This is a genomic window from Chryseobacterium sp. S0630, from assembly GCF_024158915.1.
In the GTDB taxonomy this organism is placed as follows: domain Bacteria; phylum Bacteroidota; class Bacteroidia; order Flavobacteriales; family Weeksellaceae; genus Chryseobacterium.
The window spans coordinates 1-42,767 of sequence record NZ_JAMZGF010000048.1 but is presented as its reverse complement, the minus strand read 5'-3'; the positions used below and the strand labels follow the sequence as shown (position 1 = coordinate 42,767).

The window sequence follows — 42,767 nt, the reverse complement described above, 5'->3', positions numbered from 1 at the left end:
AAAACAAATCAAAATATATAAAAATTATTTACTTTTTAACAAGAAAAACCGCCTCAGTTGTGAGACGGCTTCTTTGTATTTGCGTTAATTTAATTTCTTATTTATTAAATTCTCTCAAGTTCATCTGCATCAATCGTGGTCTTGAAAGTTCCGTAATTGACAATCACTTTATTTCTGGAAATTTTTTCAATGGTTCCTACACTGGTACTTCCGGTAATACGAACACGCTGTCCGATTTTCATCCACACAGCACGGTCAGTTTTACGTTTCTCTTCCAGTTTTTCATTGGTTTCAGCAATTTTTTCAATAACATCCTCCTTTTTCAGCTGTTGAGTGATTTTTCTCTTAACAACCTGCAGACGTTTGGTTTCATCCTTATCACTGCCCAGTTTTCTGAATTTCTCCTGTTCAAGAAGTTTTACAAAATCTTTTACCACATCCTTTCTGGATTTTCCTTTGGTATAGCTGTCGATGAATGTTTCAATCTTATTCCCGAACTGTAGTTTGCGGTGTTCTTCCTCATACAGCTTCTGGAAATTGAACAGTTTCTGCTGAAGCTGCTCATTTAGTTTCTGAAGGTTATCACGTTTATCTTCTACAGATTCTTTCCTTTCTGCAAGATCAGATTTCAGTTTTTCAACCTCAAATTTTTCCTGCTGCAGTTTTACAATCGTTTTGTCAAGATTAACAATATCATGTTCTACTTTTTTCTTCGCAGAATGGATAATGAATCTTGGAATCTTATTCTTTTCCGCAACTTCAAAAGTAAATGAACTTCCTGCCTGTCCCACTTCCAGCTTATACATCGGTTCCAATGTCTCTTCATTGAAAAGCATAGCTGCATTCTGAGCGTTCGGAAGCTGTTCTATTACCAGTTTAATATTGGTATAGTGCGTTGTAATGATGGCAAAACTCTTTTTGTCATAGAAAAACTCCATAAAACTTTCTGCCAACGCACCTCCAAGCTCAGGATCAGAACCTGTACCAAATTCATCAATAAGCAGAAGCGTATTGGCATCTGCCTCACGAATGATTCCGGACATTTTCTTCAACCTCGATGAATAAGTTGATAAGTGGTTTTCAATGGACTGGTTGTCCCCAATATCAGTCATGATCTTCTCAAAGAAAAACATTTCAGACTTAGGATGAACCGGAACCAGAATACCACTCTGAATCATCAGTTGCAGTAATCCTACCGTTTTCAGGGTAATTGATTTTCCACCGGCATTTGGACCGGAAATACAGATAATCCTGTTATGATCTGTTAAAGTTAAGGTTTGAGGGTGGATTGTTTTGTTTTCAACTTTGTTTCTTAACCATAAAAGAGGATGATAAGCATCTTTTAGTCTCAGCGTTTTATGATGGTTGATTTTCGGAAGAACTCCGTTGATCACTTCACCAAATTTTGCTTTAGCTCTCGTAAGGTCAAGGTCAAAAATATAAACCTGATATCTCCATAGCTGAGGTTGGAATTCCGCCAGTTCTGTTGTAAGTTGACGGAGAACTTTATCAATTTCTTTTTTCTCTTCCTCTTCATTTTCACGAAGCTTGAAATAGTGCTTTACCACACTGTCCGGCTGAATATACGTGATGGAACCTGTTTTGGAAATTCCTAATGTTCTTCCGGCAACCCTTTTTTTGAATCCTGATTTTACAGCCAGAACTCTTTGGTCGTCAATAATCGTTTCCCGGATATCATCCAGAAAGTCACTCTGTCCATACGTGGTAAGCGCACGGTTGAAATTTTCCTGAATCGCCTTTTTAGCAAGCTGGATTTCAGTTCTTATCCCTTTCAGAGCTGGAGAAGCTTCATTTTTTACTTCACCAAAACGGTTAAAAACCTTATCTACCTTCTCAATGATCTCTTTTCTGAATTCCAGTACAGAAACTTCTTCTAATAAAGTAGGAAACGTTTCCGGCATGGTAGGGAAGAATTTCTGAAGTCTTCCGATCTGTTCCGTAATGGTTTTTATTTTGATGAAAGCAGCATTTTCCAGACGGTAGTTCTCAATCAGCATCAATTTCAGCTCACTTTCAATATCTTCATATTCATCAAACGGAATCGCATTTGAACTTTCAAAACTCGACAGATATTCTGAGGTTTTTTTTAATGAAAGTTCCGCCTCGTCAATTTCCATCGGACGAAGTTGAAGAATTTTTTCTCTTGTTTTCGGAGAATACGCAAATGGGGAGATTTCCGCGAGCAATTGCGGAAACTCTAATTCGTCTAAATCTTCTTTATCTATATACACAGTGCAAATTTAGTGAGAATTTTGATTATTACGTATATCTGAGAGATTTACAGAATAAATTAACTGTGAATTTGATGATTATGGAGTTCCTTTTTTTTATTAAAAATTTTAAAACTTCAAAAAAGATCAATTTTTTTTAACGCAAAGTTTTTATTACTAACCCTTATCCCTTTAAGGAAGCAAAGAGTGGAATCAATACATTGATTCTTTCTAAGCGATTCGGTTATTCTTCTGCTTCATCAGTGATTTAGTCGTATTGCTTTGATTACTCAAAATAAGTAATAGAATGCAATAACCTTTATGCTTATGAAAATTTATGATATTCTTTTTATTACATTTGAGATGTGAAACTAGAAACCTCAAGATTGATTTTAAAAGGAATCAATGAAAATAATACAGAAGATATTTTAAAAATCCGAGGCAATCCGGAAGTCAATAAATTTGTGAAAAGAGTTTCACCAAAGACCAACTATGATGCGCTTCAGTTTATTTTGACGATTAAGCAAAGAACTCAAAATAATCAAACGGTCTATTGGGGAATTTCTTTAAAAGATCAGTCTCATCTTATCGGAACCATCTGTCTCTGGAATTTTTCTGAAGACCGGAAAACAGCAGAAGTTGGCTATGAACTGTTACCAGAGTATCACAGACAGGGGATTATGTCTGAAGCTTTGAATGCGGTAGTAGAGTATGGATTTAACGAACTCCTTTTACAGGAAATAGTAGCCATTACCAATACATTCAATGAAAATTCAAAAGGACTTCTTGTAAAACATCATTTTGTTTTGGAAGAAGGAAAAGAAGATGAAGGGTTTCCGGATAATATTATTTTTAGTTTGAGAAGGCTATCCGGTAATCATCCGTAAGAAATCTAACAGGTTTTTCTCTATCTTTATCACCGATTGAAATTACATATGAAAAATGAAATAAAATCTTTAACGGGACTTAGAGGGATTGTTGCATTATGGGTAGCGTTTTTTCATTTTAGTTTTTTTAGGAATGAATTCATTCAGGATATAGTAGGAAAGGGGTATGTAGCGGTTGATATATTTTTTGTGCTGAGTGCTTTCTTACTGACGGTTTCTTACTCTGATAAATTTAAAAATCTGAATTATAAAACAATAGAAGTTTTTTATAAAAAGAGAGTCAACAGAATTTACCCGGTCTATATTGTATCGGTTGTTTTTATTGCCTTGTTTTTAATGAAGACTTCTGTAGCAGGATTTCTTATTAATGCCAGTTTGTTACAATGTTTTTTTAATCCTGATTATCTGCTGAATGTGGTCTATTGGTCACTAAGTACCGAATGGGTTTGTTATTTAATATTCCCTTTTATGCTATGGCTTGTCCTGCATTATAAAATACGTAGCGAAATTTTAATTATTGCCAGTTTAGTTTTGAGGTTTGCACTTCCTTATATTCCCGATCATTTATATATAGGTTCTGAACATCCAATGCAAGTAGGGCAATCACCAAGATATCTTGATCTTCCTTACGGACTGGTTTCTCTGCTAAGAACGGTTTCTTCCTATTTTCTTGGAATTGGAATTGCTCTTCTGCCACCATTTAAAATGAAGAAAGAAAACCTGATCCTTTATATCATTCTCCTATTGTTTGTGTTCATGTTATTTATTGAAAAAGGGCTCTTGTTTATCCCTTTATTATCAGCATTGATGATCAAATATCTGTATGAAGGAAAGTCAAATTATCTGAAAGTATTTTTAGAAACTAAAGCGGTGTATTTTTTAGGAAATATTTCTTACTCATTATACATCATCCATTATATGGTGAAGAAACAAAATTTCGTTATTGTAAATTCTTATCATCTTAATAATCTGTTATTAATCTCCTTTTCATTATTGCTGTCCTATTTTTCGTATATGCTGATTGAAAGAAAAGTGAAGATATTTAAAGTATAATGAAGGCTCTTATTTTATTTTAATATTATTATTTTTGCACTATGACCTGGACAGAAATTTTAGCCCCGATAAAGAGTACGGAATACTTTACCACCCTTTGGGAGAAAGTGAAGAATGAATATGCAACAACCAAAGTTTTTCCACCAAAGAATCAGATTTTCAGAGCATTGGAACTTACAGCTTTTGATGATGTTGAAGTGGTGATTATTGGTCAGGATCCTTATCATAATGATTATCAGGCGAATGGTTTGTGTTTCTCTGTTTCTGAGCAGGTTGCTGCACCGCCATCACTGAAAAATATTTTTATTGAACTGAAAGATGATTTGGGAGTGGTAAGAACTTCTAAAGAACTTGATGACTGGGGAAAACAGGGCGTTTTATTACTGAATGCTACGTTAACGGTTCGTGCGCATACACCGAACTCTCATAAAGACCTTGGCTGGGAAAAATTCACCAACTTTATCATTAAAGAAATTTCAGATAAAAAAGAGAATGTGGTTTTTGTTTTATGGGGTGCTTTTGCACAAAAAAAAGCCGAACTCATAGATCCGGCTAAACATTTTATTATTAAATCGGCACACCCTTCTCCTTTTTCTGTGTACAGAGGTTTTTTTGGAAGCAAGCCTTTCTCAAAAATTAATGAATATCTTGTTTCCAAAGGGAAGAAGCCTATTTCCTGGTAGAATCGGCAGATTGATCTGCTTTTTTTATCGTAATTCCGATTTTATATTTTCCGGCTAATGCTTTTGTTCCGTCTTGTGACTTGGGATAAGGAGCGATGTCCTGTAATGTAATGGTATATCCGTTGAATTCTGTCGACTGATGATAATTTCTTGCCGGATAATCTGCGCTTGCAAGGTTCAGAGTCATTGGTCGGGTAGATGTTCCCATTACTTCCACCTGTGCAAGAGCAACACCCGCCCATATACATTGGGCTCCTTCAGGACAACGGCTGTCTTCAGAAACTCCTTTGAATGTCACATTCATCTGGTATTCTCGTAAAAACTTATTTTCTCCTTCAGTCAGGTATATAACACCGTCTTTCTGATTATGAGAGCTTGTTGTTTTTGTACCTGTGGACATTTCAGTAGTTTTTGTATTAATCCTGGATTTCTTTTGGGCATCACATCCTGTTAATGCAAATATTCCCAGACTGAGTATGACAATTTTATGGAACATAGTTTCTTATATTTAATTAAATGACGTTAAACATATTAAGTAATACTACCAAAAACATTGCCACTCCTACCACAAAACTGAATCCGGTTCCATAAATGAATCCAATCAGCGCTCCTTTAGTGGATCGTAAGGCTTTATTCATATCCTTGCTGTCGTGAAGTAACTCACCAATAAATACACCAGCAAACATTCCTATCAGAAATCCCAACGGGATCGGAATAAATATCCCAACAATAGTTCCAATGACAGAACCAATACTTCCCCAACGCGTACCTCCATACTTTCTGTTGGTCTTTGCCGGAATTACATAACTTAACACTACAGAAGCAAGCGTAAGAATTCCGAATGCCCATATATAAACCATGGAAAGATCAGCATCCGTCCCGAATTTATAGATCAACAGTCCGCAGATACTCAGCAAAAGACCAGGCAATACCGGAAGAAAAGTTCCCAATATTCCAATAAATAAGAGAATAAGGCAGAAAATATTAATAATTGTTGTATCCATTCTTTTAAAAAATATACATGCAATATAAAAAAAGTGGCCTTATAAAAAGCCACTTTGAGAACTGAGTTATAAAATTTTATTACAAATTTAAGATTACGTATTCCAGAATCGGTCCTGTTTTACCGATATTTCCACTTGCATGGTTATGGAATGTAGTATAATAGATATTTCCGCTATTGGTAGTTCCTGAACATGATCCCATATAATCGCCGTGTGCCTGATGAGCATTCCACGCATTCTGATTAATGGTAATGGTAACAGTGTTTCCATTGGCTGTATGATGGCAGATCGTCATATGGTTATTGTTTAAAGATGTTCCTACTGTGATCTTAGGAGCTGTTGTATCCACATACTTATTGGTTCTTATCATCAGAGGTTCATTATCTTTCTGTACCAATACTTCCCAGAACAAAGGATCATAATGCTGGATTTTTTGCCACAAAGGTTGATCATATTGAATATTTAATGTATTAAATCCTATTGCTGACGCCATAGCCGTATTGGAAACACTACAGTTGTTATACATAGCGACATTTCCATTGGTATTAAAACAAATTTTTGGAAGATCGAGAAATCCTCCATAAACACCGCAATAGGGAGCGTTTTTATCTCCTCCTACCAGATACGCTGCTGCCCAGTCTGAACTGTAAATGCTTCCGCCATTCGTGATAAAAGTAGAGAGATTATTGAAAACAGAAACATCGTTACCCGGATTATTAGTTCCCGTCTGTGTCAAATTACGCGAACCACAGTTCAGGAAAATAATATCATACTGAGAAATGGTGTTGAAATTTTTTAAATCGTGATAGCTGATTTCTGTCGCCGTATACCCAAGACTTGTAATAATAGATTCTATTTCGTCATAACTGCCTTCTACATAAGCTATTTTTGCTATCTGATTCAGCTTTGAATCTTTGGTGGGAACAGTGGTTGTTTCATCCTTTTTTACCGTAACAGGAATCTCTGTTCTGAAATTAAGACCGTTCCCAGTCTGAATGTGAAGAGTCGTATTTCCTTCAGGTGCAGTAAGGCTGAATGTACCATCGGTATTGGAATAGGTGTGATAGACCTGATTTTTGCTATCAATAGTGAATACAGTGGCACCGCCAATGGGTTTTGTTCCGTTTTTAGCAAATACTTTACCTTCTATAGTTCCAGTGGGTACTTTTTTGGAATCTTCTGGGCTCATTGAGTCATCACCTCCTTTACAGTTTACTAAGAGCACAAGGCTGCATAGTACGATGAACAAGTAATTTTGTCTCATATTTAATTGATTTTGATGGGTTTAGTTTTAACCAAATTTAATAAATTTTTAATATTAAAACACTTAAATTGTAATTTATTTTAATATTTGTTACTTAAACTGGTTATTTGTAGTTTATTTTTCATTTATAATCAAGGGTTGTGGAAGATTTGATATTTTAAAGTTGAGTTCACGATTTTTTTTTATATGAAATTTTCCGGATAATACTTTTTGGGATGAAAATTGATTATGAATAGTAAAATGATGATTCTTAATTTCATAAATTTGCTGTAATGAATGACCAATTACAAGAAACCAAAAACTTTATACAGGAGCTGAGCGAACAGCTTTACATTTATATTACCCAGATATCACCCTCCGGGCTGGATTGGGTATTTCATATTATTGTAAAACTGAGCTTACTTCTTGTCCTGTTTTTTATTACTGATTTTATCTTTAAATTCATTATCAATTCTGTGTTCAGGTTATTTCATAATGAACAGAAATTTCCCATTTTAAAATCTGTTTACCAGTCGAAGATCACCAATTCAGTAGCTCATTTTGCTGCGTTGATTGCTGTAGCTGGGATCCAGGGATCTATATTTCCGGAAAATGCATTGCCGAAGACCACCATTTTTATCATAAGATGTATCAATCTTGGGCTGGTATTGATATTGGCAGGAATGCTGTACAGATCGCTGACTGCTTTCAGAAATTATTTCAGCATCAAACAGGATTTCTATAAAATAATGGCACTCAATGCCATTTCAGAAACCGTAAAAATCTTAGGACTTTTTATATTTACTGTAGTAGGGCTTTGTGTGATTTTCGGAATCAAGGGAACAACTATTGTAGGAAGTCTGGGGGCGATTACAGCTGTTCTGGTATTGGTTTTCAGGGATACTATTCTGGGGTTTGTAACAGGTCTGCATGTAGCTACTTCTAAAAATTTAAAAGTAGGAGATTGGGTGAGTATTCCCAAATACAGCATCGAAGGAAATATTACAGAAATCAATCTTCTGACTACCAAAATCACCAATTTTGATAAAACAGTTTCAACAATTCCCACTTATGATTTGATGACCACCGAGATCAAGAATATGCAGGTGATGTCTGAATCTAATACCCGAAGAATAAAAAAATCAATTTATTTTAACATTAATTCTTTTAAGTTTCTTACTGATGAAGATGTGGAGCGCTTAAAGGAAATTAACCTTATTTCGGATTACCTGGAAGAAAGAGCATCAGAGATCAAAAAAGAAAAGGAAAGTCTGGAGCATAAAGATAAAGTAGTGAATGGAAGGCAGCTTACCAATATCGGTGTTTTCAGATATTATGCACAGAAATATATTGAAAATGATCCTGATATAGATAAAAACGGAACCAGAATGGTTCGTCAGCTGGAGATTACTCCACAAGGGCTACCCCTTGAAATATACTGTTTTGCCAATGATTCCCAATGGGAACGTTTTGAGCAGATACAGGCAGATATTTTTGACCATTTATTGGTGGCTTCAAAAGAATTTGAGCTTCAGGTAATGCAGGTAAGCATTAAAGTATAGAAATTAGAAACTAGATATTAGAAGTTAGGGGCTAAGCTTCTTTACAACTGATGTTTAGATAACATAATAAGTGTAAAATTTAATAGTGGTATAAAAGTGTAGTAGTGAAATGATAATTACCATTTGTCATCTAACTTCTAACTTCTCATATCTAACATCTAAAATAACAATGACAAAACTAAGCGTAAACATTAATAAAATTGCGACGTTAAGAAATGCAAGAGGAGGTGAAACCCCAAGTGTTACAGAAGCTGCTGTAAAAATTCAGGAATTCGGAGGACAGGGAATTACCATCCATCCAAGACCTGATGAAAGGCATATCACAAGAAAAGATGTCTATGATCTGAAGCCGTTGGTTACGACTGAGTTTAATATTGAAGGAAATCCTCATCAGGATTTTATTGATATGGTATTGGAAGTGAAACCGGAGCAGGTGACTCTTGTACCGGATGCTGATGATGCTATTACCTCCAATGCAGGATGGGATACCAAAAAACATCTTGATTACCTTACAGAGATTATTGCAGAATTTAAAAAAGCAGGAATCCGTACTTCTGTTTTCCTGGATCCTTTACCTGAGCTTGTAGAATATGCTGCAAAAACAGGCGCAGACAGAATAGAATTATATACAGAAGCTTACGCAAAAAATTATCTTATCAATAAAGAACAGGCCATAAAACCTTATTACGATACTGCAGTGGAAGCTACTAAATTTGGATTGGGAATCAATGCCGGACATGATCTGAGCTTAGAAAACCTGAAATATTTTGCAGATACCATTCCCAACCTTTTGGAAGTATCTATCGGTCATGCTTTGGTTTCTGAAGCACTTTATATGGGATTGGAAAATACAGTTCAGGCTTATCTGAAGAGACTGGCAAAATGGTAAAATATAAGAAACCAGAAGTTAGAGATTAGAAGTTAGTACAACTTCAATTATATTAAAAATAGCATAAACAGATTATGCATGATTTATCTAACTTCTGATTTCTCACATCTAACTTCTAAAAATATGGAAATTTTAAATTCAAAAATATTCGGCGAAAATGTAACGAATACGCCACTTCTTGTATTTCACGGATTATTCGGAATGCTTGACAACTGGGGAAGTTTCGGAAAGGATCTGGGAGAATATCTTCCGGTACACCTGATCGATCTTAGAAACCATGGAAGAAGCTTTCATTCAGACAGCATGTCTCATGATGATCTGGCAGATGATATTGCCCGTTATATGGATCATTACGGAATTCAGAAAGCTCATGTTTTAGGGCATTCTTTAGGAGGAAAAGCAGTAATGCAGTTTGCTATAAAATATCCTGAACGTGTTGAAAAACTGATTGTTGTTGATATTTCACCTAAAGCATATCCACCGCATCATCAGGGAATTATCAAAGCGCTGGAAACGGTAGATTTTGATACAGTATCTTCAAGAAATGAAGTAGAAGCTGTTCTGAACCAATATATTCCCGAAAGATCTACTGTGCAGTTTTTGACAAAAAACCTGTATTGGGATGACAATAAAAAACTGGGTTGGAGATTCAATCTTAAGACTTTATCTGAAAAATATACTGAATTTGTTTCCAATGCGATTAAATTCGGAGTTTTTGAAGGCGAAACATTGTTTATAGCAGGGGCAAAATCCAATTATATCCTGCCACAGGATGAATTCGGTATCAAGCAGCAATTCCCTAAAGCTAAAATAGTGACGGTAAAGAATGCAGGACATTGGGTACAGGCGGAAAACCCTGTTGATTTCGCAAATGTAGTTAAGGAGTTTTTGGGTTTGAATTGATTTTATTCTTTAATTTGTGATATTATGTTAAATTTTTATTAAAACGTAATATTATTTCTCCATGATTTGAATTTTTTGTACTTTGGATTTTCAAAAAACAATAAAAATATTAACTTATGGAAAACAAAAATTCAAAAAAGAAGCCATTTTTTGCGTCATTCTTAGAAAAACAGGTTAAAGACCCTGAAACAGTAAAAGGAGGAGGTATTACTTCTGTATTGGCAGATCAGATTACTACATCTCTTCAGGATCAGATTACTACTCCTATTAAGGATAATGTTACAAAACCTGACAATGACAATGTAACGATGAAATATCCTTCTGACGGTGATGAGGATGTTTTAGAAGCATAAGAAATATACTAAAGCTTAAGCTAAATTATATATCAAACCAAAACTAAAACATTATGAAAAGCAACAACTCAAAGAAGAAGCCGTTTTTCGCATCATTCTTAGAAAAACAGGTTAAAGATCCGGAAACGGTAAAAGGAGGAAGTGACATTACACTTGCTGAAAGAGATTTGATCACAAAACCAACAATCGATACGGTAACTTCTCCAAAAGATGATATGATGCACACGCTGAAATATCCTTCTGATGGTGATGATGATACAATCACTCTTCCACTGTAAGATCAGAACGAATTTTAAATAAAATAGTAGGGGAAACTTAAATAGTAAGTTTCCCTTTTTAATACAATCGGCAAATGATTCTCTGCATCACCCATTCACAGGATTTTTATAATATTGACCTCTTTTTCGAATATCTGAGCTCCCAAAATATTCCTTATTTCAGATTGAATTCCGATCGTCTGAATCACCTTCAGAAAATCAGTATTCATGAAGATTCATTTGAACTGACAGATGAATTAGGAAATACGATCCATTCTGACACTATAAAAGGTGTATGGCACAGAAAAGCCTGGAGGATCAGTGCTCCCGAAGAACTGGATCAGGATTATGAAAGAATCTTTCTCAACGAATATGGAAGTCTGAGGTATAATCTGATGACCGCTTTAGAACATATTCCCTGGATCAACCCTTATGAAAATGAAAAAAAAGTAGACGGAAATAAGATATTTCAGCTGAAAATTGCCCAAAGAAATAACTTAACCATTCCCAAAACCATTTTTTCCAATGATGAAGAAAAAATAACAACATTTTTTTATCAATACTGCCAGGGAAAAGCTATTGCGAAGCTTCACGGAGTTACCGCCAAAACAATGTCAGGAGAGAACATGATTTCCACTACAGTTATTGAGGAAGAATCCTTGGAACACCTTTCAGATATCGCTTACTGTCCGATGATTTTTCAACCCTATATTGACAAAGAATATGAATTACGAATCGTATATGTAGATGGTGAGTTCTTCACAGGAAAAATCAATAACAGTGAAAATGCAGACTGGAGAGTAGCCCGCGAAGGGTATTTCTGGGAAGCATATGAATTACCTGATGCTGTGAAAGTAAATCTTACTTCCATGATGAACGAAATGGGACTTTATATAGGAGCGATCGATATGATCAAAGGAAGAGACGGAGCCTATTATTTCCTTGAAGTCAATCCTCAGGGAGAGTGGGGAATGCTTCAGAAAGAGCTGGGATTTCCTATTGCAGAAAGAATTGCCGACAACCTTATCAAAAGAATTAATTTCCATGAATAAAATTTTAATAATTACCCATACCGCAGATAATTTTTCCATTGAGAAAGTAACAGAATACATTGAAAAAAATAATTGTGAAGTCATTCGCTTTGATGTAGACGTTTATCCATTACAAAACAAACTATCCACTATTTTCCAGGATGGAGAATGGGTAAGTTACCTGGAAACGCCTGAAGCAAAACATCGTTTGGATGATATTTCAGCCATCTGGTACAGAAGAGCCTACAATATCGGAAAAGGATTAAAAGAAGAAATGGACTCTAAATTTTACGGTGCGGCTATGGGAGAAATCAGAAATACCCTTTTCGGTTTCTTTGAATCTGTGGATGCTTATTCTTTAGGAAAACCAAGTGTTTACAGAAGACTTGACAGCAAGGAAGAACAGTTGAAAATTGCAGATAAATTAGGGCTGACCATTCCGGCAACCTGTCTTACCAACAATCCGGATGAAGCAAGGAAATTTATTGTAAAACATCAGAATGTGGTTGCCAAAATGCAGACCGGTTTTGCCATTTATGAAGATGGAGTAGAAAATGTAGTATTTACGAACGTTGTTGGCGAAGATAAACTGGAAGAGCTGGATTCATTGTTGTACTGTCCTATGCAGTTTCAGCAGATGATTCAGAAGAAAAAAGAACTTCGTATTACTATTGTGGGAAGAGATGTGTATGCATTCGAAATAGATTCTCAACAGTCTGAAGACGCCAAAGTAGACTGGAGAAAAGATGGTGTCAATCTGATTGATAAATGGAACAGAACAGAACTTCCGGCAGATGTAGAAGCAAAACTCCTTGAACTGCTTGATGTTTATCATGTAGATTATGGAGCCATAGATATGATTGTTTCCCCTGAAGACGAATATTATTTCATCGAGATCAATGCTGCAGGAGAATTTTTCTGGCTGGATAATCTTACAGAAGGAAACCTTATTTCAAAGAGTATTGCAGATGTTCTTTGCGATAAAGCTCCAAGAAGAAATAATGAAGTAATGGCTTAAATAGCTGCATATATTTTTGAATATAAAAGTCCTGAAAGATGTAAATTCTTTCAGGACTTTTAAGTTGGATAACCTGTCGGGATTAAAATTTTCCGGTTTGTGGTATTCGGAATGATAATATTGGTTAAATTAAGTTGAATTATGCTTTAAAAATCGCAAATTTGCAAAAACGGTTTTTCTAAAGAATTTTTACCAATCCGGAAGAATTGCCGGATAGAAAATATTGTTATATTTTAGTCAGCAATCAAGTAAAATAATTAATGATTTTTGTAACGGGTGCTACCGGAATTCTGGGAAGAATAATTGTACTGGAACTTCTTAAAAGAGGGAAAAATGTACGTGCTTCCAAACGACCGGGCAGCAATTTAAACGAAGTAAAGCATTCATACAGCTTTTATACGGAGAATCCTGACGATTTTTTTAATAGAATCGAATGGGTCAACGTAGATTTTGATGATCTCGATTCTTTAAAAACTGCACTGCAAGGTGTAGATGAGGTATATCATTGTGCTGCAAAAGTGAGTTTTCATCCCAAAGACGAAAAAGAAATGTACCGTACCAATATTAAGGGTACTGAAAATCTTTTGTATGCCTGCGAAGGATCAGAGGTTAAAAAATTCCTTCATGTAAGTTCTGTTGCTGTTCTTGATAATTTTAATGAAAAAGGAGAACTGGATGAAGAATCTGACTTTAATCCGAAACTGGAACATTCTGCCTATGCTATTTCCAAACATTTGTCTGAAATGGAAGCATGGAGAGCTTCAGCAGAAGGCCTGAATGTGGTGATCATTAATCCTGGAATGATTGTAGGAAGCGGAAACTGGAGTCAAAGCAGCGGTGAACTTTTCTCAACCTTTGAAGATAATAGCTTTACTTTTTCAGGAGGCTCTGCTTATGTTGACGTAAGAGACGTTGCCAATACGGCTATCGGATTAATGGAAAATAACCTTTTCGGAGAACGTTTTATTATTGTTGCTGAAAATAACAGATATGCAGACCTTGCCAAACAGGTAAGAACCCGATTGGGACTTAAAGAGGCAAGAATTCTTTCCCAATCTGTACTCAATATCGGAAGAGTAGCCAACACCCTTTTCGGATGGCTGATTCCAAAACTCAAAATGGTCACCAAATCAAATATTGAGGCCATTTCTTCATTCAACACCATTTCCAATCACAAAGTCAAAGAAAAACTGAACTATCAGTTTATTCCCGTAAAAGAAAGTATTGACTTTCACCTGAACAATTATATTAACGACAAAAAGCTGAAGAAATGAATCTTGCAGAGGCAATTATCCTTAAAAATGTAGAAAAACATCCTATAAAAGCGGCCATCGGATTTAAAAAGAAAGATGCAGCCTGGAAAGAGCTGAGCTGGAAAAAATTCAGTGAAATTATTTTTAAAACAGCCAATGCCTTAAAAGAATCCGGAGTTCAGGAGAATGACAGAGTCGCTATTTATTCAGACAATTCATCAGAATGGATGATTATGGATCTGGCTTCAATGGCTATCGGTGCAGTCACAGTGCCTATTTATTCCACAAATAATGCTGAACAGGCAGAACATATCATCAACGATTCCGGAGCTAAAGCAGTTTTAGTAGGAAATCAGATGCAGTACGATGCCTGCCTTGAGTTTTTACATAAAGAAGAAAATAATCTGGAAACGATTATTGTTTCCAAAAAAGCGGTTTGGATCAAGAAAGAATTCAACAGTTCTTATCTTGAAGATTTCATTGCAAAAGCTTCACCGGAGCTGGAAATCTGTAAGAAAGAAAATGATGATATCGCTACATTAATCTATACTTCCGGAACTACCGGAATCCCAAAAGGAGTAATGCTTACCCATGGAAATTTTATCAAAGCATTCGACTCACACTTTGAATTTTTTAAGTTTAAAAACTTTGAAGAAGAACTTTCACTGGCATTCCTACCTTTAAGCCATGTTTTTGAAAGAAGCTGGAGTTTACTTTGTTTATATGGTGGTGCCCGCGTGTATTTCCTTGAAGATCCGAAAAATGTCGCCAAAGCATTGGAAGAAGTAAAACCTACAGCGATGTGTGCCGTACCGAGATTTTTCCAGAAAGTATATGCAGGCGTTTTGGAAAAAGCAGAAGAAGGTTCATCATTGAAGAAAAAAATCTTTGACTGGGCACTTAAAACCGGATGGGAAACAGCCGAATTAAGAAGAAATGAACAACCCATTCCTTTTGGATTAAAATTCAAAGAAACTATAGCAGACCGATTGGTTTTCAGTAAAATAAAAGAAAAAATGGGTGGCAGACTTTGGTTCTTACCTTGTGGTGGAGCTTCATTGTCGCCGGAAGTGACCCGTTTCTTTGAATCGGTGGGAATTCACGTGACTGTTGGATATGGATTAACGGAAACTACTGCTACATTAACTCTTTTCCCTCTTACTCATTTTGAACATAGTACGAGTGGAAAACCTCTTCCGGGAGTAGAAATGCGTATCGGAGAAAATGATGAGATCCAGGCCAGAGGGAACGGAATAATGAAAGGATACTACAAGAAACCTGAAGAAACCGAGAAAGTATTCACCGAAGACGGATGGTTTAAAACCGGTGATGCTGGAAAGTTTGATGAGAAAGGAAACCTGATCATCACAGACAGAATCAAAGACCTGATGAAAACTTCCAACGGAAAATACATCGCTCCACAACAGATAGAAAACCTTTTAACCAACAATAATTTTATTCAGCAGATCATGCTGATTGCGGAAGGAAGACAGTTTGTTTCAGCATTGATTGTTCCTAATTTTGAATTTTTACAGGATTATATCAAAAAGAATAATATTCCTTTTACCAATTGGGAAGAGGCTGTAAAAAATGAAAAGATAGTTCATCTTTACAAAGAAAAAATTAAAGAATTACAGGACCACCTGGCAGACTATGAAAAAGTGAAGAAATTTACTTTAATGCCGGCAGAATTTGACATCAATACAGGAGAAATCACTCCTACACTGAAAGTCAAAAGAAATGTGGTCATTAAAAAATATGCAGATATTATAGAGAGGATGTACTAAAATTTTTTTGATCTCCTGTTTTCACGTCAATTACAACTGAAGACGTAAAAATTCCCCTTTATTGGAGGGGTGGCGAAAATTCAAAGAATTTTTGACGGGGTGGTTCAAAATAATGACTTAAATTAAACTATGACGACACAAGATTTTATAGGAAAAGAAAATTTCACCATTCATACTCAAACGGTTTCAGAAAGCTGTCCGTCTAATATTGCCCTGATTAAATATTGGGGGAAATATGCGGATCAGATTCCTGCAAACCCAAGTATCAGCTATACTTTAAACCATTGTAAAACCAATACTTCAATGGAGTTTACAGCAGATGAATCTTTTTCAGTGCAGACTTTCCTTGCTGGAAATGAAGAAGTGAAGTTTGCCGAAAAAATTGAAAAATATTTCAGAAATATAGAACAGTATCTTCCATGGATTTTAAAAGGGAAATATATCATCAGAACAGAGAATACATTTCCACACAGTTCCGGGATTGCCAGCTCAGCTTCAGGATTTGGAGCCATTGCAAAATGTCTGATGGTGTTGGATGCTTCCTTTACAGAAAAAACTTCTGAAGAAGAATCTTTGAGAAAAGCTTCATTTTTAGCAAGATTAGGAAGTGGAAGCGCATGCCGAAGCTTGTACAACGGACTTGTGGTGTGGGGAGAAACTGATGAGGTAACAGGAAGCTCAGACTTGTTCGGAGTACAGTATCCCGACACTGAAATTCATGAAGTTTTCAAAAACTTTAATGACTGGGTTTTATTGATTCATGAAGGACAGAAAAGTGTTTCTTCAACAGTAGGACATGGTTTGATGAATACCAATCCTTATGCAGAAAGAAGATTCCAGGAAGCAAGGGAAAACTTTGTTCCAATGAAAGAGATTCTGAAAAGCGGAGATATGGAACGTTTTATCAAGTTGGTAGAACATGAGGCACTTACATTACATGCAATGATGATGATGAGTGATCCTGCTTTTATCCTGATGAAAACAGGAACATTGGAAGTTATCAATAAAATCTGGGATTTCAGAAGAGAAACCGGACTTCATTTATTCTTTACATTGGATGCAGGAGCGAATGTTCACCTTCTGTTCCCGAATAATGGGTCTGAAGAACAGATCAAAGCCTTTATTGAAGCTGAATTATTACAACACACTCAGAAAAATGGAGTAGTGAAAGATGTGATGAAATTTTAAATAAGAATAAATATTCAATAGGAGTGGGCTAAAGCCCACTTTTTTAGTATAAGGATATTAGGGTTTTCTATGCGACAGTTCTTTCATACTGGTTTGTTTGTTTTCATTTTTGTCATTCCGCAGGAATCCAAGCTCCCTCAATTATACTTTGTTTAGATTCCTACGGAATGACAAAATTCGTGTTTTATTACACATTCAGTTGATAATATGTAATAATTGATATTCATAGAAATTTAATTATCATAGCATTAATTCCAGTTTTCAAACAAATAATTCAAAAATTCTAAATTAGGATTTACAGATCTTATTAATTCAAGTTTTTTAGCTCTTGTCCAGTTTTTGATTTCCTTTTCCCTTTCAATAGCATGATGAATCCAATCAAATTTTTCGTAGTAAATTAGAAATTCAAGATTATATCTTGCTGTAAAGCTGGTAGGATTCAACTTTGTTTTGTGCTGATATAATCTTTTGTGAAGATTACCGGTCACCCCTGTATATAAAACACTTCTGCTTTTATTGGTCAAAATATAGATATAATAGGTGTATATACCTGTTGGAAATTCTATCATTTGTGTGTTTGTTTTCACAAAAGTTACAAAAAAATGTTTTAGAATTTTTAATGTTGTGTTTCATGGTAACTTTCATTCTATGCTGATGACTATGATTTCTTTTTTCAATTTCTACGGAACGATAAAACTTTTGTCATCAATCTAAGAATGAGATAAATACCAATATTGTCATTCTGTAGGAATCCAAACTATCAACTTAAAATAAAAACATCCTACTTAGATTCCTACGGAATGACAAGGGTTCAGGATATCAACAATTAAAATGATACTAACAAATGTTGTCATTCTATATGATGGTAGCATTTGAAGAAAAATCGTTCAGCTGAACCATTATTTTCCCTATTTTTATTTCTTAAAATTCATCATATGAAAAAAATTGCTTGTATTCTTCTGCTCGTCAGTATTTCAGTTTTCGGTCAGCAGAATCGGGATATTGAAAAACCTATCCGTAATCTGTTTCTTGGTATGAAAAATGCAGATCCGGAATTGGTGAAATCAGCTTTTGCGGAGAATGCAGTGCTTCAAACCATCACAAAAGACGGTACTGTAAAAAGTGATAGTATACATGATTTTGTTACTTCAGTTTCTAAGTTTCCAAAGGGAGATTTGGAGGAAAGAATTATCGTAGAAGCCATTCATACGGATGGAAATCTGGCAAGTGTGTTTACCCCTTATTCTTTTTATGTAAAAGGAAAATTATCACATTGTGGAGCAAATAGTTTTCAACTGGTGAAGCAGAATAATGAATGGAAAATTCAGTATATTATTGACACAAGAAGAAAAGATAACTGTAAAGAAATACAATAATAGAATTAAGAAGTAGATTAAAATTAAAAAAATGAAAATCCATCATATTGCCATCATCTGTTCAGATTATGCTGTTTCAAAGAAATTTTATACAGAAATTTTAGAGCTGAATATCATCCGTGAAGTATACCGTGAAGAAAGACAGTCTTATAAACTTGATCTGGCAATCGGAGAGCATTATGTGATAGAATTATTCTCTTTTCCGGATCCTCCACAACGTCCGTCACGCCCCGAAGCATGTGGCTTAAGGCATCTTGCTTTCTCCGTGGAGAATGTTACAGAAAAACGAAATGAACTGGTAGAAAAAGGATTAATCTGTGAAGAAATCCGCATAGACGAATTCACCGGAAAAGAATTTTTCTTTACCCAGGATCCCGACCAGCTGCCGTTAGAGTTCTATGAAATGTAAAAATTAGTGGGCGTAACCTGCAAAGAAACTCACTGCCATAATCGCTAAAACAATAGAAGAAATGACTACATATACGTAGTCTTTTTCTTTTAAATAGCCTATTAAAGCGAAAACAATTCTCATCAGGGGCGTGAAGATCAACAAAAGAATACCCAGCTGAATAATAGCCGTACCTTCTCCTTTACATAAAGAGTCCCAGAAATGTCCCCATACTTTTTCAGAAGAAGTACCTACCACAAGGCTGGTATATTTTTCGGGCATTTTAAAGCCTTCAAAAAATAACTTAATAAAACCAATAAGCGATGTAGCCACAGAAAGAATAACACCTAATCTCAGAAGGTTTCCTACCGAACGGTTCAGATCTACATCTGTAAAATTCTTTTTCATTATCTGAAGCTTTTGTTGATACCGTTATACATCATATAAATTGAAAGAATGGTAATCACAATGGCAAAAAATACTTTTAATTTTTTGGTCTTTGATACCATCAGGGTTTTTGATCCTATAAAACTTCCGATGACAACACCAATCAATACCGGAGCTACAATTACCGGAATAATTTCACCTCTCTGAAAATAGATCAGGGCACTGGCTACTGCTGTTACTCCGATCATGAAATTACTGGTAGTGGTAGATACTTTGAAAGGAAGCTTCATCATATTGTCCATTGCCAATACTTTCAACGCACCGGAACCAATTCCTAAAAGTCCGGACATTGCCCCTGCAAACATCATCATCAAAAATCCAGGAATGGTATTTCTTGCAGAATAGCTTTTCAAAACTCCTTTATCAGGGAATGTTCCGTACAGTTTCAGTTTCTCTTCAAGACTTCCTTTCACCAAAGGTTCCTGGTGATCTGGCTTTCCTTTAAGATTTAAAATAACCGTTAAAAGAAGAATACTTGCGAAAATAATTCCAATTGTATTTGGGTTAAGCATTCCTGAAACCAGAGCGCCCACAATAGCTCCTGCGGTGGTGGCTATTTCGAGAAACATCCCGATTCTCATATTCGTAAAACCTTCTTTTACGAAAGCTACAGCCGCACCGGAAGAGGTTCCGATCACAGAAATGAGCGAAGCACCGATAGCATAATGCATTGGAACGCCAAAACCTAGCGTTAATAAAGGAATGATGATAACTCCCCCTCCTAAACCCGTAAGTGAACCTAAAAGACCCGCGGAAATTGCGCCAAGGAAGAGTATGATGATTTCTGACATACTACAAATAATACTACAAATATAAAATTATTGTAGTAGTCTGCCAAACATTTGAAAAAGATAAATTTAACGTATTTTTGTATGCATGAAAAATGAATTGAAATTATTTTATGTCATCCTCGGGGCAACACCCAAAGGCAGAAATATAGAGCAGCACGATGTTTTCTTCGGAATAGCGGAGAATCTGAAAGATCTGATTCCTGATATGAAAGAATTTTGGAAGGAAGCAGAGGGGAAAATTCACCTGGATTGTTACCAGGAAGTGAGATTTGCAGACGGGTACAAGGTGGAAATTGTAGAAAAAGGTGAAAAAACATCAGAAAACCAGTTGTTTTTTCTGAATTTAGGTGGTTATAAACCTGGTTTCTTTGAAGAATTTCATGAGCAGCACTTAATGGTAGGGCAGTCTATGGGAGAGATTATAAAAAGAGCAAAAGCTACGGAATTTTATCAGACCATGGGGTTTGAAGGTGCAGTAAGTCATATTGATGATAAGCATGGAGTGGATATTGATGATATTTTCAATGTAAGTGATATTCTTCCTGCCTGTATGAAAGAAAAATATACGATCATTCTTCAAAAGTCTGATGAAGAAAATCAGGAGAACCCAATGGGGCTAGGGTATTTAAAAATTGATAAAATTCAATAAGAGTAAATCTAATAAAAATAAAAAATGAAAATAGGAATTCTGGGAGGCGGACAGCTGGGAAGAATGTTGATACAAAGTGCACTGAAGTATGATGATGAGTTTTATACTCTGGATCCGGCTTCTGATGCACCATGTCATAATATCTCGTATTTTACGCAGGGAAATTTCAATGACTATGAAACGGTTTTGAACTTCGGAAAAGATAAAGATGTTGTAACCATTGAAATTGAGCACGTAAATGCTGATGCATTGGCAGAACTTGAAAAACAGGGAATAAAAGTAGTTCCGAATGCCAATATCATCAAAACAATTCAGCAAAAGATCCTTCAGAAAGAATTTTATAAAGCTCATGATATTCCAAGCCCGGAATTTCAGGTGGTATGGAACAGTGATGAGAAAATCATCATGCCATTGCCGTTTGTTCAGAAAATGAATACAGGAGGATACGATGGAAAAGGAGTACAGGTGATTAAAACGGAAGAAGACTATCAGAATCTATGGACAGAAGCTTCTGTGATTGAAAGTCTTGTTGATATTGAAAAAGAGCTTTCTGTTATCGTCGCAAGAAACGAAAAAGGAGAAACCAATATTTTTCCGGTAACGGAAATGGTAGCCGATCCAAAGCTGAATCTTTTAGATTTCAATGTATGTCCGGTTCTTTTAACAGAAGATGTTCAGAATCAGATTGATTCTATTACGGAAAAATTCTTAGCGGCAGTAAACTCTCCCGGGTTATTTGCTATTGAATTATTCCTTGATAAAGAAGGAAAAATATGGGTGAATGAAACAGCACCAAGACTTCACAATTCAGGGCACCAGAGCCAGGAGGGAAATACCAACTCGCAATTTGAGCAGATGTACCGTGTGGTGAAAAACTTGCCTTTAGCAGATACCGATGCTATTACTTACAGTGGAATGCTAAATCTGGTGGGAGCAGAAGGATATTCCGGAAAAGTAGTGTATGAAGGAATGGATGATGTTCTTAAGCTTCCTGAAACTTACATTCATTTATACGGAAAAACAGAAACCAAACCGGGAAGAAAAATGGGACATATCAATGTTCTCGCAGATTCCAGAGAAGAGCTGATGGAAAAGCTTGTACAGGTGAAAGGAATGGTAAGAGTAATTGCTGAGTAATATCAGTTTAAAATAATAAAAGGGAGCTGTTTTTATCTTTAAAACAGCTCCCTTTTATTTTTGAATTCATTCAATAGGAATATTATCCTGAGCTTAGTCGAAGAGAGCCCGTTTATCAATAATTATCCTTTCAAATGGCTTTAGCCAAAACTTTATTTTAGGTTTCGGCTAAAGCCAATTTTATTTCGATTGTTCACATCGGGCTAAAACCCGACGCTATTGATGGTTTAAATATTTTTATAATTAAGGTTTCTTAACCACCTCAATATTGTCTTTTTTATAATTGTATTTAATATAAGTTCCTAAAGCTGTTGACAAAATCGAAAATTCTTCCAACGTTGTAAGCGGTGCATAGAGTTTAAACGTACAAATGTCCGTTGCCGAAATAAAAGGATTGGTTACCAAATGGCTGTGAGTAGACATTGTTACTGTTCCTCCATTTTCCAATACTGTAGAGGTTGGAATAAGTCTTGAATGAAATTTTTTATGAGAAATAATATTCCCTTTTTTATCAGAAACAAAAAGATAATCATTTCCGAAAGGAATGACTCCGGATTGTGAGGTACCTGGTATTAAATATACTTTATAGTTTTCATTAAACGGAATAATAATCATATTAAGACTATAGCCTTGTGGTACCGTTACCGCATATTTTGGATCAGATAACTGCGGGATAACAGTTGAGCGGATATTTTTTAAAGTGTTTTCAGTTTCATTAATTACCCTTTCTTTAAAATTTTCTTTGACAGGTTTTGTTTGGTTATTTTTGAAAGAAAGTTCTGCGATCACCATATTACCGGCTTTATTAAGAAAGGAAGTTTTGATGGTGTCATTTTTCTGATAGGTGATATAGCTTCCGGTATTTTCAGCAAGCCTTTTATTGCTGCCTACAAGATCTCCTGCATGCCATGACGCATTTTCGTAAGAGTAGAGTAGATTTCCTTCAGTTTTGATAGAGTCCAGTTTCTTTTTCAGCTCTTTATCAGAAAGCGTAAGGCTTTGTGCAGAAATAATGATGGACATAAAAAAGAAGAGAAATCCGATAGTTTGTTTCATAGGTTATTTTTTGGCCAAAATACGAAATTCAATAGGAATGGTCTTTAACCCATTCATAAATAATTATCCATTAAATTGGCTTTAGCTGAAACTTAATTTTAGGTTTCGGCTAAAGCCAAATGTATTCATATTTTTTATATCGGGCTAAAGCCCGATCCTATTGATGACTCAATTGTTTGATGTTTTAATAAAAATGATTATTCGCACATTGGTAACCTCCATCATCCGTCTTCCAGCTTCCCTTCTCTTACTTAAAAATCTTCTGAATCACATTTCCAATCTCAACGAAATCTCCATGATTTCCTACCGAACGTATTTCCGGACTGTTTTTATCATATTCTGAGAAAGGGAAAATCAAAAGATAATTGTTATCGCTCAGATTTCTGTTCAGAAGTTCAGGAATCAGCCTCATTCTTGGAATATAAGATTTCATTCCGCGTTTTGCCATCAGAATAATTAAAGCTTCATCATCTTTCAGCTGGGCAGCGGTTCTTTCACCATCCTGCCAGGTATTCATGATAATAAATTCAGCTTCTATATTGGCTTTTTTAATGATTTTCTGAAGAATATCAAGGATATTTTCCGGAGCATAAAAGACAACTGTAGCACCTGAATTTCGGGCAATATTCCAGACTCTCAGCAAGGCATGGAAGAATCCTGCTTCCTGATGAGCATTTTCGGGAATCATCACAGCATATTTTTTAATAGTGGAAAGCGGTTGTGCAGCATGGTAAACCAGTACATTCACATCATCATTCTGCAGATAACCATTATAAAGATTGTATACAAAAGAAGGAGAGAACCCTTTTTCGTCTTCCAGTCCGATAATAAGATCTGTTATTTTCTGTTCTTTAATCACATTATTTACTCCATTGATGACATCATTGTCATATCTTTTTAGAGCCTGAAGTTTAACATCCGCTGCCGCTGCCGCATCTGCTGCCTGATGGAGTAGTTTCTCTGCGTTCTTTACTGAAGATTCGTTTTTATCTTCATTGATTACATTCAGGGCAAAAAGATCTTCTGTGTTAGAATGGGCTTTGATCAGGATTCCCAGATTCACCATTCTTTCAACAGTTGCCTCATGATTAATGGCTAAGAGAATGCTTTCTTCCTCGTGGGTATTCCCGGAAACTGTATCTTCATTGTCACTTTCTGCAATTTTCTGGGCACTTGCCATAGAAATGAAAGAAGAGATGGTACACGAAATAAGAATCAGCAAAATACTTCCGTTCAGAACGTGTTCATTCAGTAATCTTACCGGTTCTCCGGTTTCAGTTTCAGAAAGGATGATGTTATATCCTACCATTACTGAAGCCAGTGTTGCTGCTGCGGAAGCCGAACTTAATCCGAAAATCAGTTTTCCTTCCTCTTTGGTCAGCCTGAATGTCTTTTGAGTGGCCACAGCAGAAAGATACTTTCCTCCGATGGATGCTACCAGCATAATTCCGGCTACTTCCAGGGTTTCCCAGCTTTTGAAGAATACCTTGAAATCAATCAACATTCCTACACTGATCAGGAAGAAAGGAATAAAGATGGCATTTCCCACAAACTCAACTCTATTCATCAGAGAAGAGGTGTGAGGAATAAGTCTGTTTAAAGCTAATCCTGCAAAGAATGCCCCGATGATGGCTTCTACACCAGCCAGTTCAGCCAGCATTGCAGCCAGGTAAATCATAACCAGTACAAAAATATACTGAGAGATTTTGTCATCCACTCTTTTGAAAAACCAACGGCCTATAATAGGGAATACAATAAGTACAATGAGGGCAAAAACAACAAAAGAAACGGATAGTTTAACCCAAAATTCTGTTCCTACGTCCCCTTGAGACATTCCCACAATCACGGCAAGTACCAATAAGGCAAGAATATCTGTGATCATTGTACCTCCAACAGTGATATTAACCGCCTTATTTTTCGCAATTCCCAACTTGCTCACCAACGGATACGCAATAAGGGTGTGAGAAGAAAAAAGACTGGCAAAAAGAATAGAGGTAAGCATTGAAAAGTGAAGAAGGTAATATCCACCCAGATATCCTAATACAAAAGGAACGGTAAAGGTATAAATACCAAAGGTGAGACTTTTCCACTTGTTCTTTTTAAAGTCGCCCATATCAATCTCTAGCCCTGCCAGAAACATAATGTAAAGAAGTCCGGTGGTTCCGGTTACTACAATACTGCTGTCTCTGGACAATACATTGAATCCGTTTGGACCAATAATAGCTCCGGCGATGATAAGCCCCAAAAGGTGTGGAACTTTAATTTTATTAAGCAGCAATGGTGCTGCAAGGATGATGACCAGTACCAACAGGAACTTCAGTACCGGATCTTCTATAGGAAGACTCAGGTTGTGTATACTCAGTAAAATCATAGGTGTTTATTTTGTGGAACGTACTAATTCAACAGAGAACTTGGCGGTACAGCCATCAGAAGTGATGGTTCTGGTTCCTTTGATCTTGTTGTCCGAAATATCATTAAGAAGAACGCTCATTTCTACATTCTTTTTGGCTGTAGAATCGGTTTTGAAAGACAGTCTGATCTCATTGTTTTCAAACTTGCCCGTATACAGCCTTACCAGATTATTGTTGTTGATGATTTTGGTAATAGGCTGGGTAGAATCATTATCGAATTCCCAGATGTCAGTACGTTGGTCGCCTACTGCATATTCACTGCAGTTGGATTCTGTACAGATTACTTTACCATTCCATGGGCCGGAAATTTCCGTAGGCCATGCAGCGGTAATCACTACAGAATCTTTTTTGGAAAAAATACTGTCTCTCATTTTCAGAAGTGACTGGTACTCGGATTCTTTCTTAGCGAATAGTTTCTCTTTGTCTAAAAGTTGTTTCTCCTTGTCTGTCAGGTTCTTCTCTTTCTCTTTGTAGTCACAGCTTATCAAAAGGAAAGAGGCGGTCAGAAATAAAAAAAATGTGTTTTTCAGCATATTGTATCGGTTGGAGTATACAATATAAGGAAAATGAAGTAAATACAAAACCCAACTGAAGCATATCTGATTTTAATTATATTTAATAAGTTTAAAAACAGTGGGATAGGTTAGGTAAGATTATTGATGTTGTTTTAAGATTAAAACTGAACGAAATGAAAAATATTTTTTTCTCTTTTTTGTTTATTGCAGGAATGTTTTCTGCTCAGTTACCTTCTATCAATCTTTGGAAATCAATACCGGATGGTCCCGGGCCCGGAGGTGAAAATAAGGTTTCTCCAAAAGGTTCTCTTACAAATGTAAGTACACCGAAGCTTATCATCCATCAACCAGTCAATCCCAACGGAATTGCTGTTTTAGTGATCAGCGGTGGTGGCTATGCCCACATTGAATCCGGATCAGAAGGTTATCCTGCATCAGAATGGCTGAAATCTCTGGGAATTACTGCTTTTGAGCTTGAATACAGACTTCCGGGAGAAGACTGGACAACAAAATATGTTCCTTTTCAGGATGCTCAGCGTGCTTTGCGAATTATTAGAAAAAATGCAGGGAAATACAAAATAAATCCGGATAAAATCGGGGTACTTGGGTTTTCTGCTGGCGGACATCTTGCGGGATATATTTCCTCTACATTCAATACAAATTATTATCCTCCTCAGGATGATATTGATTTGATTTCTGCAAAACCCAACTTTACAGCAATGATTTATCCTGTAGTATCTATGCTGCCACCCAATAATATGACCCATTCATTTAAATCTTTATTAGGAAAAGATTCTGACAGAAGTGATCAGATGAAGCTGTCTGTTGAAAAGCAGGTGAATGCTCAGACACCCATCACTTTTTTGGCGCAGTCTGAAGATGATCCTATTTCTCCTGTAGAAAATAGTATTCTGATGTATCAGGCATTGAAAGATCATAAAATTCCTGCCGAACTGCACTTATTTCAATCAGGCGGTCATGGCTGGGGAATGGGTAAAAAAGGAACGAATACCGGAGAATGGATGGATCTGTTTTTGAAATGGTTAAAAGCGAATGGGGTTTATAATAGCGATCAGTGATTTTATTGAAAGTCTTAATGCATTTTTTAGCCCACGGATGACACAGATTAGCACAGATTCTTTTTTAATCTTAAATAATTTTGTGAGCTTTTCAAAAATTCATATAATACCTTTAAAAGCACAAGGATTTACAAACTTTTGTGTCTTTTGTGGTTTGAAATAGGTTTATCATTCAACCCTTTGTCTTTTGAACATTCCCGGTTTGTAATTGATAATAAAAACACCACAGATAATCATTGCTGCAGCGAGAATAAACTTAACAGTAACTTTTTCGTCCATAATCAGCCAGCCTAGAAATATAGCAATAATGGTGTTGAAATAAGCAAGGATAGAAACCTGTACCGGTGAAATTTTTGTCAGTGCATAATGGAAGGCAAAAAAAGCCGCTACAGAACCAAAGACAGCAAGATATAACATGGCTGAAATACTTTTAATCGTCCAGTTTCCAAAGTTATAATTTTCAGAAAACAGAAATGCAAGAATAACCTGAACAACTCCTGCAAACAGAAACTGATAAAACAGATTCAACGTTATATTTCCGCTCTGAATATTGAGTTTTTTGGTGAAAATAGTTCCTGAAGCCCAACCTGCAATGGCGCAGAACAGGAAAATCATTCCCATTCTGTAATCAGGGTTGGCAAGATCTTTAAGTCCGTCCCAGAAAATAAAAAGAATTCCGCTGAAACAAAGGAGAACACCACTAAGCGCCCGCAAACTGAATTTCTGTAATCCTACAGCCACACTTCCCAGAAATACGAGAATAGGTGAGCATGCACTGATTAACGAGGCAAGACTGCTCGAGACAGTTTCTTCAGCCACCGTGGTCATTCCATTGGCAACGACCAGCATCAGGGATGCGAATATAATCTGGTAGCCTAAACTCTTCCAGCCAATCCACTTGAATTCCTTTCTGGAAAGAAGAACAATAAGCATGATAACAGAAGCCAGAAACTGTCGGATTCCGGCTACAAACCAGGCAGGAATTGTTTCCACAGCAACACGAATGGCCAAAAAAGTTGTTCCCCAGACAATGGCAACAGTGAGAACAGCAAAAATAAGTTTATAATCTTTCAACGTATGTAAGTAGTGTAACAAACAAAATTAGAATTTTTATAAGAAAAAGAATGGGTACAGTTCGTTCAATTTTTGGTGATACAGATTTGAGTAGGGTAAAGTTGGTGTCTTAATGGCAAGAGGTTTTATTTGTGATTAAAAGAACTTCCAGCTTCCTTCTTCCAACTTCCATCTTTATTTTTTATCTTTGAACATCTAATAAAATTGAAGATGGTAGGAATTATTATGGGCAGTCAGAGTGATCTGCCGATCATGGAACAGGCTGCAAATTTTCTTAAAAGCCTTGATATCCCTTATGAATTAACTGTAGTTTCAGCACACAGAACACCGGAAAGAATGTTCGATTATGCAAAGACTGCTCAGGAAAGAGGTCTGAAGGTCATTGTAGCTGGAGCAGGAGGAGCAGCACATCTTCCGGGAATGGTGGCAAGCTGCACGACACTTCCGGTAATCGGAGTTCCGATTTTGTCCAGTAATTCTATAGACGGATGGGATTCTGTATTATCTATTCTTCAGATGCCTGGAGGAATTCCTGTAGCTACTGTAGCTTTGAACGGTGCTTTGAATGCAGGAATTTTAGCCGCAAAAATCTTAGGAAGCGGTAATGAAGAAGTAGCTGCTAAGCTTCAGAAATATCAGGATTCTCTAAAAGATAAAGTACTGGGAACGGTAGATGATATCAAAGCCCAGCATCCTAATCATTTTGATAAATAGTTGAGTTTTAAACTCAAAAATAAAAGCCTCACTTTTCAGCGAGGCTTTTTTGTTTTTATTTCTTGATGAATTTTGAAGAGATTGTTTTTTCTTTCAACATCAGCTGCAAAATGTAATTTCCTTTAGGTAAAGAACTTACATTGATGATTTCATTATTGGGATTTCCTTCTTTTACCAATCTTCCGCTGGCATCATAAATTTTATAACTCTTTATATCGCTTAATCCTTCAACATGAATGTCATCCACTGTAGGGTTAGGATATAGCGAAAGCTTTTTGTTCAGTCTTACATCCGATGAAGAGAGTAAGCAACTTCCCACCACATCACCTACTATTGACCAGCCTTTATTGATGAGAATATCCCTTTTGTCTGATACGTTAGAAGCATATTTTAATCCTTGTACGGAACCTAATGAAACATTGTTGGCTATATTGGGATTGTCTGCCCATCCCAGAAGGGTTTTGCTGTAATTTTCACAATTAAGACCAGACATTGTTAAAGAAGCATTCCCATTGGTAAGAGAAACTAAGTTCCAGTTTCCTAATGACTGATTGAAACCTGAAGCAAAATTAAGGATCTGGTCTATTCTGGTCACTTTTGTCATATCCCAATTGTCTAAAGGCTGATTAAAGGTTGTACAGCCATGAAATACATGCGCCATATTGGTCACTTTGGAAGTATTCCAGTTCAATGGCTGATTGAAAACAGGAATCATATGAAACATAAAATGCATGTCTTCTAAGCTTGAAGTATCCCAGTTATCCAGACGCTGATTGAAGCTTAAACATTGTCCAAACATCCAGCTCATATCTGTCACCTTTGAGACATCCCAGCTATTGAGAGTCTGGTTAAAAACTGTTCTGTTTCCCAACATATAGCTGAGGTTGGTGGCTGAAGACATATTCCAGCTGTCCAGATAAGGTGAGTTGAACTGTTCTATTACGGCAGTAGAAGGATTCACATCAAATAAAAGAGAAAGCATAAAACTGAAATTCTTAATTTTCGAAGTATCCCAGTTTTGCATAGAGCTGGCACCCATAAAACTGGTAGTGCCATAAAACATGAAAGAAGCATCCTCCACATTATTAAGATTGGGAGTATCTGTTGCTGTAAGCTGCATAAGCCTGCACAGACTGAAGGCACTCTCCATGGTAGTCCATGAAATATTGCCCCATTGTTCTATTTCCAGTATTTTATCTGAACTTCCATTGATCTGCCAGATAGGAAAAACTTGCTCAGGACCAGGATATAATTGAGGCGTTCCAAATTTTATTTGCCTGAAAATTCCGTTACCATTCGTAACTTTTACCCTGTATTTTGCATCATTTTTTTCTGCGATTGACGTTCCGAAGTCGATAAGAACCTGTTTGGTGGAAGTTACATCTAGAAGGGAACCATTGTGCTGAGGATAACCTACTTCCTCCCAATAAATATCATAATTATCACCAATTCCGGGAAACCATATTTGCTGTGTAGTGGCCTGATAGGGAGCGTCTACATTTACTGCTGGTAATACAGTAGATGCGGGTTTCCAGATGGTAATAAATTCATCCTGAGCTTTCGCAATGAAAGCCAGCATGAGAAAAATAAGTGTAGGAATTTTTTTTAAAATCATGTTTATTATTTATAGGTATTAGTTGTATAGTTATTTTTTGATGAATTTCAGGTTTTGGATATCTTCTTTTGAATACAGTTGCAAAATGTAATTCCCGGAAGTTAAAGTCTGGATGTTGATCTGTGCATCTGTCAAATTCCCGCTTAAAACAATTCTGCCGCTCATATCAATAATTTTAAAGTCTTTAGCAGTGGAATTCTTTACATAAATAATATGACTGGCAGGGTTGGGGTAAATGCTGAGCTCCCCTTTCACTTTTACATCCGAAGTTCCAAGGAAGGATTGACATTCTCCGTTGTAGGTATCTCCACTGATTGTCCAGCCTTTGGTATTGATGAGGTAGTTTCTTGCCGTTACTGCTGCATTGTGAGAATACGTAAGAGGTGAAACAGAGGATATATTAATATTATTGGGAGTAGAAGGGTTCAGGCTCCAGCCATACAGTGTGCTGTCATAATTCTGGCAGTTTAATGCCGAATTTTTGAATATATTGGATGCATATAATAATGAACTGAGATTCCATTTTCCAAGATTTTGGTTGAAAATAAGGGCATCATTGAACATATCGTTCATACTTTTTACTGAACTTACATTCCATTTTCCTATATCCTGATTGAAGCTTTTTGCCCCCCTGAACATTTCAGCCATCCATTCTACTTTTCTGGTGTCCCAATTGGAAATATTACTGTTGAAGTTTTCTGCATTATAAAACATACCATGCATGAATTTGACATTTTGGGTATCCCAGCTGCTGATGTCCTGATTAAAAACTTTTGCACCCAAAAACATATTATTCATTTCGATGATTTGTGTTGTATTCCAGTTTCCGAGTGGTTGATTGAAATTGATAGCATGCGAAAACATAAATTCTGCATCAAGATTACTGGACATATCCCAATTCCCAATAGGTTGGTTAAACAGGGTTGCTCCACTAAACATAGCGGCAGTAGCAGTAACTTTAGAAGTATCCCAATTGGCCAGCGGCTGGTTGAAAATTTTAGCCGCAGAGAATGTTATCCCCATCATGGTAACATTGGATGTGTTCCAGTCTCCAACCGGCTGATTGAATACAAAACATCCTGAAAATGTTCCCAGCAGCGTCGTTACATTGGAAATATTCCAGGTATTGATACTGGAATTTCCCACTAAACCATAACAACCTAAAAACATGTAAGACATATCAGTTACTTCTTTCAGATCAGGAATATCTGTTGCCGTAAAATCTAAAATTTTGCAAGCCTGAAATGCCTGTTCCATAGAAGACCACTGAATATTTCCCCATTGTTCTATCAACTGGATTTTATGTACATCACCTACAATTCCGTTATCATTGAACATGTCCCAGTCGGCAAACCTTATCTGGTGAAAAATTCCGTTTCCATTGCTTACTTTCAACCGGTAGGTAGCATCTGCCGGATTGGGATTTTGTGGAACTCCGAAGTCGATCAGAAGCTGAGAGGTAGAAGTTACATTCGTTAAAGTGGCATTATGTGTAGGGTAGCCAATTTCCTCCCAATAGATCTGGTAATTCGTTCCTATTCCTGGAAACCAGATCTGATTATTGTTTGAGTTAACAGGAATTCCTGCATAAGGATAGTTAGGTGGGGTAAGACTGGGTTTCCATACTGTGATAAATTCATTTTGTGCCTTTGCCAGAAAGATCAGCAAAAGAAAAATGAGTATTGGAATTTTTTTTAAAATCATGTTCATAGTTTATGGTTATTAGTTTTGTTGAGGGTTATTTTTTTATGAATGGAAATGAAATTGTTGAACCCTTTGTCATAATCTGTAAGATATAATTCCCCGGAGTTAAAACGTGAACGGGAATCTTATCGTTTTTCAGGTTCTCTTTGACAGTAGTTCTTCCACTCATATCGGTGATGATAAAACTTACCGGATGTGGAATGTTTTTCAAATGAATGATATCTGTTGCCGGATTGGGATAGATGGTAGCTTTAGTACTCATTTCCGTTTCAGAAGCTGAAAGGGTCTGGTTACAGAGTCCGTTGTAAACGTCGCCCGATATAGTCCAGCCCTTATTATTCATTAAATAATTTCTGGCAGCTACTGCGTCAGCATGAGAATAAATTAATGGAGAAGCACTTGATAAATCAATATTATTAGGTGTTGAAGAACTCTGGCTCCATCCAAAAAGGGTTTTGTCATAATTCAGGCAGCTCATAGCAGAATTGAGAAACATATCGCTAGCTGTTGTTAATGAACTTAGATTCCACCTTCCGATATTTTGGTTAAAAGCAGTGTCACGGAACATTTCGTTCATATTGGTGACACTCCCTGTATTCCAGTTCTGAAGATCCTGGTTGAAATTTTCTGAATCATGAAACATGTGTTCCATGGTGGTCACCTTTGCTGTGTTCCATTTACTCAAAGATTGGTTGAATCCTGTATAGTCAAACATATATGACATATCTGTAACATTCGAAGTATCCCAGTCTCCCAAAGGCTGGTTAAAGAGATTATCGTCACCAAACATATAATACATATCGGTGATGGTGGAGGTGTTCCATGTATTAAAAGAAGGATTGCCGATAAGTGAAATACATAAATAAAACATCTGGCGCATGCTTGTAACGAGGCTGAGGTCTGGAACATCAGTGGCTGTTACGTCCATATTATCACAGTACACAAAAGCATTGTCGAAGCTTTTCCATTTTATATTTCCCCATTGGGTAATCTGAGTAATTTTTGAACGGTCTGAAGCATTATAAGCTGGAACTAATGTATTGTCAAAGAATCTTACCTGATCAAAACTTCCGTTACCGTCACTGATTTTAATTTTGTAGCTGGCCTGAGATGGAGTAGGATTGAAAGGTATTCCTACGTTGATCGTAAATTCAGTAGTAGAAGTTACATTATTAATCGTCCCGTTATGCTGAGGATATCCTACTTCCTCCCAATAGACTTTGAAATTGGTTCCTCTCCCGGGAAATTTAATGAGTTGGGAACTTTGGGTTTTCCAGATGGTGATAAATTCGTTTTGTGCTTTTGAAAGCTGAAATAATAGAATACATAAAGAAAAAGTTAATAGTTTTTTGTACATGTCATTAGTTTGTGAAATAAGCACTACTAAAATAGCAAAAAACTTAATATATTTTTAACTTAAATATGAATTTTGTAGTAATTTATAAATTTTAATGAAATTATTTAAATAAAAAACTGTCCGTTTTGGAGAGTTTACTTTATTCCTGAAGCATATTATCACGGGTGTTTTTCTGAACTGCGATGGCTCCGAAGAGTGCCAGTAGAAAGGCAAAGGCATAAAAACCTTTTTCGCTGGGAAGGATGGTGGCGTTCCAAAGTCCGATGGCCAGTAATACAATGGATGATAATGTGGCAAACCAGCAGATTCCATAATAAATATCTGTTACCTGAATGTTTTCTAATCTGTCACGTACTGCTTTCTGTAAAGAAACTACAGCAAATAAACCATAAAGAAGGATGGTGAAATAATATCCCTTCTCATTCAGCAGCATTTCTGCTCTTGCAAGCCCCACAATAAAGCCAATCATTCCCGCTCCCAATGCTACCCACGACGCAGCGACGAATGCATTCGATACTCTTTGTTTTTTCATAGTTTAATGTTTTATTTAAGAGGGCTAAGATATTCATTTTTTATAAATAGAGCTCTGGCAAAGGGAAAATATGGGAAAAATACTGAATTGCTATGTGGAGTAAGTTTATGTTTCGGCTAAAGCCGATGAATGTATTTTTATTTAATGTAAAACGGGCTCAAGCCCGTTCCTATTGAATAATACAGCCCTATTCATAATTCATCATTTATAATTTATAATTTCCTCCCTAGCCCCGATAGCAGCGGTTACCCCGGAACATAGGCAGAAGAGTAGAGGGCTGATGCGTAGGCGAGCCCGGCGTGAGGAGTATGAGCGGATAGCGGGAATCAGCTCATAAAAAAACTCCCCAAAATGGAGAGCTTTGTTTTATTGAGTGATGTATTCGTAAGTATATTTTGCATAATCATTATTATCCAGTTTCACCATGACCTGAGTTGGCAACTGATTACTATTATATTCTATCTGATAGGTAAAATTCATAATTTGGCTCCAGTTTCCAGTGCCGTCTTTGCCACTTATTTTTATTGTGGTATAATTATTTTGACTTAAAAAATCTGCTCCTCCCATAATCATTCTAAAATATTTGCCCATCAAAGAATAGGGATTTACTTTGTTATCATATGAATATTCTTTTTTATCAGTATGTGGACCGCCAATACCATCAGCGACCGATATTTCTTCGGAAACATTATCACCGCTATAAGTATATGACATGGTAGACGGGATGGAACAGTTGGAAGACTCACAAGTGGAACTGGCAGTAACTTTACCATTGGTATACGTCATTGTTGTGTTATACTGTGTATCCGGGGCTACTTTCTTGATCATCGCAAGCTGATCCCCATTATATGTAAAGGTTTCATAATAAGCTACGGTACCATCTGCTTTCTGGTAAGTAATTTTTGAAGGTTTTCCGGCACCATCATATTCCAGAACGGAGGTTGTAGTTTCTGATGTAATTTTAAATAACTGTTTCTGACTGTTATAATCTAATTTTGTAATGCTGGTATGCGGCCCGGAGGGGCTTGTATAATAAACTGTAGTGACTTTACTTAATAATATTTGAGGATCCGAAGGGTTGGGTTCATTATTTTCGTCATTATTGCTACTGCAGTTGAGAAATAAAAATGAACTCATCAATCCAATAAATAATTGGTTTTTCATGTATTAAAAGTTTTCATTAAATAAGAACTAAATATATCGATTATTGGTATAATAGCCATAAAGGGGATAAAAAATATTTAGTTCATCAAAAACTCTCCAATTTGGAGAGCTTTGTATTATTGAGTGATGTATTCGTAGTTATATTGAGCGGAAAGGTTTCCGTTGGCTTCTTTTGAGATCACCTGAGTAGGATAACCGGCGCTGTTATATTGAATAGTGGAAGTTCGGGTTTGGTTTTGTGTCCAGACTCCATTATTTTTAAAGCTGATTTTTTCCGTCAGATAATTGTTCTGGCTTACAGCATAGGCTCTTCCCATCATAATTTTTAAGTATTTGTTGATATTGATGTATGGGTTCTGTTTATCATCATAAGAGTAAACAATTTTTGTGCTGTAGCTGGATCCTCCACCTTCTGAAATTTCTGTTGAAATATTGTTTCCATCATAAGTAAAACTATCTACGATGGGATTGGAACAGGCTGGTGACTGGCAAAGGGATGAAGAAATCATCTGTCCGTTGGTATTATACTTATAGGTAATCGTTCTGTTGTAATCCGGATTTGTAGTATAGATGGCCTTAACCGTGGTAAGCAGATCTCCATTGTAAGTATAAGCTGAATAATAGTCTACCGTACCATCTGGTTTATAATAGGTAGTTTTAGTTGGTTTTCCGTTACTGTATTCGAACCTGGAAGTTCCTAAAGCTGTCGATGTTTTGATAAGCTCACCCTGATTATTGTATTCCAGAGTTTCTATGCTTGTCTGTGGCTGAGCCGGATTGTCATAATAAACTATAGTGACTTTGCTCAATAACACCTTAGAAGAGGTATTGTTTCCCTCATTATCATCATTACTGCTGCAGCTGCTAAAGATTACAACAGAACTCATGAGTCCCAGAAATAAGAATTTTTTCATGTTATTTTTTTAGGTGACAAAAATAACGAATGCTTTATTTCTCCGCATAAAAAAATCCCACTATCTTAGAAATAGTGGGATCATATCATGTTTTGTTGAGATCTTAGTATCTGTAGTACTCAGGCTTGAATGGCCCTTTTACGTCTACTCCGATGTACTCAGCCTGCTCAGGAGAAAGAGTTTCAAGCTCTACGCTTAATTTCTTAAGGTGTAAAGCAGCTACTTTTTCATCTAAGTGCTTAGGAAGCATGTATACTTCGTTTCCATACGCTGCAGAGTTGTTCCATAATTCGATCTGAGCCAACGTCTGGTTAGAGAAAGAGTTAGACATTACGAAACTTGGGTGACCTGTAGCACATCCTAAGTTTACCAATCTACCTTCTGCAAGGATGATTACTTCTTTTCCTTCAATTGTATAGATATCTACCTGAGGCTTCACTTCAGATTTAGTCTGACCGTAGTTTTTGTTTAACCAGGCCATATCGATTTCATTATCGAAGTGACCAATGTTACAAACGATCGCCTTATCTTTCATTTTAAGGAAGTGTTCTCCTCTTACGATGTTGAAGTTACCTGTTGTAGTAATGATGATATCAGCATTGTCTACTACAGTGTCTAATCTTTTTACTTCATAACCGTCCATAGCAGCCTGAAGCGCACAGATTGGATCAATTTCTGTAACAGTAACGATAGAACCAGCTCCTCTGAATGAAGCAGCAGTACCTTTACCTACGTCTCCGTATCCGCAAACTACCACTCTTTTTCCAGCTAGCATTACGTCTGTAGCTCTTCTTACTGCATCTACAGCAGATTCTTTACATCCGTATTTGTTGTCGAATTTAGATTTAGTAACAGAATCATTTACGTTGATTGCAGGCATTACTAAAGTTCCGTTCTTCATTCTTTCATAAAGTCTGTGAACCCCTGTAGTGGTTTCTTCAGAAAGACCTTTGATATCTTTTGTGAACTCAGGATATTTATCAAAAACCATGTTAGTTAAATCTCCACCATCATCCAGAATCATGTTTAATGGTTTTCTGTCTTCACCAAAGAATAAAGTCTGCTCAATACACCAGTCAAATTCTTCTTCATTTAAACCTTTCCAAGCATACACCGGAATTCCAGCAGCAGCAATAGCAGCAGCAGCGTGGTCCTGTGTAGAGAAAATATTACAAGATGACCATGTAACTTCAGCTCCTAAAGCTACCAGAGTCTCGATAAGCACAGCCGTTTGGATTGTCATGTGAAGACATCCGGCGATTCTTGCTCCTTTCAGTGGCTGAGATGGTCCGTATTCTTCACGGATAGCCATCAAACCTGGCATTTCTGCTTCTGCAAGGGTAATTTCTTTTCTACCCCATTCTGCAAGGGAGATGTCCTTAACTTTATAAGGAACGTATTGTGTTGTAGTACTCATATGTAATGAATAGTTTTTAAATTCAATTGATAACGAAAGGCAAAATTACGATTTATAATTAAGATATAAAAACGGCAAACCAAGTTCAGTTTTATGAGATTAAACATGAGTTAATGTTATTTAGTCTTAATATAAATAGTTAATTTTAGCTGATAAATAAATATATTATGAATCAAACTCATACAGAAAAGAAAGCCAAGCCAGTTACTCCTAAAGTAAAAGAATTAATCAATGCTTCTAAGAGCATCATTCTGGCTACTGTGGATGCAGAAGGAAATCCTAACTCAAGTTATGCTCCTTTTGTACAGGTAGATCAGACTTTTTATATTCTGGTATCTTTCATGGCAAAACATACTAAAAACCTTGCAGACGGAAGAAAAACATCCATTATGTTTATTGAAGATGAATCAGCAACCAAACAGATCTATGCCCGTGAACGTTTAACAATTGAAGCAGCTACTTCTCAGATTGAAAGAGATTCTGAAGTATGGAATACTGTAGTTGCAAAACTTAAAGAAGCTCATGGAAAAGTGGTAGATGTAATTTCCGAAATGGGAGATTTTATTTTAATTGCATTGCAACCTGTAAAAGGATCTTATGTTAACGGATTTGGAAGCGCTTATTTTGTAGATTCCAATCTGGAAATTGTAGAGCATAGAAATGATGTGAATCATCAGTCTAAATAATTAAGCCGGATGCTGGATGCTTGTAAAGATTAAGGAAACAAAAAATCCGTTTTTCATGAACATTTTTTTATTTAATCTTTAATTTATTTTTATAACGAATAGTAACTTCCGCCTTCCAGCATCCATCTTCCTTTCCTCATTCCTTTTTTTCCATCAATGAATTCTTCTCACTTTATTGATCTGTTGTTTTTATAACAAATAGTAACTTCCATCCTCCAGCTCCCATCTTCAAGCTTTTTTTAGTATTTTTGTCCAATAAAAAAAGAATGCCCCTCTACAGAGATTTTTCAGATGATAATGCCACAATCCTGGTTTGGAAGTACGATGAAAGTGAAGAGCTTGATATCAACCAACTTCTGGAACCGGAAAATGCTGAGAAGGTAAAAGATTATCATCCTAAAAAATTACTGGAAGTCCTGATGGTTCGCAAGCTCCTGAAAGGATTGAAACCTAATTCTAAAATTTTATACAAAGAAAGAGAACCTTTTCTTTCTCCCAATGATGCGGAAATTTCTATTACGCATTCTTTTCCCTTTGCAGCGATTGCTATATCTAAAAATAAAATAGGAATCGATGTAGAAAAATTCAATCCAAAGATTTTAAGGGTGATTGATAAATTCACCTATGAAAATGAGCGTGGATTTATTCCTGAGGATAAAGCTGATACTTTCTATACTATTATATGGAGTGTAAAGGAAAGTATGTACAAAATCCATCACTCTAAATACTGGTCTTTGAAAAAGAATTATGAAGTAAAACCTTTCGAGTTAAAACATCTTCATAAAATAAGCTGTCGTGTATATGATGATGAGTTTTCAGATGAATTCAAAGCGAGGGTAGAATTTTTTGACGACTACTGCTTTACGATTGTGGAGGAGTAGGCTCTGTTTCGTTTTTATATTTTTCGATCACTTTTCTCTGTTCCTTTGCTACATCATAGATCAGCTCCAGAATATCGTGGATATTTTTAAGCTCTGTTAAATGTGATATTTTATCAGGATCTCTTCGGTCTACAATTTCGTTTTCCTCAATCTCAGTCTTTCTTTTCAGAAGCATATCTTCAATGGAAGAATCTTCCGGTTCAAGACGGCTTTCCATTTTCAGTGTTTCGTTGACATCATTTCCGTTGAGAAGGGTAGAGGTCTGCTGCATTTCTGCTTCAATCTTTCTGCTCCAGCTTTCAGCATCTATTTCAGGATATTGCTCATTACTTTTTGAGTATTGAGACAGTGAAGCGGTATACGCCGTAATCAGATGTGATGTAGCCACAAATTGGTGCACAACTTCCAGCTTCTTCTGCTGGTTTTTAGGATCGGAAATCATTCTCTGGAAATTATCGGAAAGATTAGCCAGTGAAATAATGGCATTTTTTCGCTTCACCTTGTAATCTTCAAGATCGAACTTTCCCTCTAAGAATTTAGAAATCACACTCTGAAAATAAATAAGGTTATCTGCGGCAGACTTTTTCATCAGATCCAGATTTTGGGTATGTTCCCAAACAGGCAATACAATATAAGATACAACAAAAGCTATGATTCCGGCAATAGCAGTATCAAAGATTCTGTCTTTAAATATAATATTGACTTTCCCGGGATTTAAAAAATTAAAGCTGAGAAAAACATAGATCGTCATAAATAATACTGCCCAGAAATACCGTCCTTTCAAAAAGCTGAAACACATGATCATACTAATGAGCAGAATAGCAAATAAAATCCCATTAATATGTACAAAATACAGAATGCCATACGCAATACTTGCTCCTGCAATTGTCCCATAGAGACGGAGAAGGTTTCTCTGTTTAGTGATGGAATAAGCTGGTTTTAAGATCGCTGTAATGGTGATTAATATCCAATACGTGTGTCCCAGTCCCAGAAAATCGAACATAGAAAAAACATATCCCAGCAATAATGCTGTTGTAATTCTAATGGCATGGCGGAAATGGGATGATGATAATGATATATTATTTCTTAGAACCTTAGCATTAAGTTTAGGTTCATTAGGCATAAATTTTTTAAGGTCTAACCCGGTGGATAAACTTTTTGCCAGCTTTATATCCTGCGAAAATACTTTATAGATCTCGTTAATTTCTTTTGTGATTTCATAGATACGCATCAGGATCTGGCGCAGGATCATGAAATTTTCCAGGTTGTCCGGTGAAAGCTGTTTATTTCTGAGTTCGAAGTAATTGTAATTTAAGTTTTTTAATTCCTGTTCCAGGTTAAACATTGGCTTTGCTCTGGTACCACTTTGAAGGGCAATTCCAATATTGGTAATCTCTTCTGCCAAAAGGTTAAGATAATCATGGATATTAACCAGAATCATGCTGTCTTCAAAGCTCTGTTGTAACTTTTGATAGTCACTTTCAGAAGTCATCAGTTTTTCATGAAGATCCATTGAGTTCAGGAACATCAGCATCAATAGACGACTGGTTGTCGTAGATTCATTGACGATGGTTCTGGTTTTAAAAACCGTTTCTCTGGTATCCTCCTGAAGGTTTTTTATTTCAATCTGCTTGGCAATAACCTGAGTGGTCAGCTTATTAAAATCCGGGTTTTTCTGATAATAATTGGCTTTGATCTTTAAAAACTCAGCCAGCTGAAGATAATTTTCTCCAATCATCTGGCTTGCCAGTTTATAAGGACGAATGGTGGTTACAATAAGGAATATAAGTAAAAACCATATACAGCCGGAAGCGAAAATCAATAAACTTTTAAAGATATTACTTCCTGTAAGGTGCCCGTCAATAAAAATGGCAAGTACCACAAGGGATAATGAACCTACTGCGGCTAATCTCTGACCATAAACACCGATCAGGGAGAAAAACATCCCAAATACTATTACCTCAAGAAGAACCAATACTTTGATATTCATTACAAGGCTTGCAATGAGTGCTACAAAAACAAAACAGCAGATGGCAAAAGTAAGGGCATTTCTTCTTCGGATAAAAGGTCCAGGCTGATCTGTAAGGGCTACAAAGCTGGTTCCCAGTGGAAAAAGGAAATATTCTTTCAAAATCCCGAAGTGGGCGAGGACTAAACAAGGCAGAACAGTAGCTAATGTAATTCTGATGGCAGAATATACATACTGACTGGTTACAAATTTTTTTAGTTCCGCCGAATAGTTCATATTACAAAAATAGCTATTGAATTTAAGAAAATCGCCATAAAAAAGAGACTTTTACAAACTTAAATGTTATATTTTTTTTAATTGAGCTTTATGCTATTTAAAATAAACTGACAGCGGAAACATAGGAATGATCCACAATTCACAATTGATCACTTTTAACACAACAGCTAACAAATCTTGTTCCATGAATTCTTACCTTAGCTTATCTCAATCTTAAATAATTGTTTCATGAAGATCATTATTAAAAATATATGGGTCATTTTGTGCTCTTTTATTATTCTAAGTTGTACTTCACAGAGCAAAGATCATTTTAAAGCAAAGAAAATTTATGAATCAAAAAACCTGATCATTACTCAGATTTCGGAAAATTCTTTTATTCATACTTCCTTTAAACAGACGAATGATTTCGGAAATGTACCCTGTAATGGATTAATTGTGAAAGACCATCACGAAACTATTATTTTTGATACCCCTACCAATGACAAAAGTTCAGAAGAACTGATACAATGGATTAATGAAAAGCTCGATGCAAAAATTAAGGCTATTATTCCAACCCATTTTCATGATGACAGTTTAGGAGGATTGATGGCTTTTCATAAACACAATATTCCCTCTTATGCATATACTAAAACCATCGAATTAGCCAAAGAAAATCATTTTGTCATCCCTGAGAACGGCTTTAACGATTCATTGGTTCTAAAAGTGGGAGACAAAGATGTTCTGGCCAAATTTTTTGGTGAAGGACATACAAAAGATAATGCAGTGGGGTATTTTCCTAGTGAGAATATTTTATTTGGAGGTTGTTTATTAAAAGAGCTGGAGGCGGGTAAAGGATATTTAGGGGATGCTAATGTTTCTGCCTGGTCCAATACTGTCGAAAAAGTAAAAAAAGAATATCCGGATGTGAAAATTGTAGTTCCCGGACATGGAGAATATGGCGATGGAAAACTTCTTGACTATACCATTAATTTATTTAAAGGTCAATAGTGAATTTTTGCTTTGCAAAGTGAATGGTGAATGCTTGCAGTATGTAAAAAATTGACAAGCGAAGCGAATTGACCATTGACCATTGACGGATCTTTTTACCAGTGAATTTTTAGTTCGTAAATTGAATAGTGAATGCTTGCAGTATGTAAAAGAAATTGACAAGCGAAGCGAATTGACCATTGACGGATCTTTTACCAGTGAATTTTTGCTTTGCAAAGTGAATGGTGAATGTTTGCAGTATGTAAAATAAATTGACAAGCGAAGCGAATTGACCATTGACCATTGA

Annotated in this window: 41 protein-coding genes; 22 read left to right on the top strand and 19 right to left on the bottom strand. The window is 36.1% G+C overall.

The window, feature by feature from the left end:
* Nucleotides 1-104: 104 nt before the first annotated feature.
* Complete coding sequence (locus NK356_RS18070) at nucleotides 105-2,252, bottom strand: DNA mismatch repair protein MutS (protein WP_253317647.1); 2,148 nt, start codon at nucleotides 2,250-2,252, stop codon at nucleotides 105-107.
* Nucleotides 2,253-2,596: 344 nt separating this feature from the next.
* Here NK356_RS18070 and NK356_RS18065 point away from each other — a divergent pair, with 344 nt between their 5' ends.
* From NK356_RS18065 to NK356_RS18055, 3 genes are read left to right on the top strand one after another with little or no spacing between them, the layout of a single operon-like run.
* A complete protein-coding gene (locus NK356_RS18065) occupies nucleotides 2,597-3,118 on the top strand; it encodes a GNAT family N-acetyltransferase (RefSeq protein WP_253317646.1) in 522 nt (173 codons plus the stop codon).
* A gap of 48 nt (nucleotides 3,119-3,166) precedes the next feature.
* Entirely contained in the window at nucleotides 3,167-4,171 is a 1,005-nt protein-coding gene (locus NK356_RS18060) for an acyltransferase (protein WP_253317645.1), read from the top strand.
* A gap of 41 nt (nucleotides 4,172-4,212) precedes the next feature.
* Nucleotides 4,213-4,854 (top strand): uracil-DNA glycosylase, encoded by a 642-nt coding sequence (locus tag NK356_RS18055; RefSeq protein WP_034699835.1) that lies wholly within the window; start codon nucleotides 4,213-4,215, stop codon nucleotides 4,852-4,854.
* Here NK356_RS18055 and NK356_RS18050 read toward each other — a convergent pair.
* The 3 genes from NK356_RS18050 to NK356_RS18040 form a co-directional block, all read right to left on the bottom strand.
* Nucleotides 4,841-5,350, bottom strand: a complete 510-nt coding sequence (locus NK356_RS18050) for a hypothetical protein (RefSeq protein WP_034699838.1) — start codon at nucleotides 5,348-5,350, stop codon at nucleotides 4,841-4,843. The two genes, NK356_RS18055 and NK356_RS18050, sit on opposite strands and share 14 nt — an antisense overlap.
* 16 nt (nucleotides 5,351-5,366) lie before the next feature.
* A complete protein-coding gene (locus tag NK356_RS18045; protein WP_034699841.1) occupies nucleotides 5,367-5,858 on the bottom strand; it encodes a DUF456 domain-containing protein in 492 nt (163 codons plus the stop codon).
* Between the two features lie 79 nt (nucleotides 5,859-5,937).
* Nucleotides 5,938-7,122 carry a carboxypeptidase-like regulatory domain-containing protein gene (locus NK356_RS18040; protein WP_034699844.1) on the bottom strand — a complete coding sequence of 395 codons (1,185 nt, stop codon included), beginning with the start codon at nucleotides 7,120-7,122 and terminating at the stop codon, nucleotides 5,938-5,940.
* Between the two features lie 272 nt (nucleotides 7,123-7,394).
* Here NK356_RS18040 and NK356_RS18035 point away from each other — a divergent pair, with 272 nt between their 5' ends.
* The 10 genes from NK356_RS18035 (at nucleotide 7,395) to NK356_RS17990 (ending at nucleotide 17,342) form a co-directional block, all read left to right on the top strand.
* Nucleotides 7,395-8,663: a mechanosensitive ion channel family protein gene (locus NK356_RS18035; protein WP_034699852.1), complete on the top strand. Its 1,269-nt coding sequence runs from the start codon at nucleotides 7,395-7,397 to the stop codon at nucleotides 8,661-8,663.
* A 169-nt stretch (nucleotides 8,664-8,832) separates the two neighbouring features.
* Nucleotides 8,833-9,552 (top strand): pyridoxine 5'-phosphate synthase, encoded by a 720-nt coding sequence (locus NK356_RS18030; protein WP_034699854.1) that lies wholly within the window; start codon nucleotides 8,833-8,835, stop codon nucleotides 9,550-9,552.
* A 123-nt stretch (nucleotides 9,553-9,675) separates the two neighbouring features.
* A complete protein-coding gene (locus NK356_RS18025; RefSeq protein ID WP_034699855.1) occupies nucleotides 9,676-10,455 on the top strand; it encodes an alpha/beta fold hydrolase in 780 nt (259 codons plus the stop codon).
* A gap of 116 nt (nucleotides 10,456-10,571) precedes the next feature.
* A complete protein-coding gene (locus NK356_RS18020; RefSeq protein ID WP_034699857.1) occupies nucleotides 10,572-10,808 on the top strand; it encodes a microviridin/marinostatin family tricyclic proteinase inhibitor in 237 nt (78 codons plus the stop codon).
* A gap of 53 nt (nucleotides 10,809-10,861) precedes the next feature.
* Nucleotides 10,862-11,086 (top strand): microviridin/marinostatin family tricyclic proteinase inhibitor, encoded by a 225-nt coding sequence (locus tag NK356_RS18015; protein ID WP_034699858.1) that lies wholly within the window; start codon nucleotides 10,862-10,864, stop codon nucleotides 11,084-11,086.
* Between the two features lie 74 nt (nucleotides 11,087-11,160).
* Complete coding sequence (locus NK356_RS18010; RefSeq protein WP_253317644.1) at nucleotides 11,161-12,117, top strand: MvdC family ATP-grasp ribosomal peptide maturase; 957 nt, start codon at nucleotides 11,161-11,163, stop codon at nucleotides 12,115-12,117.
* A complete protein-coding gene (locus NK356_RS18005; RefSeq protein ID WP_034699863.1) occupies nucleotides 12,110-13,114 on the top strand; it encodes an MvdD family ATP-grasp ribosomal peptide maturase in 1,005 nt (334 codons plus the stop codon). Before NK356_RS18010 ends, NK356_RS18005 begins: the two co-directional genes overlap by 8 nt.
* 260 nt (nucleotides 13,115-13,374) lie before the next feature.
* The gene (locus NK356_RS18000; protein WP_034699864.1) at nucleotides 13,375-14,388 is read left to right on the top strand and encodes an NAD-dependent epimerase/dehydratase family protein; all 1,014 of its coding nucleotides are present in this window, start codon (nucleotides 13,375-13,377) and stop codon (nucleotides 14,386-14,388) included.
* Nucleotides 14,385-16,154, top strand: coding sequence for a long-chain fatty acid--CoA ligase (locus NK356_RS17995; RefSeq protein ID WP_253317643.1), 1,770 nt, complete (start codon nucleotides 14,385-14,387; stop codon nucleotides 16,152-16,154). The genes NK356_RS18000 and NK356_RS17995 overlap by 4 nt, the downstream gene beginning before the upstream one ends.
* 129 nt (nucleotides 16,155-16,283) lie before the next feature.
* Entirely contained in the window at nucleotides 16,284-17,342 is a 1,059-nt protein-coding gene (locus tag NK356_RS17990) for a diphosphomevalonate/mevalonate 3,5-bisphosphate decarboxylase family protein (protein ID WP_253317642.1), read from the top strand.
* Nucleotides 17,343-17,590: 248 nt separating this feature from the next.
* On the opposite strand, the gene NK356_RS17985 is transcribed toward NK356_RS17990, so the two are convergent.
* Nucleotides 17,591-17,911: a GIY-YIG nuclease family protein gene (locus tag NK356_RS17985; protein WP_253317641.1), complete on the bottom strand. Its 321-nt coding sequence runs from the start codon at nucleotides 17,909-17,911 to the stop codon at nucleotides 17,591-17,593.
* Between the two features lie 366 nt (nucleotides 17,912-18,277).
* On the opposite strand from NK356_RS17985, the gene NK356_RS17980 reads away from it, so the two are divergent.
* Both NK356_RS17980 and NK356_RS17975 read left to right on the top strand, forming a co-directional pair.
* The gene (locus NK356_RS17980) at nucleotides 18,278-18,718 is read left to right on the top strand and encodes a nuclear transport factor 2 family protein (RefSeq protein ID WP_253317640.1); all 441 of its coding nucleotides are present in this window, start codon (nucleotides 18,278-18,280) and stop codon (nucleotides 18,716-18,718) included.
* Nucleotides 18,719-18,749: 31 nt separating this feature from the next.
* Nucleotides 18,750-19,127, top strand: coding sequence for a VOC family protein (locus NK356_RS17975; protein ID WP_034699868.1), 378 nt, complete (start codon nucleotides 18,750-18,752; stop codon nucleotides 19,125-19,127).
* 3 nt (nucleotides 19,128-19,130) lie between these two features.
* Here the strand turns inward: NK356_RS17975 and NK356_RS17970 are convergent, their stop codons facing one another.
* Nucleotides 19,131-19,514: a DUF1634 domain-containing protein gene (locus tag NK356_RS17970; RefSeq protein WP_034699869.1), complete on the bottom strand. Its 384-nt coding sequence runs from the start codon at nucleotides 19,512-19,514 to the stop codon at nucleotides 19,131-19,133.
* Entirely contained in the window at nucleotides 19,514-20,344 is an 831-nt protein-coding gene (locus tag NK356_RS17965; RefSeq protein WP_034699871.1) for a sulfite exporter TauE/SafE family protein, read from the bottom strand. Before NK356_RS17965 ends, NK356_RS17970 begins: the two co-directional genes overlap by 1 nt.
* 85 nt (nucleotides 20,345-20,429) lie before the next feature.
* Between NK356_RS17965 and NK356_RS17960 the strand changes: the two genes are divergently transcribed.
* Both NK356_RS17960 and NK356_RS17955 read left to right on the top strand, forming a co-directional pair.
* Nucleotides 20,430-20,993 carry a DUF1543 domain-containing protein gene (locus tag NK356_RS17960; protein WP_253317639.1) on the top strand — a complete coding sequence of 188 codons (564 nt, stop codon included), beginning with the start codon at nucleotides 20,430-20,432 and terminating at the stop codon, nucleotides 20,991-20,993.
* A 24-nt stretch (nucleotides 20,994-21,017) separates the two neighbouring features.
* Nucleotides 21,018-22,130, top strand: a complete 1,113-nt coding sequence (locus NK356_RS17955; protein WP_034699873.1) for a 5-(carboxyamino)imidazole ribonucleotide synthase — start codon at nucleotides 21,018-21,020, stop codon at nucleotides 22,128-22,130.
* 243 nt (nucleotides 22,131-22,373) lie between these two features.
* Here the strand turns inward: NK356_RS17955 and NK356_RS17950 are convergent, their stop codons facing one another.
* The 3 genes from NK356_RS17950 to NK356_RS17940 form a co-directional block, all read right to left on the bottom strand.
* Nucleotides 22,374-23,186, bottom strand: a complete 813-nt coding sequence (locus NK356_RS17950; protein ID WP_253317638.1) for a hypothetical protein — start codon at nucleotides 23,184-23,186, stop codon at nucleotides 22,374-22,376.
* Nucleotides 23,187-23,433: 247 nt separating this feature from the next.
* A complete protein-coding gene (locus tag NK356_RS17945; protein ID WP_034699875.1) occupies nucleotides 23,434-25,557 on the bottom strand; it encodes a cation:proton antiporter in 2,124 nt (707 codons plus the stop codon).
* A 6-nt stretch (nucleotides 25,558-25,563) separates the two neighbouring features.
* The gene (locus tag NK356_RS17940; protein ID WP_253317637.1) at nucleotides 25,564-26,130 is read right to left on the bottom strand and encodes a hypothetical protein; all 567 of its coding nucleotides are present in this window, start codon (nucleotides 26,128-26,130) and stop codon (nucleotides 25,564-25,566) included.
* 155 nt (nucleotides 26,131-26,285) lie between these two features.
* On the opposite strand from NK356_RS17940, the gene NK356_RS17935 reads away from it, so the two are divergent.
* The gene (locus NK356_RS17935) at nucleotides 26,286-27,191 is read left to right on the top strand and encodes an alpha/beta hydrolase (RefSeq protein ID WP_253317636.1); all 906 of its coding nucleotides are present in this window, start codon (nucleotides 26,286-26,288) and stop codon (nucleotides 27,189-27,191) included.
* A 168-nt stretch (nucleotides 27,192-27,359) separates the two neighbouring features.
* Here the strand turns inward: NK356_RS17935 and NK356_RS17930 are convergent, their stop codons facing one another.
* Nucleotides 27,360-28,265, bottom strand: a complete 906-nt coding sequence (locus NK356_RS17930; protein WP_253317648.1) for a DMT family transporter — start codon at nucleotides 28,263-28,265, stop codon at nucleotides 27,360-27,362.
* 210 nt (nucleotides 28,266-28,475) lie between these two features.
* On the opposite strand from NK356_RS17930, the gene purE reads away from it, so the two are divergent.
* Entirely contained in the window at nucleotides 28,476-28,979 is a 504-nt protein-coding gene (purE, locus tag NK356_RS17925) for a 5-(carboxyamino)imidazole ribonucleotide mutase (RefSeq protein WP_034699885.1), read from the top strand.
* Between the two features lie 55 nt (nucleotides 28,980-29,034).
* Here purE and NK356_RS17920 read toward each other — a convergent pair whose 3' ends face one another.
* From NK356_RS17920 to ahcY, 7 genes are all read right to left on the bottom strand, one after another.
* Nucleotides 29,035-30,594: a BspA family leucine-rich repeat surface protein gene (locus NK356_RS17920; protein ID WP_081906530.1), complete on the bottom strand. Its 1,560-nt coding sequence runs from the start codon at nucleotides 30,592-30,594 to the stop codon at nucleotides 29,035-29,037.
* A 30-nt stretch (nucleotides 30,595-30,624) separates the two neighbouring features.
* Nucleotides 30,625-32,298, bottom strand: a complete 1,674-nt coding sequence (locus NK356_RS17915) for a BspA family leucine-rich repeat surface protein (protein WP_185103760.1) — start codon at nucleotides 32,296-32,298, stop codon at nucleotides 30,625-30,627.
* Between the two features lie 34 nt (nucleotides 32,299-32,332).
* Nucleotides 32,333-33,655 carry a BspA family leucine-rich repeat surface protein gene (locus NK356_RS17910; RefSeq protein ID WP_253317635.1) on the bottom strand — a complete coding sequence of 441 codons (1,323 nt, stop codon included), beginning with the start codon at nucleotides 33,653-33,655 and terminating at the stop codon, nucleotides 32,333-32,335.
* A 139-nt stretch (nucleotides 33,656-33,794) separates the two neighbouring features.
* Nucleotides 33,795-34,187: an inner membrane protein YiaA gene (yiaA, locus tag NK356_RS17905; RefSeq protein ID WP_034699887.1), complete on the bottom strand. Its 393-nt coding sequence runs from the start codon at nucleotides 34,185-34,187 to the stop codon at nucleotides 33,795-33,797.
* 366 nt (nucleotides 34,188-34,553) lie between these two features.
* The gene (locus NK356_RS17900; RefSeq protein ID WP_253317634.1) at nucleotides 34,554-35,351 is read right to left on the bottom strand and encodes a hypothetical protein; all 798 of its coding nucleotides are present in this window, start codon (nucleotides 35,349-35,351) and stop codon (nucleotides 34,554-34,556) included.
* Nucleotides 35,352-35,467: 116 nt separating this feature from the next.
* Nucleotides 35,468-36,265: a hypothetical protein gene (locus tag NK356_RS17895; RefSeq protein ID WP_253317633.1), complete on the bottom strand. Its 798-nt coding sequence runs from the start codon at nucleotides 36,263-36,265 to the stop codon at nucleotides 35,468-35,470.
* A gap of 103 nt (nucleotides 36,266-36,368) precedes the next feature.
* Complete coding sequence (ahcY, locus tag NK356_RS17890) at nucleotides 36,369-37,682, bottom strand: adenosylhomocysteinase (protein ID WP_034699895.1); 1,314 nt, start codon at nucleotides 37,680-37,682, stop codon at nucleotides 36,369-36,371.
* Nucleotides 37,683-37,849: 167 nt separating this feature from the next.
* On the opposite strand from ahcY, the gene NK356_RS17885 reads away from it, so the two are divergent.
* The gene (locus tag NK356_RS17885; protein WP_253317632.1) at nucleotides 37,850-38,368 is read left to right on the top strand and encodes a pyridoxamine 5'-phosphate oxidase family protein; all 519 of its coding nucleotides are present in this window, start codon (nucleotides 37,850-37,852) and stop codon (nucleotides 38,366-38,368) included.
* 266 nt (nucleotides 38,369-38,634) lie between these two features.
* Entirely contained in the window at nucleotides 38,635-39,249 is a 615-nt protein-coding gene (locus NK356_RS17880; RefSeq protein ID WP_034699899.1) for a 4'-phosphopantetheinyl transferase family protein, read from the top strand.
* Here the strand turns inward: NK356_RS17880 and NK356_RS17875 are convergent.
* A complete protein-coding gene (locus NK356_RS17875; RefSeq protein ID WP_034699901.1) occupies nucleotides 39,230-41,494 on the bottom strand; it encodes an FUSC family membrane protein in 2,265 nt (754 codons plus the stop codon). The genes NK356_RS17880 and NK356_RS17875 overlap by 20 nt on opposite strands.
* A gap of 228 nt (nucleotides 41,495-41,722) precedes the next feature.
* Here NK356_RS17875 and blaCHM point away from each other — a divergent pair, with 228 nt between their 5' ends.
* Complete coding sequence (gene blaCHM, locus NK356_RS17870) at nucleotides 41,723-42,481, top strand: CHM family subclass B1 metallo-beta-lactamase (protein WP_253317631.1); 759 nt, start codon at nucleotides 41,723-41,725, stop codon at nucleotides 42,479-42,481.
* Nucleotides 42,482-42,767: the final 286 nt, after the last annotated feature.

Bases quoted from the DNA above. Each gene is read 5' to 3' on its own strand.
- NK356_RS17990 (WP_253317642.1), top strand. From the start codon at position 16,284: ATGACGACACAAGATTTTATAGGAAAAGAAAATTTCACCATTCATACT.
- NK356_RS17915 (WP_185103760.1), bottom strand. From the start codon at position 32,298: ATGATTTTAAAAAAAATTCCAATACTCATTTTTCTTTTGCTGATCTTT.
- NK356_RS17965 (WP_034699871.1), bottom strand. From the start codon at position 20,344: ATGTCAGAAATCATCATACTCTTCCTTGGCGCAATTTCCGCGGGTCTT.
- NK356_RS18055 (WP_034699835.1), top strand. From the start codon at position 4,213: ATGACCTGGACAGAAATTTTAGCCCCGATAAAGAGTACGGAATACTTT.
- NK356_RS17975 (WP_034699868.1), top strand. From the start codon at position 18,750: ATGAAAATCCATCATATTGCCATCATCTGTTCAGATTATGCTGTTTCA.
- NK356_RS17875 (WP_034699901.1), bottom strand. From the start codon at position 41,494: ATGAACTATTCGGCGGAACTAAAAAAATTTGTAACCAGTCAGTATGTA.
- NK356_RS17900 (WP_253317634.1), bottom strand. From the start codon at position 35,351: ATGAAAAACCAATTATTTATTGGATTGATGAGTTCATTTTTATTTCTC.
- blaCHM (WP_253317631.1), top strand. From the start codon at position 41,723: ATGAAGATCATTATTAAAAATATATGGGTCATTTTGTGCTCTTTTATT.
- yiaA (WP_034699887.1), bottom strand. From the start codon at position 34,187: ATGAAAAAACAAAGAGTATCGAATGCATTCGTCGCTGCGTCGTGGGTA.
- NK356_RS18035 (WP_034699852.1), top strand. From the start codon at position 7,395: ATGAATGACCAATTACAAGAAACCAAAAACTTTATACAGGAGCTGAGC.
- NK356_RS18060 (WP_253317645.1), top strand. From the start codon at position 3,167: ATGAAAAATGAAATAAAATCTTTAACGGGACTTAGAGGGATTGTTGCA.
- NK356_RS17950 (WP_253317638.1), bottom strand. From the start codon at position 23,186: ATGAAACAAACTATCGGATTTCTCTTCTTTTTTATGTCCATCATTATT.
- NK356_RS17895 (WP_253317633.1), bottom strand. From the start codon at position 36,265: ATGAAAAAATTCTTATTTCTGGGACTCATGAGTTCTGTTGTAATCTTT.
- NK356_RS18020 (WP_034699857.1), top strand. From the start codon at position 10,572: ATGGAAAACAAAAATTCAAAAAAGAAGCCATTTTTTGCGTCATTCTTA.
- NK356_RS17985 (WP_253317641.1), bottom strand. From the start codon at position 17,911: ATGATAGAATTTCCAACAGGTATATACACCTATTATATCTATATTTTG.
- NK356_RS17970 (WP_034699869.1), bottom strand. From the start codon at position 19,514: ATGAAAAAGAATTTTACAGATGTAGATCTGAACCGTTCGGTAGGAAAC.
- NK356_RS17945 (WP_034699875.1), bottom strand. From the start codon at position 25,557: ATGATTTTACTGAGTATACACAACCTGAGTCTTCCTATAGAAGATCCG.
- ahcY (WP_034699895.1), bottom strand. From the start codon at position 37,682: ATGAGTACTACAACACAATACGTTCCTTATAAAGTTAAGGACATCTCC.
- NK356_RS18025 (WP_034699855.1), top strand. From the start codon at position 9,676: ATGGAAATTTTAAATTCAAAAATATTCGGCGAAAATGTAACGAATACG.
- NK356_RS17960 (WP_253317639.1), top strand. From the start codon at position 20,430: ATGAAAAATGAATTGAAATTATTTTATGTCATCCTCGGGGCAACACCC.
- NK356_RS18000 (WP_034699864.1), top strand. From the start codon at position 13,375: ATGATTTTTGTAACGGGTGCTACCGGAATTCTGGGAAGAATAATTGTA.
- NK356_RS17935 (WP_253317636.1), top strand. From the start codon at position 26,286: ATGAAAAATATTTTTTTCTCTTTTTTGTTTATTGCAGGAATGTTTTCT.
- purE (WP_034699885.1), top strand. From the start codon at position 28,476: ATGGTAGGAATTATTATGGGCAGTCAGAGTGATCTGCCGATCATGGAA.
- NK356_RS18050 (WP_034699838.1), bottom strand. From the start codon at position 5,350: ATGTTCCATAAAATTGTCATACTCAGTCTGGGAATATTTGCATTAACA.
- NK356_RS17955 (WP_034699873.1), top strand. From the start codon at position 21,018: ATGAAAATAGGAATTCTGGGAGGCGGACAGCTGGGAAGAATGTTGATA.
- NK356_RS17980 (WP_253317640.1), top strand. From the start codon at position 18,278: ATGAAAAAAATTGCTTGTATTCTTCTGCTCGTCAGTATTTCAGTTTTC.
- NK356_RS17910 (WP_253317635.1), bottom strand. From the start codon at position 33,655: ATGTACAAAAAACTATTAACTTTTTCTTTATGTATTCTATTATTTCAG.
- NK356_RS17995 (WP_253317643.1), top strand. From the start codon at position 14,385: ATGAATCTTGCAGAGGCAATTATCCTTAAAAATGTAGAAAAACATCCT.
- NK356_RS17885 (WP_253317632.1), top strand. From the start codon at position 37,850: ATGAATCAAACTCATACAGAAAAGAAAGCCAAGCCAGTTACTCCTAAA.
- NK356_RS18030 (WP_034699854.1), top strand. From the start codon at position 8,833: ATGACAAAACTAAGCGTAAACATTAATAAAATTGCGACGTTAAGAAAT.
- NK356_RS17940 (WP_253317637.1), bottom strand. From the start codon at position 26,130: ATGCTGAAAAACACATTTTTTTTATTTCTGACCGCCTCTTTCCTTTTG.
- NK356_RS17920 (WP_081906530.1), bottom strand. From the start codon at position 30,594: ATGATTTTAAAAAAAATTCCTACACTTATTTTTCTCATGCTGGCTTTC.
- NK356_RS18005 (WP_034699863.1), top strand. From the start codon at position 12,110: ATGAATAAAATTTTAATAATTACCCATACCGCAGATAATTTTTCCATT.
- NK356_RS18015 (WP_034699858.1), top strand. From the start codon at position 10,862: ATGAAAAGCAACAACTCAAAGAAGAAGCCGTTTTTCGCATCATTCTTA.
- NK356_RS18010 (WP_253317644.1), top strand. From the start codon at position 11,161: ATGATTCTCTGCATCACCCATTCACAGGATTTTTATAATATTGACCTC.
- NK356_RS17880 (WP_034699899.1), top strand. From the start codon at position 38,635: ATGCCCCTCTACAGAGATTTTTCAGATGATAATGCCACAATCCTGGTT.
- NK356_RS18040 (WP_034699844.1), bottom strand. From the start codon at position 7,122: ATGAGACAAAATTACTTGTTCATCGTACTATGCAGCCTTGTGCTCTTA.
- NK356_RS18045 (WP_034699841.1), bottom strand. From the start codon at position 5,858: ATGGATACAACAATTATTAATATTTTCTGCCTTATTCTCTTATTTATT.